56 protein-coding genes (2 of these 56 only partly in view) are annotated in these 53,605 nt (G+C 72.4%); 24 read left to right on the forward strand and 32 right to left on the reverse strand.

Translation table 11 applies throughout. The features are described 5' to 3' along the window. A protein-coding gene (locus tag ACFYYJ_RS30095) for an acyltransferase (protein WP_384581859.1) crosses the window boundary here: on the forward strand, positions 1–161 show its 3' portion. 586 nt of this gene lie to the left of the window's left edge; only the last 161 of its 747 coding nucleotides appear in the window; the start codon falls outside the window, past its left edge; the stop codon is at positions 159–161. A gap of 10 nt (positions 162–171) precedes the next feature. Here ACFYYJ_RS30095 and ACFYYJ_RS30100 read toward each other — a convergent pair whose 3' ends face one another. Next, the gene (locus ACFYYJ_RS30100) at positions 172–1,038 is read right to left on the reverse strand and encodes an EamA family transporter (RefSeq protein ID WP_389137159.1); all 867 of its coding nucleotides are present in this window, start codon (positions 1,036–1,038) and stop codon (positions 172–174) included. Between the two features lie 105 nt (positions 1,039–1,143). On the opposite strand from ACFYYJ_RS30100, the gene ACFYYJ_RS30105 reads away from it, so the two are divergent. Further along, positions 1,144–1,776: a helix-turn-helix domain-containing protein gene (locus ACFYYJ_RS30105; RefSeq protein WP_385126771.1), complete on the forward strand. Its 633-nt coding sequence runs from the start codon at positions 1,144–1,146 to the stop codon at positions 1,774–1,776. A gap of 52 nt (positions 1,777–1,828) precedes the next feature. On the opposite strand, the gene ACFYYJ_RS30110 is transcribed toward ACFYYJ_RS30105, so the two are convergent. Beyond that, positions 1,829–2,233, reverse strand: a complete 405-nt coding sequence (locus ACFYYJ_RS30110; protein ID WP_385126769.1) for a CoA-binding protein — start codon at positions 2,231–2,233, stop codon at positions 1,829–1,831. Between the two features lie 137 nt (positions 2,234–2,370). Here ACFYYJ_RS30110 and ACFYYJ_RS30115 point away from each other — a divergent pair, with 137 nt between their 5' ends. The 4 genes from ACFYYJ_RS30115 to ACFYYJ_RS30130 all read left to right on the forward strand — a co-directional run bounded on the left by ACFYYJ_RS30115 (position 2,371) and on the right by ACFYYJ_RS30130 (position 7,730). After that, positions 2,371–2,832, forward strand: coding sequence for a hypothetical protein (locus ACFYYJ_RS30115; protein WP_389137162.1), 462 nt, complete (start codon positions 2,371–2,373; stop codon positions 2,830–2,832). Between the two features lie 9 nt (positions 2,833–2,841). Then, positions 2,842–3,468 (forward strand): YigZ family protein, encoded by a 627-nt coding sequence (locus ACFYYJ_RS30120; RefSeq protein ID WP_385364095.1) that lies wholly within the window; start codon positions 2,842–2,844, stop codon positions 3,466–3,468. A gap of 84 nt (positions 3,469–3,552) precedes the next feature. Continuing rightward, complete coding sequence (locus tag ACFYYJ_RS30125) at positions 3,553–4,722, forward strand: exonuclease SbcCD subunit D (RefSeq protein WP_389137165.1); 1,170 nt, start codon at positions 3,553–3,555, stop codon at positions 4,720–4,722. Further along, positions 4,719–7,730: an AAA family ATPase gene (locus tag ACFYYJ_RS30130; protein ID WP_389137167.1), complete on the forward strand. Its 3,012-nt coding sequence runs from the start codon at positions 4,719–4,721 to the stop codon at positions 7,728–7,730. Before ACFYYJ_RS30125 ends, ACFYYJ_RS30130 begins: the two co-directional genes overlap by 4 nt. A gap of 31 nt (positions 7,731–7,761) precedes the next feature. Here ACFYYJ_RS30130 and ACFYYJ_RS30135 read toward each other — a convergent pair whose 3' ends face one another. Further along, positions 7,762–8,208, reverse strand: coding sequence for an Lrp/AsnC family transcriptional regulator (locus ACFYYJ_RS30135; RefSeq protein ID WP_385126763.1), 447 nt, complete (start codon positions 8,206–8,208; stop codon positions 7,762–7,764). 94 nt (positions 8,209–8,302) lie between these two features. Here ACFYYJ_RS30135 and ACFYYJ_RS30140 point away from each other — a divergent pair, with 94 nt between their 5' ends. Next, a complete protein-coding gene (locus ACFYYJ_RS30140; protein ID WP_389137170.1) occupies positions 8,303–8,818 on the forward strand; it encodes a rhodanese-like domain-containing protein in 516 nt (171 codons plus the stop codon). Positions 8,819–8,908: 90 nt separating this feature from the next. Here ACFYYJ_RS30140 and ACFYYJ_RS30145 read toward each other — a convergent pair whose 3' ends face one another. The 4 genes from ACFYYJ_RS30145 to ACFYYJ_RS30160 form a co-directional block, all read right to left on the reverse strand. Next, positions 8,909–10,612: a DUF885 domain-containing protein gene (locus tag ACFYYJ_RS30145; protein ID WP_389137172.1), complete on the reverse strand. Its 1,704-nt coding sequence runs from the start codon at positions 10,610–10,612 to the stop codon at positions 8,909–8,911. A gap of 231 nt (positions 10,613–10,843) precedes the next feature. Next, positions 10,844–12,292 (reverse strand): GNAT family N-acetyltransferase, encoded by a 1,449-nt coding sequence (locus tag ACFYYJ_RS30150; protein WP_385126217.1) that lies wholly within the window; start codon positions 12,290–12,292, stop codon positions 10,844–10,846. A 119-nt stretch (positions 12,293–12,411) separates the two neighbouring features. Further along, positions 12,412–13,980 (reverse strand): alkaline phosphatase D family protein, encoded by a 1,569-nt coding sequence (locus ACFYYJ_RS30155; protein ID WP_389137174.1) that lies wholly within the window; start codon positions 13,978–13,980, stop codon positions 12,412–12,414. A 207-nt stretch (positions 13,981–14,187) separates the two neighbouring features. Further along, the gene (locus ACFYYJ_RS30160) at positions 14,188–15,039 is read right to left on the reverse strand and encodes an alpha/beta fold hydrolase (protein ID WP_389137176.1); all 852 of its coding nucleotides are present in this window, start codon (positions 15,037–15,039) and stop codon (positions 14,188–14,190) included. Positions 15,040–15,326: 287 nt separating this feature from the next. Here ACFYYJ_RS30160 and ACFYYJ_RS30165 point away from each other — a divergent pair, with 287 nt between their 5' ends. Next, positions 15,327–16,097, forward strand: a complete 771-nt coding sequence (locus ACFYYJ_RS30165) for a GntR family transcriptional regulator (RefSeq protein WP_385126214.1) — start codon at positions 15,327–15,329, stop codon at positions 16,095–16,097. A gap of 209 nt (positions 16,098–16,306) precedes the next feature. Here ACFYYJ_RS30165 and ACFYYJ_RS30170 read toward each other — a convergent pair whose 3' ends face one another. From ACFYYJ_RS30170 to ACFYYJ_RS30180, 3 genes are all read right to left on the reverse strand, one after another. Further along, positions 16,307–17,464 (reverse strand): ROK family transcriptional regulator, encoded by a 1,158-nt coding sequence (locus ACFYYJ_RS30170; RefSeq protein WP_385126212.1) that lies wholly within the window; start codon positions 17,462–17,464, stop codon positions 16,307–16,309. Positions 17,465–17,565: 101 nt separating this feature from the next. After that, positions 17,566–18,216, reverse strand: a complete 651-nt coding sequence (locus ACFYYJ_RS30175; RefSeq protein WP_385126211.1) for a response regulator — start codon at positions 18,214–18,216, stop codon at positions 17,566–17,568. A 4-nt stretch (positions 18,217–18,220) separates the two neighbouring features. Next, complete coding sequence (locus ACFYYJ_RS30180) at positions 18,221–19,399, reverse strand: sensor histidine kinase (RefSeq protein WP_385126209.1); 1,179 nt, start codon at positions 19,397–19,399, stop codon at positions 18,221–18,223. Positions 19,400–19,507: 108 nt separating this feature from the next. Here ACFYYJ_RS30180 and ACFYYJ_RS30185 point away from each other — a divergent pair, with 108 nt between their 5' ends. From ACFYYJ_RS30185 to ACFYYJ_RS30195, 3 genes are read left to right on the forward strand one after another with little or no spacing between them, the layout of a single operon-like run. Beyond that, on the forward strand, positions 19,508–20,419 hold the full coding sequence (locus tag ACFYYJ_RS30185; protein ID WP_389137180.1) for an ABC transporter ATP-binding protein: 912 nt from the start codon (positions 19,508–19,510) through the stop codon (positions 20,417–20,419). Positions 20,420–20,447: 28 nt separating this feature from the next. Beyond that, the gene (locus ACFYYJ_RS30190; RefSeq protein WP_385126205.1) at positions 20,448–21,200 is read left to right on the forward strand and encodes an ABC transporter permease; all 753 of its coding nucleotides are present in this window, start codon (positions 20,448–20,450) and stop codon (positions 21,198–21,200) included. A gap of 40 nt (positions 21,201–21,240) precedes the next feature. Further along, positions 21,241–21,678, forward strand: a complete 438-nt coding sequence (locus tag ACFYYJ_RS30195) for a hypothetical protein (RefSeq protein ID WP_389137182.1) — start codon at positions 21,241–21,243, stop codon at positions 21,676–21,678. Here ACFYYJ_RS30195 and mug read toward each other — a convergent pair. The 5 genes from mug to ACFYYJ_RS30220 form a co-directional block, all read right to left on the reverse strand. Then, positions 21,675–22,220 carry a G/U mismatch-specific DNA glycosylase gene (gene mug / locus ACFYYJ_RS30200; RefSeq protein ID WP_389137321.1) on the reverse strand — a complete coding sequence of 182 codons (546 nt, stop codon included), beginning with the start codon at positions 22,218–22,220 and terminating at the stop codon, positions 21,675–21,677. The genes ACFYYJ_RS30195 and mug overlap by 4 nt on opposite strands. Continuing rightward, a complete protein-coding gene (gene purB, locus ACFYYJ_RS30205) occupies positions 22,217–23,650 on the reverse strand; it encodes an adenylosuccinate lyase (RefSeq protein WP_385126202.1) in 1,434 nt (477 codons plus the stop codon). Before purB ends, mug begins: the two co-directional genes overlap by 4 nt. A gap of 71 nt (positions 23,651–23,721) precedes the next feature. After that, positions 23,722–24,513 (reverse strand): SGNH/GDSL hydrolase family protein, encoded by a 792-nt coding sequence (locus tag ACFYYJ_RS30210; protein WP_389137184.1) that lies wholly within the window; start codon positions 24,511–24,513, stop codon positions 23,722–23,724. A gap of 67 nt (positions 24,514–24,580) precedes the next feature. Beyond that, positions 24,581–25,606 (reverse strand): hemolysin family protein, encoded by a 1,026-nt coding sequence (locus ACFYYJ_RS30215; protein WP_385126199.1) that lies wholly within the window; start codon positions 25,604–25,606, stop codon positions 24,581–24,583. Then, entirely contained in the window at positions 25,603–26,946 is a 1,344-nt protein-coding gene (locus ACFYYJ_RS30220) for a hemolysin family protein (protein ID WP_389137187.1), read from the reverse strand. The genes ACFYYJ_RS30215 and ACFYYJ_RS30220 overlap by 4 nt, the downstream gene beginning before the upstream one ends. A 276-nt stretch (positions 26,947–27,222) precedes the next feature. Here ACFYYJ_RS30220 and ACFYYJ_RS30225 point away from each other — a divergent pair, with 276 nt between their 5' ends. Beyond that, entirely contained in the window at positions 27,223–27,645 is a 423-nt protein-coding gene (locus ACFYYJ_RS30225) for a GNAT family N-acetyltransferase (RefSeq protein ID WP_385126197.1), read from the forward strand. A 132-nt stretch (positions 27,646–27,777) separates the two neighbouring features. On the opposite strand, the gene bioD is transcribed toward ACFYYJ_RS30225, so the two are convergent. From bioD to bioB, 3 genes are read right to left on the reverse strand one after another with little or no spacing between them, the layout of a single operon-like run. Then, positions 27,778–28,497, reverse strand: coding sequence for a dethiobiotin synthase (bioD, locus tag ACFYYJ_RS30230; protein ID WP_385126196.1), 720 nt, complete (start codon positions 28,495–28,497; stop codon positions 27,778–27,780). 1 nt (position 28,498) lies between these two features. Further along, a complete protein-coding gene (locus ACFYYJ_RS30235) occupies positions 28,499–29,821 on the reverse strand; it encodes an adenosylmethionine--8-amino-7-oxononanoate transaminase (RefSeq protein WP_389137190.1) in 1,323 nt (440 codons plus the stop codon). After that, a complete protein-coding gene (gene bioB, locus ACFYYJ_RS30240) occupies positions 29,814–31,061 on the reverse strand; it encodes a biotin synthase BioB (RefSeq protein WP_385126192.1) in 1,248 nt (415 codons plus the stop codon). Before bioB ends, ACFYYJ_RS30235 begins: the two co-directional genes overlap by 8 nt. Before the next feature lie 157 nt (positions 31,062–31,218). Here bioB and ACFYYJ_RS30245 point away from each other — a divergent pair, with 157 nt between their 5' ends. After that, positions 31,219–32,400, forward strand: a complete 1,182-nt coding sequence (locus tag ACFYYJ_RS30245; RefSeq protein WP_385126190.1) for an 8-amino-7-oxononanoate synthase — start codon at positions 31,219–31,221, stop codon at positions 32,398–32,400. 5 nt (positions 32,401–32,405) lie between these two features. Here the strand turns inward: ACFYYJ_RS30245 and ACFYYJ_RS30250 are convergent, their stop codons facing one another. Both ACFYYJ_RS30250 and ACFYYJ_RS30255 read right to left on the reverse strand, forming a co-directional pair. Continuing rightward, positions 32,406–32,627 carry a DUF397 domain-containing protein gene (locus tag ACFYYJ_RS30250; protein ID WP_385126189.1) on the reverse strand — a complete coding sequence of 74 codons (222 nt, stop codon included), beginning with the start codon at positions 32,625–32,627 and terminating at the stop codon, positions 32,406–32,408. 12 nt (positions 32,628–32,639) lie between these two features. Next, complete coding sequence (locus tag ACFYYJ_RS30255; protein WP_389137194.1) at positions 32,640–33,524, reverse strand: helix-turn-helix domain-containing protein; 885 nt, start codon at positions 33,522–33,524, stop codon at positions 32,640–32,642. Between the two features lie 197 nt (positions 33,525–33,721). On the opposite strand from ACFYYJ_RS30255, the gene ACFYYJ_RS30260 reads away from it, so the two are divergent. Next, positions 33,722–34,177 carry an ATP-binding protein gene (locus ACFYYJ_RS30260; protein ID WP_385126185.1) on the forward strand — a complete coding sequence of 152 codons (456 nt, stop codon included), beginning with the start codon at positions 33,722–33,724 and terminating at the stop codon, positions 34,175–34,177. 26 nt (positions 34,178–34,203) lie between these two features. Here ACFYYJ_RS30260 and ACFYYJ_RS30265 read toward each other — a convergent pair whose 3' ends face one another. After that, complete coding sequence (locus ACFYYJ_RS30265; protein WP_389137196.1) at positions 34,204–34,599, reverse strand: VOC family protein; 396 nt, start codon at positions 34,597–34,599, stop codon at positions 34,204–34,206. Positions 34,600–34,912: 313 nt separating this feature from the next. On the opposite strand from ACFYYJ_RS30265, the gene ACFYYJ_RS30270 reads away from it, so the two are divergent. From ACFYYJ_RS30270 to ACFYYJ_RS30300, 7 genes are all read left to right on the forward strand, one after another. Next, positions 34,913–35,215 carry an urease subunit gamma gene (locus ACFYYJ_RS30270; RefSeq protein ID WP_385126183.1) on the forward strand — a complete coding sequence of 101 codons (303 nt, stop codon included), beginning with the start codon at positions 34,913–34,915 and terminating at the stop codon, positions 35,213–35,215. Between the two features lie 15 nt (positions 35,216–35,230). Continuing rightward, positions 35,231–35,542, forward strand: a complete 312-nt coding sequence (locus tag ACFYYJ_RS30275) for an urease subunit beta (protein ID WP_376657125.1) — start codon at positions 35,231–35,233, stop codon at positions 35,540–35,542. Further along, positions 35,535–37,256, forward strand: a complete 1,722-nt coding sequence (locus ACFYYJ_RS30280) for an urease subunit alpha (protein ID WP_385126181.1) — start codon at positions 35,535–35,537, stop codon at positions 37,254–37,256. Before ACFYYJ_RS30275 ends, ACFYYJ_RS30280 begins: the two co-directional genes overlap by 8 nt. A gap of 16 nt (positions 37,257–37,272) precedes the next feature. Beyond that, the gene (locus tag ACFYYJ_RS30285; protein WP_389137199.1) at positions 37,273–37,947 is read left to right on the forward strand and encodes an urease accessory protein UreF; all 675 of its coding nucleotides are present in this window, start codon (positions 37,273–37,275) and stop codon (positions 37,945–37,947) included. 19 nt (positions 37,948–37,966) lie between these two features. Then, on the forward strand, positions 37,967–38,662 hold the full coding sequence (ureG, locus tag ACFYYJ_RS30290) for an urease accessory protein UreG (protein ID WP_389137201.1): 696 nt from the start codon (positions 37,967–37,969) through the stop codon (positions 38,660–38,662). Then, a complete protein-coding gene (locus ACFYYJ_RS30295) occupies positions 38,659–39,444 on the forward strand; it encodes an urease accessory protein UreD (RefSeq protein WP_389137203.1) in 786 nt (261 codons plus the stop codon). The genes ureG and ACFYYJ_RS30295 overlap by 4 nt, the downstream gene beginning before the upstream one ends. A gap of 246 nt (positions 39,445–39,690) precedes the next feature. Continuing rightward, the gene (locus ACFYYJ_RS30300; RefSeq protein WP_384593938.1) at positions 39,691–41,307 is read left to right on the forward strand and encodes an alpha/beta hydrolase; all 1,617 of its coding nucleotides are present in this window, start codon (positions 39,691–39,693) and stop codon (positions 41,305–41,307) included. Positions 41,308–41,341: 34 nt separating this feature from the next. Here ACFYYJ_RS30300 and ACFYYJ_RS30305 read toward each other — a convergent pair whose 3' ends face one another. From ACFYYJ_RS30305 to ACFYYJ_RS30330, 6 genes are all read right to left on the reverse strand, one after another. After that, complete coding sequence (locus ACFYYJ_RS30305; RefSeq protein WP_376657130.1) at positions 41,342–42,052, reverse strand: lysophospholipid acyltransferase family protein; 711 nt, start codon at positions 42,050–42,052, stop codon at positions 41,342–41,344. A gap of 84 nt (positions 42,053–42,136) precedes the next feature. Beyond that, positions 42,137–42,295 carry a hypothetical protein gene (locus tag ACFYYJ_RS30310; RefSeq protein WP_384593903.1) on the reverse strand — a complete coding sequence of 53 codons (159 nt, stop codon included), beginning with the start codon at positions 42,293–42,295 and terminating at the stop codon, positions 42,137–42,139. A 32-nt stretch (positions 42,296–42,327) separates the two neighbouring features. Continuing rightward, positions 42,328–43,284, reverse strand: coding sequence for a cytochrome c oxidase assembly protein (locus ACFYYJ_RS30315; RefSeq protein ID WP_389137205.1), 957 nt, complete (start codon positions 43,282–43,284; stop codon positions 42,328–42,330). Between the two features lie 99 nt (positions 43,285–43,383). Further along, on the reverse strand, positions 43,384–44,409 hold the full coding sequence (locus ACFYYJ_RS30320; protein WP_385126174.1) for a 6-phosphofructokinase: 1,026 nt from the start codon (positions 44,407–44,409) through the stop codon (positions 43,384–43,386). A gap of 190 nt (positions 44,410–44,599) precedes the next feature. Continuing rightward, positions 44,600–45,328 carry a type 1 glutamine amidotransferase gene (locus ACFYYJ_RS30325; RefSeq protein WP_385126173.1) on the reverse strand — a complete coding sequence of 243 codons (729 nt, stop codon included), beginning with the start codon at positions 45,326–45,328 and terminating at the stop codon, positions 44,600–44,602. A 20-nt stretch (positions 45,329–45,348) separates the two neighbouring features. Then, a complete protein-coding gene (locus ACFYYJ_RS30330; protein ID WP_384593891.1) occupies positions 45,349–46,587 on the reverse strand; it encodes a MurT ligase domain-containing protein in 1,239 nt (412 codons plus the stop codon). Between the two features lie 123 nt (positions 46,588–46,710). On the opposite strand from ACFYYJ_RS30330, the gene def reads away from it, so the two are divergent. Beyond that, positions 46,711–47,265 carry a peptide deformylase gene (gene def, locus ACFYYJ_RS30335; protein WP_385360265.1) on the forward strand — a complete coding sequence of 185 codons (555 nt, stop codon included), beginning with the start codon at positions 46,711–46,713 and terminating at the stop codon, positions 47,263–47,265. Positions 47,266–47,624: 359 nt separating this feature from the next. Here the strand turns inward: def and ACFYYJ_RS30340 are convergent, their stop codons facing one another. Beyond that, positions 47,625–48,269 (reverse strand): TetR family transcriptional regulator, encoded by a 645-nt coding sequence (locus tag ACFYYJ_RS30340; protein WP_385126170.1) that lies wholly within the window; start codon positions 48,267–48,269, stop codon positions 47,625–47,627. Between the two features lie 201 nt (positions 48,270–48,470). On the opposite strand from ACFYYJ_RS30340, the gene ACFYYJ_RS30345 reads away from it, so the two are divergent. Beyond that, positions 48,471–49,700, forward strand: a complete 1,230-nt coding sequence (locus tag ACFYYJ_RS30345; protein ID WP_385126169.1) for an acyl-CoA dehydrogenase family protein — start codon at positions 48,471–48,473, stop codon at positions 49,698–49,700. A gap of 61 nt (positions 49,701–49,761) precedes the next feature. Here the strand turns inward: ACFYYJ_RS30345 and ACFYYJ_RS30350 are convergent, their stop codons facing one another. Then, positions 49,762–49,965: a hypothetical protein gene (locus ACFYYJ_RS30350; protein WP_389137209.1), complete on the reverse strand. Its 204-nt coding sequence runs from the start codon at positions 49,963–49,965 to the stop codon at positions 49,762–49,764. 305 nt (positions 49,966–50,270) lie between these two features. Beyond that, complete coding sequence (locus ACFYYJ_RS30355; RefSeq protein WP_389137211.1) at positions 50,271–50,708, reverse strand: SRPBCC family protein; 438 nt, start codon at positions 50,706–50,708, stop codon at positions 50,271–50,273. A 156-nt stretch (positions 50,709–50,864) separates the two neighbouring features. Between ACFYYJ_RS30355 and ACFYYJ_RS30360 the strand changes: the two genes are divergently transcribed. After that, entirely contained in the window at positions 50,865–51,050 is a 186-nt protein-coding gene (locus ACFYYJ_RS30360) for a DUF5999 family protein (RefSeq protein ID WP_365170754.1), read from the forward strand. 143 nt (positions 51,051–51,193) lie between these two features. Here the strand turns inward: ACFYYJ_RS30360 and ACFYYJ_RS30365 are convergent, their stop codons facing one another. Both ACFYYJ_RS30365 and ACFYYJ_RS30370 read right to left on the reverse strand, forming a co-directional pair. Further along, a complete protein-coding gene (locus ACFYYJ_RS30365) occupies positions 51,194–53,290 on the reverse strand; it encodes an ATP-binding protein (RefSeq protein ID WP_389137213.1) in 2,097 nt (698 codons plus the stop codon). Between the two features lie 63 nt (positions 53,291–53,353). Further along, a protein-coding gene (locus tag ACFYYJ_RS30370) for a fibronectin type III domain-containing protein (RefSeq protein ID WP_389137215.1) crosses the window boundary here: on the reverse strand, positions 53,354–53,605 show its 3' end. 696 nt of this gene lie beyond the right edge of the window; the window shows 252 of its 948 coding nt (coding positions 697–948); its start codon lies beyond the right edge, outside the window; the stop codon is at positions 53,354–53,356.

Consider the following 53,605-nt stretch of genomic DNA (forward strand, 5'->3'; position numbering starts at 1 on the left):
CCGTGGTGGCGGGCGCGCCGGCGCGCATCGTCCGCAGGTGGCAGCCGGAGACCGGCTGGCAGCCGCCGCTGCGGACCCCGGCGCCCGTGCCGATCCCGGACGGGATGACGCCGGAACAGCTGCGCGGGTTGGCGCGGCTGGCGGAGGTCGAGCAGGGGTAGTTCCCCGGCCTCAGCCGGCCGCGAGGAGAACCGTTCCGGCGAGGGCGAGGCCGGCGCCGGCCGCCTGTACGGTGCGCAGCCGTTCCTTGAGCACGGCGAAGGCGGCGAGCGCGGTGACGACCGGGTAGAGCGAGGACAGCACCGCGGCCACCGTGACCGGGCCGTTCTGGGCGGCGACGGAGTAGGTGCCGTTCGCCGCGACGTCCGCGAGGCCGACGAAGGCGAGCGCGGGCAGCAGCCCCCACAGGATCCGCAGGTCGGAGCCCTCGGGCAGGGCCGGGACACCGCGGCGGGTCTGCGCCCACAGGGCGGCGCCGCCGACGGCGACGTTGGTGACCCGCTGTACGAACAGCGCCAGGAACAGCCCGGTCACCGTGGTGGAGGCCTGCGCGATCAGGGCCATCACCGCGCCGAACCCGAAGGCCGCGACGAGGGTGAGGACCACGGCCCGCCGCTGGACGGGGGCGCCGCGCAGTTCAGGTCCACCCGCGAGGACGATGCCGACGACGGCCACCGCGATCCCCGCGAACTGGCCGGGGCCGGACCGCTCGCCCAGCAGCAGCCCCGCGCCGACCGGCACGACCACGCCGAGGGAGCCGAGCGGGGAGACCACGCCCATGGGGCCGAGGGCCAGGGCCTTGTAGAAGCTGAGCATGGCCACGGGCCCGACGAGACCCGCGCCGACCGCGAACCACAACTGCGGGTCGGCCTCCCGCCAGGCGCCCGTGCCGAGGACCACGGCCCCGAGCACGGCCACGGCGGCGACCTGCGAGACCACGACCACCGTGAGCGCGGGTATCCGGCGGGTCAGCAGCCCGCCGCCGAAGTCGGCCAGGCCCCACAGCACGGCTGTGGCCAGGGCGAAGAGGGCGGTCATGACGGGCCTCGCAGTACAGTGTGATGAACGGTGGGGTGCAGCATCGAATACCCCGCACGGTAGTTCATTCCACTGGACTGTGTCATCCAAAATATTGGACGGAATGTGTCGGATCTCGAAGAGCTCACCCAGGCACTCGCACGGAACCTCAAGCGCTGGCGCGGTGAGCGCGGATTCACCCTGGACTCGCTGGCGGCCCGCTCGGGAGTCAGCCGGGGGATGATCATCCAGATCGAGCAGGCCCGGACGAACCCGAGCGTCGGCACGACGGTGAAACTGGCCGACGCGCTCGGCGTCAGCATCTCCACTCTGCTGGACCACGACAGGGGTCCGCAGGTGCGGATCGTCGAGCCCGGCCAGACGGTGCGGATCTGGTCCAGCGAAGCGGGCAGCTCGACGACGATGCTGATCGGCACCGACGAGCGCGGGCCGATGGAACTGTGGACCTGGCACCTCGTGCCCGGCGAGGGGACGGAATCGGCTCCGCACCCCTCCGGCACCATCGAGATGCTCCACGTCACCGCGGGGGACCTGACGCTGGTGGTGGGCGAGGAGGAGTTCCGCGTACCGACCGGAGCCGCGGCCACCTTCGAGGCCAACCTCCCGCACGCCTACCGCAACGACGGCTCCGTGCCGATGGAGATGACCCTCGCCGTGTCGGTCCCGCCGGTGTCGGCCCCGGTACCGGCTCCCGCCCGCACCACGGCGCCCGCCCGGCCGGCGGAGCCCCGGAACTGAACGGCGGCCCGGGGCCGCTTTTCCCGGGGGCCGCCGTTCCCTCGCCCGGCGGTCAGAGGGCCGGGATCTCGATCGCCGGGCAGCGGTCCATGACCATGTCCAGCCCCGCCTCACGGGTGCGGGCGAAGGCCGCCTCGTCGATCACGTTCAACTGGAACCAGACGGCCTCCGCACCGGCGGCGACCGCGGAATCGGCGACCGCCCCGGCCAGGGCGCTGTTCACGAAGACGTCCACCACGTCGACCTTGAACGGGATCTCCTCCAGCGAGGCGTACCCGGGCTCGCCGTGCACCGTCTCCGCCTTCGGGTGCACCGGGACCACGCGCTTGCCGAACTGCTTGAGCACGCGCGCCACCCCGTAGGCGGCCCGGTCCTGGTTGTTGGACAGGCCCACCACGGCCCAGGTGTCCCCGAGCTCGGTGAGGATCTTGCGGATGGTTGCCGGGTCGCCGTACACGTGTGCCGCCTCCTGCTGCTCTGACCGGCCCGACCGTTGCCGGACCCCGACTCCTCAACGGAAAAACCGCACGTCGTCTTCCCCGTCGACGCCCTAGGGTCCCAACTCGTCAGGTTAAAACGGCAAGGGGGACGCGGGTGGACGTCGAAGGAGCGCACGCCGCGATCCGGCTCCCCGAAGGGAACCGGTGGGACTGGGACGTGATCGCCTGGGACGGTGGGCAACTCAGGCTTGCCGCCGGCTACGACCTGGCTTACCACCACGACCTGGAGCTGGTCTTCGGTGATCCGTTCTTCGTCTGCTGCCCGGGGACGTTCCACGATCCGGTCTTCCGTGCGCCGACGGCGGAGGAGCTCCTCAGGGTCACGCGTCAGGTCGGAGAAGAGCCGGCCGTCGTGGTCGCCTTCGAGGCCGACGCGGGCGGGCAGGAGCCGGTCTCGTGCCTGATCGCGGCCGAGCGGTTCGAGGTCGTCCGGGAGTCCGTCCTGCGGTACTGGCGCGAGGACGCGGGCCCGGATCAGCGCTTCGCCCCCTGGGTGCGGTCCCCGGACCAGCAGGTGGCCTCCGGGCCGGCCGGACCGCTCCCCACCACGGATTAGGGTGGAGCGGTGAAGGCAGACCAGTACGTGACGGTGGCCCGGGAGGGCGTGCACGAGTCCGAGATCAACCGCTCGCGCTTCCTGTGCTCGCTCGCGCCCGCCGCGACCGAGCAGGAGGCGCAGGACTTCGTCGCGCGCGTCCGCAAGGAGCACCCCACCGCCTCGCACAACTGCTTCGCCTACGTGATCGGCGCCGACGCCTCGGTGCAGAAGGCCAGTGACGACGGCGAGCCCGGCGGCACCGCCGGGGTGCCGATGCTGCAGATGCTCATGCGCCGGGACATCCGGTACGCCGTCGCCGTGGTCACCCGCTACTACGGCGGCGTCAAGCTCGGCGCCGGCGGTCTGATCAGGGCGTACGGCGGTGTCGTCGGCGAGGCCCTCGACGAGCTCGGCACCGTCACCCGTCGCCGCTACCGGCTGGCCACCGTCACCGTGGACCACCAGCGGGCCGGGAAGACCCAGAACGACCTGCGATCCACCGGCCGCACCGTCGTGGACCTGCGCTACGGGGCCGCGGTGGAGATAGAGGTCGCCCTGCCGGAGGCGGACCTGCCCGGCTTCGAGGCCTGGCTCGCCGACAGCACGGCGGGCAGCGCCACCCTCACGCTCGGCGGTGAGACGTACGCGCCCTGAGCGCCCCCGCGACGGGTTAGCGTAGAGGGGACAGGCGAGCGGAAGACGATCAGGGGGACACGGCATGTGCGGGCGGACCGGCGAGTGAAGTTCCTGCACACCTCCGACTGGCACCTCGGCCGGTCCTTCCACCGCGTGAACCTGCTCGGCGCACAGGCGGCCTTCGTCGACCACCTCGTCGAGACCGTCCGGGAGCACGAGGTCGACGCCGTCCTCGTCGCCGGTGACGTCTACGACCGCGCCGTGCCCCCGCTGCCGGCCGTCGAACTGTACGACCGGGCCCTGCACCGGCTCGCCGAGCTCGGCGTGCCCACCGTGATGATCTCCGGGAACCACGACTCCGCCCGCCGCCTCGGGGTCGGGGCAGGACTGATCGACCGGGCCGGGATCCACCTCAGGACCGACCCGGCCGGCTGCGCCGACCCCGTCGTGCTGGCCGACGTACACGGCGACGTGGCCTTCTACGGGCTGCCGTACCTGGAACCGGCCCTGGTCAAGGACGAGTTCGCGGCGCAGAAGGTCAGCCACGAAGCCGTGCTGGGCGCGGCCATGGACCGGATCCGGGCCGATCTCGCCCGCCGCGCGCCCGGCACCCGCTCCGTCGTCCTCGCCCACGCCTTCGTCACCGGCGGACAGGCCAGCGACAGCGAGCGCGACATCTCCGTGGGCGGGGTCGAAGCCGTGCCCGCCTCCGTCTTCGACGGGGTGGACTACGCGGCCCTCGGCCACCTCCACGGCTGCCAGACGATCAACGAACGGGTCCGCTACTCCGGTTCCCCGCTCGCCTATTCGTTCTCCGAGGTCGACCACCGCAAGACCATGTGGCTCGTCGAGCTGGGCGCGGAAGGCGAGATCACCCGCGCCGAGCGGATCGACACCCCCGTGCCGCGGGCCCTCGCCCGGCTGCGCGGGCCGCTGGAGACCCTGCTCGAAGACCCGGCGCACACGGCGCACGAGGACGCCTGGGTCGAGGCGACCCTCACCGACCCGGTCCGGCCCGACGACCCCATGGCCCGGCTCGTCACCCGCTTCCCGCACACCCTCAGCCTCGCCTTCGACCCCGAGGGCCGCGAGGAGGTGACCGGCACCTCCTACGCCCAACGGCTGCGCGGCCGCAGCGACCAGGAGATCGCCGAGGACTTCGTGGCCCACGTACGCGGCGGCGGACACGCGGACGAGGCCGAACGGGCCGTGCTGCGCAGCGCCTTCGACGACGTACGGACCGACGACAGCCGCCAGGAGATCCACCGATGAGGCTGCACCGGCTGGCGGTCACCGCCTTCGGGCCCTTCGCCGAGCCCCAGGAGATCGACTTCGACGCCCTGTCCGGCGCCGGGATCTTCCTGCTGCACGGGCCCACCGGCGCCGGCAAGACCTCCGTCCTCGACGCCGTCTGCTACGCGCTGTACGGCTCCGTCCCCGGCCCCCGCCAGGCCCCCGGCACCAGCCTGCGCAGCGACCACGCCGCCGCGGACACCCCGACCGAGGTCACCCTCGAACTCACCGCGGGCGGGCGGCGCCTGGAGATCACCCGCCGTCCCGAGCAGGACCGGCCGAAGAAGCGCGGAACGGGCACGACCAAGGACAAGGCGCAGAGTTGGCTGCGCGAGCAGACGGGCGAGGGCTGGGAGGCGCTGAGCCGTTCCCACCAGGAGATCGGCGAGGAGATCGAGCAGCTCCTCGGCATGAGCCGCGAACAGTTCTGCCAGGTGGTGCTGCTGCCGCAGGGGGAGTTCGCCAAGTTCCTGCGCGCCGACGAGGCCGCGCGCGGCCGGCTGCTCGGCCGGCTCTTCGACACCCGCCGCTTCGCCGCCGTCGAGACCCTGCTCGGCGAACGCCGCCGAGCCGCCGAGGCCAAGGTACGGGCCGGCGACGAGAAGGTGCTGCACACCGCCCAGCGCCTCGCCCAGGCCGCCGGGGACAGCGCCGATCTGCGGGCCTGGCCCATGCCCGGGCACCAGCCGGGCGACCCCGGGCTCGCCGGGGCCGTCCGCGCGTGGGCGGCCGTCGCCCGGTGCGCCGCCCGCGAACGGCGCACCGTCGCCGAGTACGCCCTGGCCGCCGTCGAGGGCCGGCACGCCGCGGCCCGGCGGGCCGCCGAGGACGCCCGGGAGCTGGACCGCCTGCAGCGCCGCCATGCGGAGACCACCCGCCGGGCCGCCCTGCTCGCCGAGGCCGAGCCCGAGCGGGAGCGCGTGCGCGCCCTCCTGGACCGGGCCCGGCGCGGCGCCCTGGTCGCCCCCGCGCTGGAACTGCGCGGCGCGGCCTCGGCCGCGCATCTCGCAGCCGCCCACGCGGAGACGGCCGCCCGGTCCGAACTCCCCCCGATGTTCAGGGAAGCGGGCACCGAGCAACTGGCCGGGATCGAACAGGAGCTGCGCGGGCAACTCGGCGCGCTCGGAGCGGCCCGCCGGGACGAGCAGCGCAGCTCCGAGATCGGCCGCGAACGGGCCGACCTGGAACGGGAGTCCCGGGCCGCCGAGGAAGCCCACCTGGAATCGGCCCAGTGGCTGGAGCGCTGGGACGCCACCCGGACCGGGCTGCAGGAGCGGGCGGACGCGGCCCAGCAGGCCGCGACCCTCGCCGAGCAGATCGCGGGCAAGCTGGAACCGGCCCGCATGCACCTGAACTTCGCCCGCCGGCGCGACGAGCTGGCCGCCGAGGCCGAGCGCACCGAGCGCGAACTCCTCACCCTGCGCGAGGAGTCCGCGGCCGCCAGGGAACGCTGGCTGGAGCTGAAGGAGGCCCGGCTGCGCGGGATCGCCGCCGAACTCGCCGAGGCGCTGGTGGCGGGCGAGGCCTGTGCGGTGTGCGGCTGCGCCGAGCACCCCGCTCCCGCCCGCCCCGCCCCCGGCCATGTGGACCGCGCCGCGGAGGACGCCGCCCATGCCCTCTTCGAGCGGGCCGAACAGGCCCGCGCCGCCGTCGAACGCCGCCTCGCCGCCACCCGGCAGGCCCGCGAGGAGGCCGCGACCGCCGCCGGGGACGCCACCACCGCCGAACTCCTCGACCTGACCTCCGACCTGAGCTCCCGGCACGCCGCCGCCCACGCCGCGGCCGCCGGACTGCACACCGCCCGCGAGCGGCTCGCCCGCGCCGAACGCGAGCACGCCGCACGCAGCGCCGACCGGCTCGACGCCGAACGCCGCGCCGCCGCCAGGGCCTCCCGCCGCGAGGCGCTGGACCGGGAGCAGGCCTCGCTGGAGGAGGCCCTCGCACAGGTACGGGAGGGGGCGCCCACGGTCGCCGCCCGCACCCGCCTCCTGGAGGACCGGGTCCGCATCGTCTCCGGGGCCGCCGCCGCGCTGCGCCGCGCCGAGACCACCGCCGCCCGGCTGAAGGAGGCCGACGACCAGCTCGCCGACGCCGCCTTCAAGGCCGGCTTCGACACCATCGAGGCCGCGGCCGAGGCCGTCCTGCCCGACTACGAGCGCACCGCGCTCCAACACCGGCAGGACGCCTGGCAGGCGGAAGAGGTCATGCTGGCCGACCGGCTCGCCGAGAGCGACACCACCGCGGCCGGAGCGCTGCCGCCGGCAGCACCGGAGGAGGCCGAGACCTACGCGGCGCGGGCCGCGGCGAAACTCCGTACGGCCGGATCCGCCTTCGACGCGGCCCGGGTCCGCTGCGAGGAGCTCGACCGGCTCTCGCGGCAGGCGGAGCACGAACTGCGCGCCCTGGGCCCGCTGCGCGAGGCCTACGACCGGGTGGCCCGGTTGGCCGGACTCACCGCGGGCACCTCCGCCGACAACGAACGCAGGATGCGGCTGGAGGCCTACGTACTGGCGGCCCGCCTGGAGCAGGTCGCGGCCGCCGCGACGGTACGGCTGCTGCGCATGTCCGGCGGCCGTTACACCCTGGTGCACTCCGACGCCAGGGCGGGCGGACGCGGGCGTTCCGGGCTCGGCCTGCACGTCGTCGACGCGTGGACCGGCAGCGAGCGCGACACGGCCACGCTGTCGGGCGGCGAGACCTTCTTCGCCTCGCTCGCCCTCGCGCTGGGCCTCGCCGACGTGGTCACCGACGAGGCGGGCGGGATGCGCCTCGACACCCTCTTCATCGACGAGGGCTTCGGCAGCCTCGACGACCAGGCGTTGGACGAGGTGCTCGACGTACTGGACTCGCTGCGCGAACGGGACCGCAGCGTCGGCATCGTCAGCCACGTGGCCGACCTGCGCACCCGGGTCCAGGCCCAGCTGGAGGTCGTCAAACAGCGCGGCGGCTCCGTGGTGCGCCACCGCACGGCGGCGCTCACGGACTGAGCGGGCGTACGCACGGCCTGAGCGCGCCCTCTCACGGACTGAGCGGGCGCCTCGGGAGCGGGGAGGAGTACACGATGCTCGTCGTCACCGGGCCGAGGCCGGCGATCCGGCCCGTGATCTCCTCCAGGTGCGCCATCGAGCGGGCCGCGACCTTCAGCACGAAGCAGTCGTCGCCCGTGACGTGGTGGGCCTCCAGGATCTCCGGGGTGGAGTCCAGGAGGTCGTGGAACGGCTTGTAGTTGCCGTGCGGATAGCGCAGCCGCACCAGGGCGAGGATCGCCTTGCCGAGCTTCTCCGGATCCACCACCGCCGTGTAGCCGGTGATGACGCCGGCCTCCTCCAGGCGGCGGACCCGCTCGGTGACGGCGCTCGCGGACATGGACACGGAACGGGCCAGCTCGGTGAAACTGGCGCGGCCGTCCCGCTGGAGGGCTTCGAGGATCCGCCAGTCGGTGGCGTCAGGGGAATAGTCGGTCATGTCGTAGATCTAGCAGGGGATTCCCCGGCTGGACAAGCCGAAGGCCGGGGAAAATCACTTCCGAGGTTGATCAACAACTCGTAGATTTCCAGTCATGACGACGACGCAGAACACCACGTCCCCCGCCGCCACCGCCAACCCCGTGCTCCGGGTGCCCCCGGCCTCCCCGGCCGCGGCCGCCGCGTACTTCGCCGCGAGCCTGGCCTTCCACGCGGACGTCTCGGACGTCGCCGCCGCCTTCAAGGCCCACCGCGAGCAGGGCGCCGAGCTCGGCTTCCAGCTGATCGACTCCCGCTCCACCCCGTCCTGGGACCAGGCCCACGTGCCCGGCGCGATCCACCTGCCCACCGCCCTCATCCCCGAGCAGGCCGAGCGGCTCCTGGACAAGAACGTGCCCGTGGTGACGTACTGCTGGGGCCCCGGCTGCAACGGCGGCGCCCGCTCCGCCCTGGCCCTGGCCGAACTCGGCTTCCAGGTAAAGGAGATGCTCGGCGGCATCGAGTACTGGATCCGCGAGGGCTTCGAGGTCGAGACCTGGCAGGGCAACCAGCAGCGCGCCGAGGCCGACCCGCTGACCGCGCCCACCGACTCGGACGACTGCGGCTGCTGACGCGCACGCCTTACGGGCCGGGTCCGGCACACGCGGACGGGCCGCTCGTTCCGGGGGGAGACGAGCGGCCCGTCCGCGTCCGGCACGGCCTCAGAGCTTGGACAGCTCGTCCACCAGGTCGTCCAGCCCCAGCGAACCCTGCGACAGCGCCGCCATGTGCCAGGCCTTCAGGTCGAAGGACTCGCCGCGCGCGGCCCGCGCGTTGTCGCGGCCCAGCAGCCAGGCGCGCTCGCCCAGCTTGTAACCGATGGCCTGCCCCGGCATCGACAGGTAGCGGGTCACCTCGCTCTCGACGAAGTCGCCCGGCCGGCCGCTGTGCAGGCCGAAGAACTCCTGCGCCAGGTCCACCGTCCACCGCTCGCCCGGGTGGAACGGCGAGTCCGCCGGGATCTCCAGGCCCAGGTGCATGCCGATGTCCACGATGACCCGCGCCGCGCGCATCATCTGGCAGTCCAGGTAACCCAGGCGCTGCTCCGCGTCCTTGAGGTAGCCCAGCTCGTCCATCAGGCGCTCCGCGTACAGCGCCCAGCCCTCGGCGTTGGCGCTGACGAGACCGACGCCGGCCTGGTAGCGGGACAGCTGGTCCGCGACGTGCGTCCACTGCGCGAGCTGCAGGTGGTGGCCGGGGACGCCCTCGTGGTACCAGGTGGAGACCAGGTCGTAGACCGGGAAGCGGGTCTGCCCCATCGTGGGCAGCCAGGTGCGGCCCGGACGGGAGAAGTCCTCGGAGGGGTTCGTGTAGTACGGAGCCGCCGCGCCGCCCGGAGGGGCGATCTTCGACTCGACCCGCTTGACCCGCTCCGCGAGTTCGAAGTGGGTGCCGTCGAGGTTCTCGATGGCCTCGTCCATGAGTCCCTGGAGCCAGGCCTGGACCTCGTCGACGCCCTCGATGTGGGTGCCGTGCTCGTCCAGGTGCTTCAGCGCCTCCCAGGGGCCCGCGCCCGGGAGGATCTTGGCGGCCTCGGCCTTCATCTCGGCGAGCAGGCGGTGGTACTCGGACCAGCCGTAGGCGTACGCCTCGTCGAGGTCCAGATCGGTGCCGTTGAAGTAGCGCGACCAGCGGGCGTACCGCTCGCGCCCCACGGTGTCCGGCTTGCCCTCGACGGCCGGGGCGTACACGTCGCGCATCCAGTCGCGGAGCTCGACGAGGGCGGCGGTCGCGGCGCCGGCCGCCCCGTCCAGTTCGGCGCGCAGCGCCTCGGGGCCGCCCGAGGCGAAGTCCTCGAAGAAGGCCGGCTCTTCGCCGTCCTGCCCGGCCCAGGTGGTGAGCTGGCCGATCATGGTGGTGGTGGCGCGGGGGCCGCCGTACAGGCCGCGCTCCAGGCCCAGGGCCAAGCTCTCGCGGTAGCCGCCGAGGGCGGCGGGCACGGCGTGCAGCCGCTCGGCGATGGCCGCCCATTCCTCGTCGGTGCCGGAGGGGGTCAGCGTGAAGACCTCGCGGACGGAGTGCGCGGGGCTGTGGATGTTGCTGACCGCGCACAGGTCCTCGTCGGCCGCGTGGACCGCGAGTTCGGCGGTCAGGCGCTCGCGCAGCAGCCGGCCGCAGCGGCGCTCGGCGTCGCTGTCGGCGCCCGGCAGCGCCTCGGCGGCGTCGAGCCGGGCGAGGGTGGTGCGGGCCAGTTCGGCGACGGCCGCGCGGCCGGCCGGGGAGAAGTCCGGGAGTTTGCCGGAGCTCTCGACGACACCGAGGTAGGTGCCCGTGATCGGGTCGAGGGCGATGAGGTCGTCGACGTACGCGTCGGCCACCTGGCGGGGCAGCTTCGGAGTGCTGCCGTTGTTGAAGATCTCTGACATGCGGCCATCTTCGTACGTGAGACGGTGCCACGTCATCACCGTATGACGCCAGTCTGCTGACCCGGGCCGCTTTCGGAAGCGCCGCCGACCCGCACGCGGCCCGGGCGGGCGGCGAAACGGCTGCCGCGTCGGGTGCGGGCCGGGGTGCGGGTCGGGGTGCGGGTCGGGGTGAAAAGGGACGTTCCGCGGGAGCCGGTTGTGGCCGGTTGTCGGCGGTCGTGGCGGGTGGGATCAGTGATGGTTGCGCGGGGGCTGCGGTTCGCGGCGAGGGAGCTCGATCCCGCCCTCGTGGGTGACGTCGTACGGCAGGCGCGAGCTGACGGGGGTCGCGTCCAGCCGTGCCGTGATCACGAGGGTGCCCTCCTCGATCTGGTAGTCGAGGGGGAGGCCGAGCCCGCGCATCGCGGCGACCATGCCGGTGTTGGAGGCCTGGGTGACCGCGTACACGCTGTCGCAGCCGGCCTCGACGGCCATCGCGAGGAGCCTGCGCAGCAGTTCGGAGCCGATGCCGCGGCGCTGCCAGTCGTCCTCGATGAGGAGCGCGACCTCGGTCTCGTCGCCGTCCCACAGCAGGTGGCCGAGGGCGACGAGCCTGCCGGAGGCGGTGGTGGCGGCCAGGGTGCGGCCGAACCGGGGGCTGAGCAGGTGGCCGAGGTAGCGGTCGGCGTCGGCGACGGGGCCGTGGTAGCGCAGCGACAGGGTGCGCTCGGAGCAGCGGTCGTGCATCGCGCGGGCGGCGGTCAGGTCGGAGCCGTCGGCTCGGCGCACGGTGACCTCGTTGCCCTCGGGCAGGGTCAGTACGTCGAGGCTGCGCGGGACACGGGGGCCGAGGCGAGCGTCGAGCTCGACGAGGGCGCGGGCGCGGGCGAATTCGGTCGGAGTGAAGGGGAGGTAGGGGCGCTCCACGGTGATCGCACCGCCCGAGGGGTCGCGCAGCCGCATGACGGTGGCCTCCAGGACCCCTTCCACCGGGGCGTCGGCGCCCGCGTTGGGGCGGCCGGAGAGGGTGGTCGCCGGGATCGAGTGGATGGTGCAGCGGCCGAGCAGCTGGCGCAGCGCGAGGGGCAGTTCGGCGGCGTCGAGGGCGGTGCGGGTGGCCAGGCCCAGCACCCGGGTCGGGGTGTCGACCAGGTCGTGGGCGTCGGCGCGCTCGATCCAGGTGCTGTGCCCGCCGGCCAGCGCGATCGCGCGGGTGAGGTCGGCGGACGGCAGCTCCTGCGGGGCCCGCAGGAGGAACTCGTCGACCGTGCCGCCCTCGGGGAGCGGGTGCGTCTGGAGCGTCAGGATGTCGACGCCGTTGTGGGCGAGGGCGGTGCACAGGGCGGCGAGGGAGCCGGGCTCGTCCCGTACGGTCGTGCGCATCCGCCACAGGGTGGCGGTCGGCGCGTCGGCGGTGGGGGCCGCGCCGGTGCTCGCTCCCGGGGTGGCCGCCGCCGGTCCGGAGTCCGGCGGCGGCGCATGGCTGTGACGCCTGGCCCACCAGGTGTGGAAGGCCGCGGTGACGAGGAGCGCGACGGCCGAGGCGACGAGCAGGATCGGGCCCCTGGGGCCGTGCACGACGAGATTGGCGATGCCGTCCGCGACCGCGACGGCGCAGAAGAGGGCGGCGAGCTCGACGACGTCACGGCGCCAGTGGTGGCGGTGGGAACGCTGGGCAGAGGAAAGATCACGGTCAGTCATGCACACCACTGTGGCGCAGGGGTGTTGCGTGATCACGAACGATCTGTGACCGACTGGTTAAGTGTCCATCTGGCCGATTTCACCCAGTTTTCCGGGGCATTTCCGTGGACCTGCCGGTCTTACTGGCCCACCCGCCCCGGCTGGAGCGTCTTGGTGAACAGTACGCCACCTCCCTGACGCCGCAGTCGGACGGTGAGTTCCCCGCTGCCGCCGTCGATGTCGACCTCGCCGTAGTAGGGCGGGTTCTCCGACGGGGACATGTTGGCGAACGGCGCCGACTGGACGAAGGCCGTCTCCGGGCCGAAGGTGGCGTCGAGCCGGCCGGCGGGGAAGCCGCCCGCACCGATGGGCCCCGAGACGAACTCCCAGAACGGCGCGAAGTCGCCGAAGGCCGCCCGCTCCGGCGCGTAGTGGTTGGCGGCGGTGTAGTGCACGTCGGCGGTGAGCCAGAGCGTGCCCGTGATGCGCTGGTGCTTGATGTGGCGCAGCAGTTCGGCGATCTGGAGCTCGCGGCCCAGCGGGGCGCCGGGGTCGCCCTGGGCCACGGCCTCGAAGTTCGCCGCGCCGTCGGGGACGACGATGCCGAGCGGCATGTCGGAGGCGATCACCTTCCAGGTGGCCCGGGAGCGGGTCAGCTCGCGCCGCAGCCAGGCCAGCTGCTCGGTGCCGAGGATCCCGATGGGGTCCTCGGTCGCGGTGCCGGGGGAGTTGGCGTTCCGGTACGTGCGCATGTCGAGTACGAAGACGTCGAGGAGCGGGCCGTACCGCATCACGCGGTACATCCGGCCCTCGGCGCGGCCGCCGCGCAGGTCGGTGACGGGGAAGTACTCGCCGAAGGCCTGGCGGGCGCGGGCGGCGAGGGTGTCGGCGTCCCGCACCGTGTAGCGGGGGTCGTCGATCACCTGGCCCGGGTACCAGTTGTTGCGCACCTCGTGGTCGTCCCACTGGGCGAGGACGGGAACCTGGGCGTTGAAGGCGCGCAGGTTGTCGTCGAGGAGGTTGTAGCGGAAGTTCCCGCGGAACTCGGCGAGGGTCTCCGCGACCTTCGACTTCTCCTCGGTGGTGATGTTGCGCCACGTGGTGCCGTCGCGGAGGGGCGTCGAGGGCTTGATCGGCCCGTCGGCGTAGATCGTGTCCCCGCTGAAGAGGAAGAAGTCGGGGTTGCGCAGGCGCATCTCCTCGAAGACCCGGTATCCGCCGAGGTCGGGGTTGATGCCCCAGCCCTGGCCCGCCAGGTCCCCGGACCACAGGAACCGCACGTCGTGCCGGCGGGAGACGGGGGTGGTGCGGAAGCTGCCGTGGACCGGTTCCGAGGTGCGGCGCGGGTCGTCGGGGTCGGCCAGGACGACCCGGTAGTGGATCTGCCGGCCGGGCGGGAGGTCGCGCAGGACGGTGGTCCCGGTGAAGTCGGAGGAGGGCCCGAGGAGCGGCCCCTGGTGGCGGCGCACGGCGTACCGGAACGCTTCGCTCGGGGAGGTCTCGACGGACATCCACGCGGGGCGGTCGGATCGGGTCCACACGGTGGCCGAGTGGGCGGTGATCTCACCCGACTGCACGCCCCAGAGCGCGTTCGGCCGGCCGGATCGGGCGAAGGCGGGGGCCGCGAGCGCCGGAACGGCGAACAGAGCGGACGACAGGGCGAGGGAACCGCCGATCAGGGACCGTCGGGTGTGCGGCATCGGTGCCATCGGTGCGTCTCCAGGGGCGGGCGGGGGTGGGTCGGACCAGGGTGCCGTCAGACCCCGGCCCGGCCGCGTCGCCCACGCGAACCCGGGATGAACAGCCGCGAGCCGCTCAGCCGTTCGGCTCTTCGGCCCAGTCGTCTTTTTCGGCCACCCCGCCCCGGCGTGCTCCGCGCCTTCCCCGTCGCGCGTCGTGTGGTGTCGTGCCGCTGTTCAGACCGCCACGAGGGTCCGGCTGCGGGCGGTGTCGAGGATCACCCGGGACACGAGCGCCGGATCGTCGTTCATCGGCACGTGACCGCACCCCGGGAGCCTGACCAGCCGCGCGCCGGGGATGGTGTGCTTGGCCCGTACGCCCTGGCGGCGCAGCAGCAGCCGGTCGCGGGTGCCCCAGGCGATGGTGACCGGCAGACCGGGCACGTCGTCGGTGAAGCGTACGGAGCCACCCGCGGCCAGGGTCGCCTCGAAGCCGGTGGCCCCGCGCAGGGCGAGGGTCTCGGCCACCACCGCCTCGGGTGAACGGCGGGCCGGGCGGGCGTAGATGGTGCCGGTGAGCGCGACCCGGCCTGCGGCGCCGCGCGAGAGCCGCTCGAGCGCGGGGCGGGGCAGCGCCCTGGCGCCGGCGCGCATCGCGAGGAGGGTGGCGAAGGCGTAGCGGCGTTCCCCCTCGGTCCAGAACCCGGCGGGGGAGAGGGCGGTGACCGAGCGGGCGAGGCCGATCCGGCCCATTTCGAGCGCGAGCAGGCCGCCGAGGGAGTTGCCCGCGACGTGCGGGCGCTCGACCCCGAGGGCCGCGCAGAGCGCCCCGAGCACCGGGGCCACGGTGGCCAGGTCGTACGGAACGCCTTCGGGCAGGGGCTCGGAGGTGCCGAAGCCGGGCAGGTCGACGGAGATCACGTCGTGTTCGGCGGCGAGGACGTCGGTCACGGGGTGCCAGGCCTGGAGGTGGTGGCCGATGCCGTAGAGCAGGAGGAGCGGTTCGCCCGCGCCCTTGCGTTCGTAGGAGAGGGAGGCGGTGCGGGGGCCGAGCGGCGAATCGATCGTGAAGGAGACCGTGGCGGTCATGCTGCTCCTCGTCGGTTGGACGCGTGTGAGACAGGCTGTCAGTAGCCCTGTCGCCATCATTACCGTCCGGTAGCCCTTGACTACAAGCCTTCGGCGCACACGAGAACATCCTGTGAACGGCTTGATGCCCATGCCCGATCTGCCCGGTACAGGGGTGACCATTGGTCTTGACCAAGGGGGTGCACCGTCCTATCGTCGCAGGGATAGTGCAGGAACCTTTAATAAACAAGGGCGCGGAACTGCCGCTGGAACACACGGCGAGTGCGGCGATGGCAGGAGGAGTCAGGGTGGGGACCACGCAGCTCGAAACGGTGCCGGAGCCGAAGTACTGGCACCTCAAGACCGTCCTCAGCGAAGCACTCGATCAGGATTTCGCCGTCGGAGAGGTCCTGCCCAACGAGCGTGAACTCGCCGCCCGGTTCGGCGTCGCCCGCGCGACCCTGCGCCAGGCGCTGGAGCAGCTGGAGCTCGAAGGCCGTCTGCAGCGCCGCCGCGGCGTCGGAACCACCGTCGCCCCGCCGCGCGTCGGTGTCGCCGTCGGTACCGCGGGGCACAGCTGGCCCGGCGGGCAGGCCGACGGCTGGGAGCCGGTGGACGCCACCGACGCGCTCCCGTCGACCACGGTCCTGAAGCTGCTGGGCACCGGTGGGGTCTTCTCCGCCGACGAGCCGGTCCACACCGTGCGCCGGACCCGCGTCACCCAGGGGCAGGCCGTCGCCGCCGAGATGCTCTACGTCCCGGCCGCCTCGGTGCCCGGACTCCCCGCGATCGACGCCCCGGCCGGTCCCGCCCGCGCCCGCGCCGTCCTGCGGGAGCTGCAGCGACTGGTCCTCGACGGACAGGACCGCTCGGTGGAGCTCGGCTCCGCCCGCGCCGACGACGCCAAGGAACTGGACCGGCTGCCCGGCGCTCCCGTACTCGTCGTCACCACGCGCTACTTCACCAGCGCGGGCACGGCCGCCGTCTCGGTGGCCACCTACCGCGCCGACACCTGCCGCCTCACCTTCGGGGACTCGGGCGACGTCGAGATCACCCACGAGCCGCGCGTCGCCTCCTGACACGGGAACGCGGTGGGCCTCCGCCGCAGCCGGCCGTCCCCCTTCGGTGGGGACGGCCGTCCCCGTTCGGAGGGGACGGCCGGCCTGGTCGAGACGCGGCACGGGCGGAGCGCGGCTCGGTACGGCTCGGCGGGCCCGGGCCGCTGAGCACGGGGGAGAGCGGCTGTACGCGGTGATCGCGCTCCGGAGCCCGAGGCCGCACGGCGCGGTCAGCGGCGGCGGGCCGTGACCGTCTTCTCCACCGCGAACAGTTCTTCCTCGACGTGGTCCAGCGCGAGGCGAAGGGCGCCGGTGGCCACCGCGGCCTCGCCGAGCAGCGACAGTGCCACCTTCGGCGGGCGCAGGCAGTAGCGCTCCAACTCCCGGCGCAGGGGGTCCAGCACCCCGTCCAGTCCGGCCGCCCAACCGCCGACCACCACGAGCTCCGGATCCATCGCCAGGACCAGCGCGGCCACGTCGTGGACCAGCCGCTGCAGGAACCGCTCCACGGCGGCCACCGCCCGCTCGTCGCCCCGTTTGGCCATCGCGAAGACCTCGGCGACCGCCGGCTCGTCCAGCGGGTGAAGCGGCTCGCCGGTGGTCGACAGCAGCTTCTCCGGCGTGACCTCACGGCCCAGCAGATGGAGCGCGCCGATCTCACCGGCCGCGCCGCCGAAGCCCCGGTGCAGCCGGCCGCCGATCAGGGAACCGGCGCCGGGGCTGAGCCCCGCCATGACGAACACGATGTCGTCGGTGTCGCGCGCGGCCCCCTTCCAGTGCTCGGCGACCGCCGCGGCGTTGGCGTCGTTCTCCACCTTCACCGGGCAGCGGAACGAGCGTTGGAGCCGTTCCCCCAACGGGAGCCCCGTCCAACCGGGCAGGGCGGTACCGAGGCGGACCGTGCCGTCCGCCTCCACGATCCCGGGGCTGCCGACGCCGACCGCGCGCAGGGAGTCCCGGGGCACCCCGGCCCGGCGCAGCAGATCGGCCACGGCCGCACGGACCTTCTCCAGCCGCTCATCGGCGGACGCCGACTCCGCGACGTCCTTCGTACCGGCTCCGATGACCCGTCCGTCCAGGCCGGAGAGCAGCACCGCGACCCGGTGCGAACCGATCTCTATGCCCAGCAGGTGCCCGGCCTCGGCCCTGAAACGGAACCGCCTCGCCGGTCGACCCTGCCGCCGCGCGCCTTCCTCGACGTCGGCCTCGACGACCAGCCCGGTCGCCATCAGCCCCTCCACGACCCCCTCGACGGTCGGCCGGGAGAGCCCGGTGACGCGGGTGAGGTCGGTGAGCGTCGGCGCCTGAGCCGCGCGCAGTGCACGCAGCACCACGGCGGAATTGATCCGCCTCAGCAGAGAGGGGTCTCCGCCGGTCAGCTGCCCCAACGTGTGTCCTCCCAGCTAGCGAGCCCGTCAGCCGGATGGTACTGCCCACCTGGTACTTCAGCGAGAACCAGCCCCCCATCGGCCGGAACTGGACCCTCCGCTCACGCCGGGGCGACGAACCCCGACTCGTACGCCATGATCACGGCCTGGGTCCGGTCCCGCGCCCCCAACTTCGCCAGGATCGCACTGACGTGGGACTTCACGGTTTCCGTGCCGACGATCAGCTCGCCCGCGATCTCCACGTTGGTCAGGCCCCGCGCCATGAGCCTCAGGACCGCCTCCTCGCGCTCGGTCAGGGCCGCCCGCTCCAGCACGGCCCGGGCCTGGCGGTTTCCGTACTCGGCGGCCAGGGCCCGCACGGCCGCGGGGAAGAGCAGCGTCTCACCCTCGGCCACCAGCCGGACCGCGTGCACGATCTCGGAAGGCCGCGCCCGTTTCAGCAGGAACCCGTCCGCGCCGGCCCGCAGCGCCTCGTAGACGTACTCGTCGTTCTCGAAGGTGGTGACGACGAGGATCTTCGGCGGGGAGTCGACCGTCTTCAGGATCGCCCTGGTCGCCTCGATCCCGTCGAGCAGCGGCATCCGTACGTCCATCGCCACCACGTCGGGCCGCAGCTGTCGCACGAGAGGGATCACTGAGGCCCCGTCAGGCGCCTCGCCCACGACCTCGATGTCGGGCTGGGCTTCGAGGACGGCGCGCAGACCCGCGCGCACCAGGGGCTCATCGTCGACGAGCAGTACGGTAACCGGCATTCGGTCAGCGTATTCGCTCCAGCGGAAGTCGGGCGCGCACCCTCCAGTTGCCCTCGTACGGCCCGGTCTCGGCTTCCCCGCCCAGCAGTGCGGCCCGCTCCCGAATGCCGCGCAGACCGGAGCCGCGGCCCGTCATCCGCGCAGCCTCCGCCGGGAGGGGATTGGTCACCTCCAAATCCAGTCTTCCCACGGCCACTTCGATCCGCACCCGAACCGGAACCGGTCCGCTGTGCCGCAGCACGTTGGTCAGCGCCTCCTGCAGGATCCGGTACCCCTCGCGCGTGACCGGTCCGGGCAACTTCTCCAACGGACCCGACAGTTCGGCGTCGACCGGGGCACCCGACGCGCGCGCCGATTCCAGCAGCCGGTCGGCGTCGGCCAGGGTGGGCCGCTGGGAGGGAGGCTGACCGGACTCCCGGAGCACCTTCAGCACCCGGTCCAGGTCTTCCATCGCGGCCCGGCCGGTCTCCTCGATCGCGCACAACGCCCGCTCGGTGAACTCCGGATCGCCGGCCGCCCGGGCGGCTCCCGCCTGCACGACCGCCACGGTGAGCGCGTGTCCGATGGAGTCGTGCAACTCCCTTGCGATCCGCGTGCGTTCCAGCAGCTGCTCGGTCCGCGCCTCCAGTGCGGTCAGTCGCTCGGCGGCCGAAGGTCCCAGGAGCCGCGACGCCATCGCCGTGACGGCCTCGCCGAGCAGGACCACGACGACGAACAGCAAAACCACCGGCACCGGCACGAGGAGCACGGCCGCCCAGCGGGGTGGGATGAAGGGCAGGATCAAGCCGTCCGACCCCAGGGAGCCTCCGGCGCTGATGATGACGAGTTCCACGGTCATCACCGGGAGCCATACCGTGGGCATCAGGGCCGCGCCGGCCAGCACGAGACGCGTCTCCAGCCAGGCCACGGTCCGCCAGCGGTCCCCCCAACGGGTGGACGCGACCGTGCTGATGGACCCGTCGTGCCGGCCGCGCTCGTGCGGCGTCAGCAGGAACTGAGCCTGGAGCCCCTCGGCCAGCCGCACCCAGGGGATCAGCCCGAACGGGGCGACGATCAGGGCGGGCATCCACGGCCACTCGGGCTCTATGAACAGCCAGATGGAGACGATCAGGATCGGTACGAGCAGATGCAGCCAGCGGGTGTACGTGATCCCACGGAGGGGAGCACGAAGCAGTCGGTACATGTCCTCATCCTGACAGCCGGAATGCGCCTCCCGTCTCCCCCACGTGGGGGAGACGGTCCCCCCGCGTGGGGGAGGGCAGGGGGTGGGGCCGGCGGCGAATCTTGAGGCATGAACAGCATCGAGATTCGGGAACTGACCAAGGAATACGGCACCACCCGTGCCGTGGACCGCCTCACCTTCGACGTGCTCCCCGGACGGGTCACCGGCTTCCTCGGCCCCAACGGCGCCGGGAAGTCGACCACGATGCGGCTGCTGCTGGGACTGGACCGGGCGACCTCCGGCACCGCCACGATCGGGGGACGCCCGTTCACCACCTTCAGCGACCCGCTCCACCAGGTCGGAGCGCTCCTCGACCCGCAGTCCATCCACGGCGGGCGTACCGCCCGCGACCACTTGCGCTTCCTCGCCGCCTCGAACGGGATACCGGCCCGCCGGGTGGAGGAGGTGCTGGAGCAGGCAGGCATAGCCGCAGCGGCCAAGCGGCGGGTGAAGACCTTCTCCCTGGGCATGCGCCAGCGGCTGGGCATCGCCGCCGCCCTGCTCGGAGATCCCGGAGTGCTGCTCCTCGACGAGCCCACCAACGGGCTCGACCCCGAGGGGATCATCTGGATCCGCGAACTGATGCGCGGCCTGGCCGCCGAAGGCCGCACCGTCCTCGTCTCCAGCCACCTCATGTCCGAGACGTCGACGCTGGCCGACCACCTGGTCGTGCTGGGCGCGGGCCGGCTCTTGGCCGACACCTCGATGGAGGAGTTCATCGACGCACGCAGCACCCCTCGGGTGAGGCTGCGGACCACGGACCCGATCCGGCTGCGGGCCGTCCTCGCCCGGGAGGGTCACGAACTGGTGGAGGCCGAGGGCGGGCGCTGGACCGTCGACGGCATACAGGCGGAGCAACTCGGCATCATGGCCGCCCGCGAAGGGATCCCCATGCTGGAACTCTCCGACGAGCGCGCCTCCCTGGAGCAGGCCTACCTCGACCTCACGGCGGACCACACCCAGTTCGCCGCCACCCGCTGACCGTCCCCCTTCTCTCTGGAGGTTCGCCATGAGCACCGCCCTGCCCACCCGGCCCGTCCTGCACTCCGAATGGATCAAGATCAGATCGCTGCGCGGCACGTTCGGGGCGCTGATAGCCGTACTCGTCGCGACCGCGGGCATCCAGACGTTCACGGCCTGGGCGATCGGCACGGCAGAGGAAGGGGCCATGGGCGACGATCCGCTCTTCGCCTCCTACTACGCCATCAACTTCGGCCAGATAGCGGCCATTGCCTTCGGGGCCAATGCCTTCGCCGCCGAGTTCCACAACGGGGCCCTGCGCACCACCTTCGCCGCCGTGCCGAACCGTACGCGGTTCTACCTGTCCAAGATGGCGGTGCTCGGCGGCCTCGCCCTCCTCGTGGGGCAGGTGACGGCACTGCTCACCTTCGTCGGCGGGCAGGCGTTCATGGGGCAGTACGCCCTGAAGCTCGGCGACCCGGGCACCGTGCGCTCTGTCGTCGGCTGTGGGCTCTACCTGATGGTCATCACGCTCTTCTCGGCCGGCCTGACGGCGATCCTGCGCAGCGGGGTCGCGGTGATCAGCATCCTCGTCCCCTTCGTCCTGCTGCTCTCCTTCGTCATCAGCGGAGCAGCCGGTGCCATAGGAGAGTTCATGCCGGACAAGGCCGGGCAGATGATCCTTCGGAGCGAGTCGACCGGTGGGGTCCTCGGCCCGTGGACCGGAATGGGCGTGGCGATGGTGTGGGCCGCGGCCGCGATCATCGGTGGTCTCATGGCGGTGCGGCGCCGGGACGCGTGACGGCGGGCCAGTTGTCAGTGGTGGTCGGGATACTGACGGCATGACCACGGCAGAGCATCTCGACACGATCGACCGGCTCCGGGTGACGGAATTCCCGCCCGAGCCGGTCCGGTCCGGCGCGCGGAGCAGCGGCCCGGGCCACCACCTCGTCCAGCTCGGCCGGACGCGGGACTTCTGGGAGGACGACGGTTCGGGCCGGGCCGAGGCGGCCGATCAGATCGCGGCCGAGTACGGGGCGCTCACGCAGGCACTGGCCGACCGGTGGGGGGATCAGCAGGTCTTCAGCGTCACGTCGCTGCTGGACCGGGGGTTCGAGGGGGAGGAGATACCGGAGCCGTGGGGAGTGGTGAGCAACACCACCGATCACGTGCACCTGTGGCGGGCGGGGGAGCTGTGGCTGCTGGCCTACGTGGCGCAGTGGGACTCCGAAGACCCCTACCTGTTGATGGCAGGGGTCACGGTGATCGATCCGCCTTAAGGGGCCGGCGATTCGGCGGCGGCGCGGAGGCGGGCGTATTCCTGGGCCATGGTCTCGGCGGTCCAGTGGGCGTTGAGGCCACTGGGGTTGGGGAGGGCCCAGATGCGGGTGGAGCCGATGGTCCGCTCCTGGGGGCCGATCTGTGCCTTCCGCTCGCCGAAGGCCGTGCGGTAGGCGGTCACCCCGACCACCGCGAGCCACTGGGGTCGCAGGAGCTCCACCTTGGCGGTCAGGATGCGGCCGCCTTCGCGGAACTCCTCGGTGGTCAGCTCGTCGGCGCGGGCCGTGGCGCGGGCCACGACGTTGGTGATGCCGAGCCGGTAGGTCAGCAGTTCCTCCTGCTCGGAGGGGGCGAGCCGGCGCGGGGTGAAGCCCGACAGGTGGAGGACGGGCCAGAAGCGGTTGCCGGGGCGGGCGAAGTGGTGGCCCGTGGCGGCGGAGAGGAGGCCGGGGTTGATCCCACAGAAGAGCACACGCAGACCGCCCGTGACCACGTCCGGGAGGACGCGGTCACGGGCGGCGTTCAGCTCGTCGGGGGTCAGAGGATCGACCCCGGCGTGTACCCGGCGGCCTCCGGGTGCTGCTTGGAGATCGCCTCGATACGGGAGACCACCGCCGTGACCTGGTCGCCCGCGGCGCCGGTGAAGGACAGCTTGTCGGCCATCAGGGCGTCGAGCTGGGCCCGGTCCAGCGGCATCCGGTCGTCGGCGGCCAGCTTGTCGAGGAGCTCGTTGCGCTCCGCGCCCTGCTCGCGCATGGCGAGGGCGGAGGCCACCGCGTGCTCCTTGATGACCTCGTGGGCGGCCTCGCGGCCCACCCCGGCACGCACCGCGCCCATCAGGACCTTGGTGGTCGCGAGGAACGGCAGGTAGCGGTCCAGCTCGCGGGCGACGACCGCCGGGAAGGCGCCGAACTCGTCGAGGACCGTCAGGAAGGTCTCCAGGAGGCCGTCGAAGGCGAAGAACGCGTCCGGCAGCGCCACGCGGCGGACCACGGAGCAGGAGACGTCGCCCTCGTTCCACTGGTCGCCGGCCAGCTCGCCGGTCATCGAGGCGTAACCGCGCAGGATGACCATCAGACCGTTCACGCGCTCGCAGGAGCGGGTGTTCATCTTGTGCGGCATCGCGGAGGAGCCGACCTGGCCGGGCTTGAAGCCCTCGGTCACCAGCTCGTGGCCGGCCATCAGGCGGATCGTCTTGGCGATGGAGGAGGGGGCGGCGGCCAGCTGGACCAGCGCGGTGACCACGTCGTAGTCGAGCGAGCGCGGGTAGACCTGGCCGACCGAGGTGAAGGCCTGGGAGAAGCCGAGGTGGGTGGCGATCCGCTGCTCCAGGTCGGCCAGCTTGGCGGCGTCGCCACCGAGGAGGTCGAGCATGTCCTGGGCGGTGCCGACGGGGCCCTTGATACCGCGCAGCGGGTAGCGCTCGAGGAGGTTCTCCAGGCGGTCGTAGGCGACCAGCAGCTCGTCGGCCGCGGTGGCGAAGCGCTTGCCCAGGGTCGTCGCCTGCGCGGCGACGTTGTGGGAGCGGCCGGCCATGACCAGCTCGGCGTGCTCGCCGGCCAGCTTGCCCAGGCGGGCGAGGACGGCGACGGTGCGGTCGCGGGCCAGCTCCAGGGAGAGCCGGATCTGGAGCTGCTCGACGTTCTCGGTGAGGTCGCGCGAGGTCATGCCCTTGTGGACGTGCTCGTGGCCGGCGAGGGCGTTGAACTCCTCGATGCGGGCCTTCACGTCGTGCCGGGTGACCTTCTCGCGCTCGGCGATGGAGGCGAGGTCGACCGTCTCCAGGACGCGCTCGTAGTCGGCGAGGGCGGCGTCCGGGACGTCGATGCCGAGGTCCTTCTGGGCGCGCAGCACGGCGAGCCACAGCCGCCGCTCCAGCGTCACCTTGTACTCGGGGGACCACAGGACGGCGAGCTCCGCGGAGGCGTAGCGGCCGGCCAGGACATTGGGGATGCGGGGCTTGGCAGTCACGTGTAGGGATTCTACTTGGGCCCGAGCTGTGCGTTTACGCAGGTAGGGCCCCCGCGCCGGATTGTGCCTTGCTACGAGACGGGTGCGTCCTCGTGCGGGGCGTACGGCAGCAACTCCGGGCGCTTCGCCGGGCGGCCGTCCCCGGAGGAGCGGCCCGTCAGACGGCGGCCGATCCAGGGGAGCAAGTGCTGCCGGGCGAAGCCGAGGTCCCGGGCCCGGCGGACCGCCCAGCCCGGGGGCTCGGCCGCCGGGAGTTCGGCACGCCAGTCCTCTTCGGCGGGCAGTCCGAGAGTCTGCCAGACGGCCTCGGCGACCCGGCGGTGGCCTTCGGCGGTCAGGTGCAGCCGGTCCACGTCCCACATGCGCTGGTCCCCGAGGGCGGGAGCCCCGTACAGGTCGACCACCAGGGCGCCGTGCCGGGCCGCGAGCTCCTCGATGAAGAGGAAGAGCTCCTCCATGCGCGGCCGGAAGCGTTCCATGACCGGGCCGTTGCGCCCGGGGGAGCGCATCAGGACCAGCCGCTCGCAGGAGGGTGCGAGGAGCTCCACGGAGGCCTCCAGCCGGTCCCGGACGCGGCCCATGTCCACCTTGGGGCGCAGGGTGTCGTTCAGTCCGCCCACCAGCGTCACCACATCGGCCCGCATCGCGGCCGCCGCCGGGACCTGCTCCTCGGCGATCTGCCCGATGAGCTTGCCGCGGACCGCGAGGTTCGCGTAGCGGAAGCCCGGCTCGCGCGCCGCCAGGCGGGCGGCCAGCAGGTCGGCCCAGCCCCGGTAGGAGCCGTCGGGGAGCAGGTCGGACATGCCTTCGCTGAAGGAGTCGCCGACCGCGACGAAACTGGTGTAGCGCACATTCATCTCCATGGCGGAGTGATGTTACCGCGCGGTACCCCGGCCCCGCAGGGCCGGGGACCGGATCGTCAGACGATCATCAGGCGGACGCGGGACGGCCGAACAGCTCGCGCAGCACGTCCTCCATCGTCACCAGGCCGGTCATCGCCCCGTCCGGGCCGAGCACCGCGGCCAGGTGCGTTCGGCTGCGCCGCATCGCGGTCAGCACGTCGTCCAGCGGGGTTTCGGCCCGAACCTGCGCGATCGGCCGCAGGGCCGCGACCGGGAAGGGCTCGTCACGTGCGTCCGGATCGGCGTCCAGGGCGTCCTTGACGTGCAGGTATCCCAGAATCCGGTGCTGCGCGTCGATCACCGGGAAGCGGGAGTACCCCGACTGCGCCGACAGCCGCTCCAGCCCGGCCGGGGTGATGCCCTCCCGGGCCGGGACCACCCGGTCCGCTGCCAGCACCACGTCCGTGACGGGCCGGCGGCCCAGCTCCAGGGCGTCGTACAGCCGCTCGCTCGCCCGGTCGTCGATGAGCCCCGCGGCACTGGAGTCCTTGACGATCCGCGCCAGCTCGTCGTCCGAGAAGGTCGCCGCGACCTCGTCCTTCACCTCCACCCGCAGCAGCCGCAGCAGCGCGTTGGCGAAGGCGTTGATCGCGAAGATCACCGGCCGCAGCGCCCGCGTGAGGGTCACCAGCGGCGGGCCCAGCAGCAGCGCCGTGCGCACGGGCTCGGCCAGCGCCACGTTCTTCGGCACCATCTCGCCGAAGAGCATGTGCAGGTACGTCGCCAGGGCCAGCGCCACCACGAAGGAGATCGCGTGCGTCACCCCGGCCGGCACCCCGACGGCGTCGAGCAGCGGGCTCAGCAGGTGGGCGATGGCCGGCTCGGCCACCACACCCAGCACCAGCGTGCAGAGCGTGATCCCGAGCTGGGCCGCCGCCATCAGCGCCGACACGTGCTCCAGACCCCACAGGACGGCCTTGCCGCGCCGGTCGCCCTGCTCCGCGTACGGCTCGATCTGACTGCGCCGGACCGAGATCAGCGCGAACTCCGCACCGACGAAGAAGGCGTTGACGACCAGCGTCGCCAGGCCGATCAGAAGCTGGATCGCGGTCATCGGGTCCCCTCCGTTCCTTCGCCACCCAGGTCACCGTCGGCGGGCGTGTGCAGCAGCACCCGCGCGGCCCGTCGCCCACCGGCGTCCACCACGTCCAGCCGCCAGCCACCCAGCTCCAGGCTGTCGCCGACCGCCGGGATGCGGCCCAGCTCGGTCGCTATGAGACCGGCGAGCGTCTCGTACGGCCCCTCGGGCACCCGCAGTCCGATCCGCTGGAGCTGGTCGGTGCGGGCCGCGCCGTCGGCGGAGTAGAGCGTGCGCCCGTCGTCGTCCGTACCGGCCGGGGCCAGGTCCGGGGTCTCGTGCGGGTCGTGCTCGTCGTGGACCTCGCCGACGACCTCCTCGACGATGTCCTCCAGGGTGGCCACGCCGGCCGTACCGCCGTACTCGTCGATGACCACGGCCATGGTCTGCCGACCGGACAGCCGGTCCAGCAGTCGGTCCACGGTCAGCGACTCCGGTACGAGGAGCGGCTCGCGCAGCAGCTGCGACACCGGGTGGCGATGGCGCTCCTCGGCGGGCAGCGCCAGCACGTCCTTGATGTGGACCGTGCCGACGACGGTGTCGAGGCTGCCCCGGTAGACGGGGAAGCGGGACAGACCGGTGGCCAGCGTCGCGTTCGCCACGTCCTCCGCGGTGGTCTGCACGTCGAGGGCGGTGACCTGGACGCGCGGGGTCATCACGTTCTCCGCGGTCAGGTCGGCCAGGTTCAGGGTCCGCACGAACAGCTCGGCGGTGTCCTTCTCCAGCGCGCCCGCCTTCGCGGAGTGCCGCGCCAGCGCGACCAGCTCCTGGGGGGTGCGGGCGGAGGCCAGCTCCTCGGCCGGCTCCATGCCGAGGCGGCGGACCATGTGGTTGGCGGTGGTGTTCAGATGGCTGATCAGAGGTCTGAAGGCCCGGCTGAACACCCGCTGCATGGTCGCCACGCGCTTGGCGATGGCGAGCGGGGAGGAGATCGCCCAGTTCTTGGGCACCAGTTCGCCGACGACCATCAGGACGACGGTCGACAGCGCGGTGCCGAGGATCAGCGCGGCGGAGGACGCGGTGGCGGCCGAGAGCCCCATCGCCTGGAACGGGCCCTGGAGCAGGGCGGCGATCGACGGCTTGGAGATCATGCCGATGACCAGGCCGGTCACGGTGATGCCGAGCTGCGCGCCGGAGAGCTGGAAGGTCAGGGTGCGGACGGCGGCCAAGGCGCTGTCGGCCCCGCGCTCGCCGCGCTCGACGGCTCGTTCGAGTTCACTGCGCTCGACGGTGGTCAGCGAGAACTCGGCCGCGACGAAGACTCCGCAGGCGACGCAGAGCAGCAGTGCCACGACGAGCAGGAGCACCTCGGTCATCGGTCGATCACCTCCGTTCCATGATCGGCCAGGAGGAGGCGTACCGCTCGGTGTCGCGATCGGGAGGGTCGTGGACTGGGAGGCTCGCCCATGGGCGGACGCTCACACCTTTCATCTGAGTGGGTCGGTCGTTCGGTCGTTCAACGTGGAACACCCGAACCCACATCGTAAAGGAAGTGCAAAGGAGCCGGATCATCCTTTTGGCGGAAAGGGCCGGCGCCCCGGGGAGAAGAAGTCGGTGGCGGGCCGTGGGCCCGGCGTGCTTGGGTCCTGGTCATGACCAAGATCCGCATACGGACCGCTGTGCCGGCCGACGCCGAGAACGTGCTCGCCTTCTGGAAGGAAGCGGCCGAGGGAACGTCGATCACGGACGACCTGGACGGAGTGACACGTCTCGTCACACGTGATCCCGAAGCCTTGATCCTCGCGGAGGCCGACGGGCTCCTCGTCGGCTCGGTGATCGCCGGCTGGGACGGCTGGCGCGCCTCGCTGTACCGGCTGGCCGTACTCCCCTCCCACCGCCGGCAGGGGATCGGCGGCACGCTCCTCGAAGCGGCCGAACGGCGTTTCAGCGCCGTCGGGGGCCGCCGCGGCGACGCGATGGTCCTCGAAGCGAACGAGCGGGCGCACCTGGTGTGGTCGGCGGCCGGTTACCGGCGCGAGGACCAGTGGCGGCGCTGGACGAAGCCGTTCGGATAGGCACCGGGACCCCGGCGGCCCCGGAGAACGCGAGCGAACGAACAGGGCCCCCGGACGCGGCCGGGGGCCTGCCGATCACAACGCCCTGCCGATCACAACGTCATGCCGTCAGAACGTCATGCCCTCACGTCGTCACGCCGGCCAGGTCGCCAGGAACGACTCGGCCGACCACGTGCCCGAGAGGGCCGGGGAGAGCCATCCGGGCGCCGAGGCGCGGAACTCCTCAGGCGCCAGCCCGCCCGAGCCCTCCGGCACCGCGCCCAGCAGGGGGAGCGTCGAGCTCGTGGGGAGGTCCGCCAGGTTGCAGCGGGCGGCCAGGTCCGGGGCGGCGGGCCAGCTGCCGACCACCACACCGAGCCCGGTCAGCCCCCGGGCCCGGAGGGCCTCCGCGGTGAGGGTGGTGGAGTTGAGGGTGCCGAGTCCGGCCGCGGCGACCACGAGGACCGGCGCGTCGAGCAGGCGGGCCGCGTCGGCCAGGGTGTGTCCCGCCTCGTCGAAGCGGACCAGCAGGCCGCCCGCGCCCTCCACCAGGACCAGGTCGTGGGAGAGGGACAGTTCACGCGCGGCTTCCGCGATCCGTTCCGGGGACACCGTGGCCAGGCCCGCGCGGCGGGCGGCCGTGTCCGGGGCCAGGGGTTCCGGGTAGCGGACCAGTTCCATCGCCGTGACGCCTTCGCCGGCCAGCCGGACCGCCTCGGCGGCGTCGCCGGGCTCCTGCGGGCCGACACCCGTCTGCGCCGGCTTGAGCACCGCCACCGAACGGCCGGCCGCCAGCGCGGCGGCCGCGATGGCCGACGTGACCACCGTTTTGCCGATCTCGGTTCCGGTGCCGGACACGACCAGTACGGACATCTCAGCCTTCCTCGGCCGCCGCGCGCACCGCACGGCAGATACGGGCCACGTCCGCGTCGCCCGTGACGAACGGCGGCATGGTGTAGATCAGGTCCCGGAACGGGCGCAGCCACACGCCCTCGCGCACCGCCGCCCGGGTGGCGGCCGCCATGTCGATCTCGTGGTCGAGCTGGACCACGCCGATCGCGCCCAGGACGCGTACGTCCCGTACGCCCGGCACCGAGACGACGTCCGCGAGGCCCTCGCGCAGCCCGGCCTCGATCCGCTTGACCTCGGTGGCCCAGTCCTGGCCGAGCAGCAGGTCGACGGAGGCCAGCGCCACGGCCGTCGCGAGCGGGTTGCCCATGAAGGTCGGCCCGTGGGCGAGGACGGGGACCTCGCCACGCGAGATGCCGTCCGCCACCCGCTCCGTGCACAGGGTGGCGGCGAGCGTGAGGTAACCGCCCGTCAGCGACTTGCCCAGGCACATCACGTCCGGGGTGATGCCCGCGTGGTCGGCGGCGAAGAGCGCGCCCGTGCGGCCGAAGCCCGTCGCGATCTCGTCGAGGATGAGCAGCACGCCGTACTCGTCGCACAGCTCGCGCAGCACCCGCAGATAGCCGGGGTTGTGGAAGCGCATGCCGCCCGCGCCCTGCACCACGGGTTCCACGATCACCGCGGCCAGTTCGTCGGCGTGCGCGGCGATCAGGGAGCGCAGGTGGTCGGTGTACGCCGGGTCCACCGGGGTGTCGAAGCCGCCGGGCGGCGCGTCCGCGAAGACCTGCCGCGGCAGGTGACCCTGCCACAGCTCGTGCATGCCGCCGTCGGGGTCGCAGACGGCCATCGGCTGCCAGGTGTCCCCGTGGTAGCCGCCGCGCCAGGTCAGCAGCCGGGTCTTGCCCGTGCGGCCCAGGGAACGCCAGTACTGCAGGCACATCTTGACCGCGACCTCGACGGACACCGAGCCCGAGTCGGCGAGGAAGACGTGCTCCAGCCCGGCCGGGGTGATCTCGACGAGCTTCGCGGCGAGCCGGACGGCGGGCTCGTGGGTGAGCCCGCCGAACATCACGTGCGACATCAGGCCGAGCTGCGCCGTCGCGGCCTCGTTCAGCACCGGGTGGTTGTAGCCGTGGATGGCCGACCACCAGGAGGACATGCCGTCGACCAGTTCGTCGTTGCCGTGCCCCTGGGAGGGCACGGCCAGCCGCAGCCGGACACCCGACGCGGACGCGATGACCAGCGGCTCCTGCCGCCCGGGCATGGGGCCGTACGGGTGCCAGACGTGCTGCCGGTCCAGCGCGAGGAGTTCCGCGCCGGACGACAGCGGGCGGTGCTGATCAGGCATTGGGGGCGACGTCCGTCCCCGCGCCGCGGCGGCGCACCGCCACCAGGTCCGAGCGCACCTCGCCGGCCTCGGCCTGGGCAGGTACGGGAGCCTCGTCCGCGTGCCCGGAGCAGCCGCCGCACGCCGAGCCGCAGCCGGCCCCGGCGGCGGGGTCGGCGGCACCCGCGGAACCGCAGACCGAGGCGCCGCCCCCGTGGGAGCCGCAGCCGCCGGCCGTCGCGGCGGCCGCCACGTCGGCGCGGTGCGCGGGAAGCGTGGTCGTACCGGCGCCCTCCACCTCGAAGCCGGCGTCCGCGATCATGTCGAGGTCGGCCTGGCCCGCCTGGCCCTCACTGGTGAGGTAGTCGCCGAGGAAGATGGAGTTCGCGATGTTCAGCGCGAGCGGCTGCATCGAGCGCAGGTGCACCTCGCGGCCGCCGGCGATGCGGACCTCGACGTCCGGGCAGACGAACCGGACCATCGCGAGGATCCGCAGGCAGCGCTGCGGGGTGAGGTTCCACTCCTTGGCCAGCGGGGTGCCCTCGAAGGGGATCAGGAAGTTGACGGGCACCGAGTCCGAGTCCAGCTCGCGCAGCGAGTAGACGACGTCGACCAGGTCCTCGTCGCTCTCGCCCATGCCCGCGATCAGGCCCGAGCAGGCCGACAGGCCCGCCGCGTGCGCCTTCTGCACGGTGTCCACGCGGTCCGCGTAGGTGTGCGTCTTGGTGATCGCGCCGTACGTGGCCTCGGAGGTGTTCAGGTTGTGGTTGTACGCGTCGGCGCCCGCGTCGCGCAGCTTCTCCGCCTGGCCGTCGGAGAGCAGGCCGAGACACGCGCAGACCTCGACGCCCTCGTTCTGCTCCTTGATCGCGGCGATGGTCTTGCCGACGCGGTCCACGTCACGGTCCGTCGGACCGCGGCCGCTCGCGACCAGGCAGACCCGCTTCGCGCCGCCCGCGACACCCGCGGCGGCCGCCTCGGAGGCCTCCTCCGGCTTCAGCCACGTGTACTTGAGGATCTCGGCCTTCGAGCCCAGCCGCTGGGAGCAGTACGAGCAGTCCTCCGGGCACAGGCCCGACTTCAGGTTGACCAGGTAGTTCAGCTTGACCCGACGCCCGAACCACTGGCGGCGCACTTTGCCGGCCGCGGCCACCACGTCGAGCAGATCGTCGTCGGAAGTCGCCAGTACGGCGAGCGCCTCTTCGCGGGTCGGCAGCTCGCGCCGGAGCCCCTTGTCCACCAGGTTGTTCAGCAGGTCCATGACGCCGATCCTGGCCTACACGACCACTCCCGGCCAAGGAGAGATCGCACAACATGGCCGGATGGGAGTGTGTGTATCGCCACACCTGGCGCAGCTGTGACGGCGGCTAGGGTCGAGCCTGGTCTGTGGACTGCCGACAAAACGCGAGGACCTGCCGATGCCGCCGTTGCCCCAGCACACCCCCGATTCCGCCGACGTCTTCGGGTGGATCGACGAAGCGGAGCGCGCCCGGGCCGAGGCCGGACTCGTGCGGACGCTGCGCCCGCGGCCGGAGTCCTCGCCGCTGCTGGACCTCGCGAGCAACGACTACCTCGGCCTGACCAGGCACCCCGAGACCGTCCGCGGCGCCAGGGAGGCCGCCGAGCGCTGGGGCGCCGGCGCCACCGGCTCCCGGCTGGTCACGGGAACGACGGAACTCCACGCGGAACTGGAACGCGAGCTCGCCGCCTTCTGCGGTTTCGAGGCCGCCCTGGTCCTCTCCTCCGGATACGCGGCCAACCTCGCCGCCGTCACCGCGCTCAGCGGTCGCGGCACGCTGGTCGTCTCCGACGCCGGGAACCACGCCTCGATCGTCGACGGCTGCCGGCTCTCGCGCGCGGAGACCGCGGTGATCCCGCACTCCGATCCCGACGCCGCGCGCAAGACGCTCGCCGCGCACGAGGGCCGGGCGCTCCTGGTCAGCGACTCGGTGTTCTCCGTGGACGGCGACGCCGCCCCGCTCGCCGGTTACGCGGCCGCCGCCCGGGACGAGGGCGCGGCCCTGGTCGTGGACGACGCGCACGGGCTCGGAGTGCTCGGCGAGGGCGGCCGCGGCGCGCTGCACGCCGCCGGACTCGCGGGCGCGCCCGGGGTGGTCGCCACGCTGACCCTCTCCAAGTCCCTGGGCAGCCAGGGCGGAGCCGTACTCGGCCCGGCCAAGGTCATCCGGCACCTGGTCAACACCGCGCGCACCTTCATCTTCGACACCGGGCTGGCCCCGGCCGCCGCGGGCGCGGCGCTGGCGAGCCTGCGCCTGCTCCGGCGGGAACCGGAGCGCGCGGACCGCGCCCGCGAGGTGGCCGCCCAGTTGTACGGGCGACTCACCGCGTCCGGCCTGACCGCGGCCCGGCCGGACGCGGCCGTGGTGTCGGTTCGGGCCCCGTCGGCCTCGGCGGCACTGCAGTGGGCCGCCGATTGCCGCGAGGCAGGTCTGTCCGTGGGGTGCTTCCGGCCGCCGTCGGTACCGGACGGCATTTCCCGGCTGAGGCTGACCGCCCGGGCTGATCTCACGGGGGACGAGATCGACCGGGCCGTCGGGACGATCCTGCGGACCGCTCCGGCCGGAGCCACGGACCGCTAGGCGGGTTACGCAGGAACGTCCGCCCTGACATGGGCGAGGAAGCCGTCCCAGGCCGGCCCGGTGAAGAGCACGGCCGGGCCGTCCGTCCGCTTGGAGTCACGGACGGCCAGCAGGCCGCTCGACAGGACGGCCGCTTCCACGCAGTTGTTCATTCCGGTGCTGCGGCTGCTCCGCCGCCACCGCGCTCTGTTCAGAAGTCCGCTGCTGGATAAGGGGGTTGCGGACACGGGGGTGCCTCCTTACGCGTCGTCAGCGAGGGTGCTGATGAGATCCGACGAGTCCTGGGGCGGGAGGGCGTGCGCCTGGATGGTGCGGAACGCGGCGCTGTACGCCTCTAGGTCTTCCTTCCGCTCCAGATAGAGGCTACTCGTCAAATGGTCGAGTACCACCACATCCAGATCGGCGATGTTCGGAAATGAGAAAATAACGAACGGTCCGGTGAGGCCGAGATGTCCCCCCACGCTGAACGGCAGTACCTGCAAGCGCACTTGGGGCAACCGGGACACCTCCGCCAGGTGCCGCAGCTGCTCTGCCATCACCCCGGCCCCGCCGATCTGCCGACGCAGCACCGCCTCGTCCAGTACGGCGCTCAACTCCAGCGGCGGATCCGCCCGCAGCACCGACTGCCGGGCCAGCCGTACGTCGACGAGGGCGTCCACCTTCGGTTCCGGGAGCCCGCCCAGCGCGGCCCGGGTCACCGCCCGGGCGTACCCGGGGGTCTGCAACAGGCCCGGCACAACGGACAGTTCCACGGTGCGGGCGGACCGGGCGCTGGCCTCCAGGCTGATGAAGTCCCGGTACTCCTGCGGCAGCAGCCCCCGGTAGTCGTGCCACCACTGGCGACCCCGCCCGGTGTCCCCGCCCGGCCCTGGGCCCGCGGCCGAGACGGACAACGCCTCCAGCAGTGCGCGTTGCTCGGGGCTGACGATCTCCCCGTAGGCGTCGAGGAGCAGGCGGATGTCCTCGGGCTTCACGCCACTGCGACCCGTTTCGATGCGGCTGATTTTCGACTGGTGCCATCCCACGATCCGGGCCGCCTCACCACTGGTGAGTCCGGACCGGTCGCGCAGGGCGCGCAGTTCCTCGCCGAGCTTGCGTCGGCGCACCGCGGGACCGTGCTGCACACCCGCCTCCTTCCACCGGCACAGCTCGCACCAGTCTGCCGTCCGAATACGCTCTTCCGTAGCAGAGTTCACCGCATCGAGCGACAGATATATGCATATCTTGGGGGAACGGCAGGTGCGGCGGGGCGAGGGGTGGCACTCTGGCGTCCAGCACAGATCCGGGGCGGCTCGGCCCCGGTGGGAAAGGGACCGTCGCCATGGCAGATCACCAGGAAGCATCCGTCACTCTGCCGAGCGATCCCGCCTCGGTCGCCACCGCCCGCCGCTACGTCGCGGAAGTGCTGGGCGAATGGGGGCTCCCCGATGACGCGGATACCGCCGACAGTATCCGGCTGATCGTTTCGGAGCTCGCGACCAACGCCGTACAGCACACTTTCGGCCAGTCGCCGACCTTCACCGTCGACATCCGGCTGGAGCGGGAGGAGTGGCTCCGGATCGGGGTCACCGACAGCCACCCGCGCTGGCCCAAGCGACTCCCGGCCGCCGTCCAGCAGGACAACGGCCGGGGCATGGTCATCATCCGCTGGCTCACCGCGGAGGCGGGCGGCAGGCTCTCGGTCACCCCCACCGAGGACGGCGGCAAGACCGTGTCGATCGCCCTGCCGTGGACCGTCGGAGCCGGTGCGCAGGAGAAGGCCCCCACCGGCTGCTGAGCCGGGGATCGGGCGGACTCCGGGGATCAGGCGGACGCGGAGCGCTCCGCGGCGCTGCGCTCGATGCACAACTCGTTGCCCTCCGGGTCGGCGAGGACGACCCAGCCGAGGACGCCGTCCTCCGCGCGCCGGTCGTCGACCACCTTCGCCCCCAGCCCGACCAGGCGCTCGACGGTCTCGTCCCGGGTGCCCGAAGCGGGCTGGATGTCCAGGTGGACCCGGTTCTTGACGGACTTGGCGTCCGGCACCCGGATGAACAGCAGGCCGGGCACGTTCGGCTGCCCAGGGTCCAGCAGGACCTCGTCGTCACCGGCCGCGTCGTCCGGGTGGATCGGGTACCCGGTCACCGCCGACCAGAACCGCGCGGTCCCGTAGGGGTCGTGGGCGTCGAAGGTGATGTGCCGGACGGGATTGACGAACATCTGTCTCCTCGCTGGGCTTTCCGGGTGGAGCTCCGTATACGGAACGACGGTCGGCGGGCCGCCGGACCGAACCGGTTGCCTGCCCGAAACGTGGGTTAACTCGGCGGAAAAGCGCGGCCCCTACCGTGGGGTCACGCCCGACCCCCAATGATCACCCATGGGCGGGTAAAGCGGCGGTGGTCGGGACGGAAAGCCTTCCCCCGCGTTGGGCAAGAGACGCTTGGCTCGGATATGCGCTGGTCAACAAAGTGTTGAAGGCCGTTAGGGTCGCCGTGCTCGAAGTTGACCTTGACCCGGAAACTAGGTGAGACGTGTGCAACTGACACCGCATGAGCAGGAGAGACTGCTCATCCACGTGGCCGCGGACGTGGCCGAGAAGCGGAAGGCGCGCGGGGTGCTCCTCAACCATCCCGAAGCGATCGCGCTGATCACCTCGCACATCCTCGAAGGGGCCCGCGACGGCCGCACGGTGGCCGAGTTGATGGCCTCCGGCCGTACCGTCCTGACCCGCGAGGAGGTCATGGAGGGGATCCCCGAGATGATCCACGACGTCCAGGTCGAAGCGACCTTCCCGGACGGCACCAAACTCGTCACCGTCCACGACCCGATCGTCTGAAGGGGAGTCACCCGCATGATCCCGGGCGAGATCGCCTACGGGGACGGACCGGTGCTCCTCAACGAGGGCCGCCCCGTCACCCGCCTCACCGTGCTCAACGCCGCCGACCGGCCCGTCCAGGTCGGCTCCCACTACCACTTCGCCGAGGTCAACCCCGGCCTCGAATTCGACCGGCTCGCCGCCCGCGGGCTGCGCCTCGACATCGCCGCCGGCACGGCCGTCCGCTTCGAGCCGGGCATCCCGGTCGCGGTGGACCTCGTACCGCTGGCCGGACTGCGCACCGTACCGGGTCTGCGCGGGGAGACCGGAGGGCCGCTCGATGTCTGAGATCTCCCGACAGGTGTACTCCGACCTCTTCGGACCGACCGCCGGTGACCGGATCCGGCTGGCCGACACGGACCTCTTCGTCGAGATCGAGCAGGACCTGGCCGGCGGCCCCGGGCGGGCCGGCGACGAGGCCGTGTTCGGTGGCGGCAAGGTGATCCGCGAGTCCATGGGGCAGGCCCGCACCACCCGGGCCGAAGGCGCTCCCGACACCGTCATCACCGGGGTCGTCGTCCTCGACCACTGGGGCATCGTCAAGGCCGACATCGGCATCCGCGACGGCCGCATCTGCGGCATCGGCAAGGCCGGCAACCCCGACACCATGGACGGCGTGGACCCCGCGCTCGTCATCGGCCCCGAGACCGAGATCATCGCGGGCAACGGGAAGATCGTCACCGCCGGCGCCATAGACGCGCACGTGCACTTCATCTCGCCCACGGTCATCGAAGAGGCGCTCGCCTCCGGGATCACCACCCTCGTCGGCGGCGGCACCGGACCGGCCGAGGGCAGCAAGGCCACCACCGTCACCCCCGGACCCTGGCACCTGGCCCGGATGTTCGCGGCGCTGGAGGCCTACCCGGTCAACATCGGCCTGCTCGGCAAGGGCAACACCATGTCCCGCGAGGCCATGCACTCCCAACTGCGCGGCGGCGCACTCGGATTCAAGATCCACGAGGACTGGGGCTCCACCCCCGCCGTCATCGACGCCTGCCTGAGCGTCTGCGAGGAGACCGGCGCCCAGGTCGCCATTCACACCGACACCCTCAACGAGGCCGGCTTCGTCGCCGACACCCTCGCGGCCATCGCCGGGCGGACCATCCACTCGTACCACACCGAGGGCGCCGGCGGCGGGCACGCACCCGACATCATCAGCGTGGTCTCCGAGCCGAACGTCCTGCCCAGCTCGACCAACCCCACCCGGCCGCACACCGTCAACACCGTCGAGGAACACCTCGACATGCTGATGGTCTGCCACCACCTCAACCCGGCCGTCCCCGAGGACCTCGCCTTCGCCGAGTCCCGGATCCGGCCCTCGACCATCGCCGCCGAGGACGTCCTGCACGACCTCGGGGCCATCTCCATCATCTCCTCCGACTCCCAGGCCATGGGCCGGGTCGGCGAGGTCGTGATGCGCACCTGGCAGACCGCCCACGTGATGAAGAAGCGGCGCGGCTTCCTCCCCGGCGACGGACCCGCCGACAACCACCGCGCCCGTCGCTACGTCGCCAAGTACACGATCAATCCCGCCGTGGCCCAGGGACTCGCCCGCGACATCGGCTCGATCGAGAACGGCAAGCTCGCCGACCTGGTGCTGTGGAACCCCGCCTTCTTCGGCGTCAAGCCCGAAGTGGTCATCAAGGGCGGCCAGATCGCCTACGCGCAGATGGGCGACGCCAACGCCTCCATCCCCACCCCGCAGCCCGTCCTGCCCCGCCCCATGTTCGGCAGCACCGGACGCGCACCCGCCCTGAACTCGCTCAACTTCACCGCGCAGGCGGCCCTCGACGACGGCCTGCCCGAGCGGCTCGGCCTCGCCAAGACCTTCACCGCCATCGAGAACACCCGCAAGGTCTCCAAGGCCGACATGCGCAACAACGACGCCATGCCGAGGGTCGAGGTCGACGCCGACACCTTCACCGTCACCATCGACGGCGAGGCCGTGGAGCCCGCCCCCGCGGCGGAACTGCCCATGGCCCAGAGATACTTCCTCTTCTGATGGGCGGCGCAGTCCGATGAGCCTCGCCGCACTGCTCGTCCTCGCCGACGGCCGCTTCCCCGCCGGAGGGCACGCCCACTCCGGCGGGGCCGAGGCCGCCTGCAAGGCGGGCCGGATCCACGACGCCGCCACCCTGGAGGACTTCTGCCGGGGCCGGCTGCACACCACCGGGCTCACCGCGGCCGCCCTCGCGGCGGCCGCCGCCCTCGGGCTCGACCCGGCCGATCTCGACACCGCCGCCGACGCCCGCACCCCCTCGCCCGCACTGCGCACCGCGGCGAGGAGGCTCGGCCGGCAGCTGCTGCGCGCCGCCCGGGCCACCTGGCCGTCGCCCGAACTGGACGCACTGGCCGCGGCCTTCCCGCGCGGGGCCCACCAGCCCGTCGTGCTCGGCGTCACCGCCCGGGCGGCGGGGCTCGGGCCGCTCGACGCCGCGCACGTGGCGGCGTACGAGAGCGTCAGCGGTCCCGCCACCGCGACCGTACGCCTGCTCGGCCTGGACCCCTTCGAGGCGAGCGGGGTACTGGCCCGCCTCGCCCCCGCGCTCGACGACGTCTGCGTCGAGGCGGCCGCGGCCGCGCTGCTGGCCCGCTCCGAGGGCCTGGGGGCGCTGCCCGCGGCCTCCTCGCCGCTGCTGGACATCTCGGCACAGGCCCATGCCGACTGGCCGGTACGCCTCTTCGCTTCCTGAATCCCCAAGGAGACCCCCCATGCACCTCGACCACGCCGTGACCTATCCCCAGCGGCACGCCCACAGCGCCGACCCGCTGCGGCCCGACGGCACCCGCCGTGCCCTGCGGATCGGCCTCGGCGGCCCCGTCGGATCCGGCAAGACCGCCACCGTGGCCGCACTGTGCCGCGCCCTGCGCGGCGAGTTGTCCATGGCCGTCGTCACCAACGACATCTACACCCGGGAAGACGCCGAGTTCCTGCTGCGCGAGGCCGTCCTGCCCCCCGAGCGGATCGCCGCCGTCGAAACCGGCGCCTGCCCGCACACCGCCATCCGCGACGACATCTCCGCCAACCTGGAGGCCGTCGAGGAACTGGAGGAGGCCTTCCGCGAGAACGGCCGACTCGACCTGATCCTCGTCGAGTCCGGCGGGGACAACCTCACCGCCACCTTCTCCCGCGGACTCGTCGACGCCCAGATCTTCGTCATCGACGTCGCGGGCGGCGACGACATCCCCCGCAAGGGCGGCCCCGGCGTCACCACCGCGGACCTCCTCGTCGTCAACAAGACCGACCTCGCCCCGCACGTCGGCTCCGACCTCGACCGGATGGCCCACGACGCCGCTCACCAGCGCGGTGAACTGCCCGTCGCCTTCCAGTCGCTGCGCGGCACCGAAGGGGTGGGCCCCGTGGCCGACTGGGTGCGCGAGCGCATCGCCGCCTGGGTCGCCCGGTGACCAGTGCTCCGCCCCTCTCCCCGCCCCCGGCGGGCGTACGGGCCACCGCCCGTATCCGCGCGACCGCCGACGGGCGGGGCGGTACCGCCCTGCCGCTGCTCGCCGGCGAAGGACCGCTCGCGCTGCGCCGCACCCGGAGCACCGGAGCCGAGGCCGGAGTGATGCTCGTCGGCGCGATGAGCGCCCCCCTCGGCGGGGACCACCTCACCGTCGAGGCCGCCGTCGGGCCCGGGGCGAGCCTCGCGCTCGGCTCGGCCGCGGCCACCCTGGCCCTGCCCGGCCGCGGCGGAGAACCCGCGCGGTACGACGTACACCTGACCCTGGACGACGGGGCGTCGGTGCGCTGGCTGCCGGAGCCGCTGGTCTCCGTGCGCGGCAGCGAACTACGCGTCCACACCCGGGTGGAGCTGGCCCCCACCGCCCGGCTCCTGCTGCGCGAGGAGCAGGTGCTGGGCCGCAGCGGCGAGGACCCGGGCCTGCTGCGCAGCCGCCTCTCCGTCACCCGCGACGGGCGGCCCCTGCTCGACCAGGACCTCGCCTGCGGACCGGGCGCCCCGAACGGCTGGGACGGCCCGGCGGGCCTCGCCGGACACCGGGTCCTGGGACAGCTCCTCGTCGTGAGACCCGACTTCGCCGAGAGCCCGCCGCAGGCCGGGACGCTGGGGGAGTTCGCGGCGGTGACCCCGCTGGCCGGCCCCGCGGTCCTCGTCACGGCCCTCGCCCCCGACGCGCTCACGCTGCGCACGCTGTTGGAGGAGGCCCGAGCCACCTACGCCTGGTGACCGTGGGGCGAACACGGGACGAAGCAGACACCGCTCAGCGGTACACACGTTTCCGGTTATCGGGTTGGCAAAGAAGTCGAACCGGCTCTGTCGCCAACTCCCGGTAAGGCGCAAGGATCCCCCTGCACGCGGACCGCCGCACCCGGCGGTCCGAGCCGTATCTGACGCAGGGGGATCAACCACGTGATACGCAACGCGGCGCTGGGGAGCGCCGCCACACTGATCACCGGAACGCTGGCGGCGAGCATGCTGCTCGCCACGCCGGCCTCGGCGGCCACCGCCGGCCGTGACAACGGGGTCCCGGAGGCGCTGGGCGTTCAGCTCGCCGCCGCCCGCGCCGCCCGTACCGGGATCGAATGGAAGGACTGCCCGGCCGACTGGGGCTTCGCGGCCCCGATCCAGTGCGGTTGGGTCAAGGTCCCGCTCGACTACGCCAAGCCCTTCGGCAAGACCATCGACCTCGCGGTCGACCGCGCGGTCAGCACGGGCACCAAGGAGGAGCGCCAGGGCGCGCTCGTCTACAACCCCGGCGGCCCCGGTGGTTCGGGCATGCGCTTCCCGCGCCGGTCCACCACCAACAGCCCGTTGTGGGTCAACACCGCCAAGGCGTACGACTTCGTGGGCTTCGACCCGCGCGGTGTCGGACACTCGGCGCCGATCTCCTGCATCGACCCGCAGGAGTTCGTCAAGGCCCCCAAGGCCGACCCGGTCCCGGACTCCGCGGCCGACAAGAGCGCCCAGCGCAAGCTCGCCGCGGAGTACGCGGACGGCTGCAAGGAGCGCAGCGGCGAGATGCTGCCGTACATGACCACTCCGAACACCGCGCGCGACCTGGACGTCATCCGGGCCGCCCTCGGTGAGAAGAAGCTGAACTTCCTCGGCGTCTCCTACGGCACCTACATCGGCGGGGTCTACGCGACCCTGTTCCCGAGCCACGTGCGCCGCATGATCGTCGACAGCGTGGTCAACCCGGCGCAGGACAACATCTGGTACGAGGCCAACCTCGGCCAGGACGTCGCCTTCCAGATGCGCTGGAACGACTGGCAGGACTGGGTCGCCAAGAACGACGCGGTCTTCCACCTCGGCGACACCCGCGCCAAGGTCGAGGCCAAGTACCAGGAGCTGCGCGCCAAGGCCAAGGCGCACCCGCTCGGCGGGGTCGTCGGCCCGGCGGAGCTCATCGGCTTCTTCCAGGGTGCCCCGTACTACGACTCGTCCTGGGTGCCCGTCGCCCAGACCTTCGCGGCCTGGGCCGCGGGTGACGAGCAGGCGCTGATCGACGCCATCGCGCCGGACATGTCGGACACCGCGGGCAACGCGGCCTCGGAGAACGGCAACGCCGTGTACACCGCGGTCGAGTGCGCCGACGCCAAGTGGCCGACCAGCTGGGCCAAGTGGGACCGGGACAACTCCAAGCTGCACGAGAAGTACCCGTTCCTGACCTGGTCCAACGCCTGGATGAACCTGCCCTGCGCGACCTGGAAGTCGAAGCAGAGCAACCCGATCGAGGTCGGCGCGAACGCCAAGCGCGGTCTGCCGCCGGTCCTGATCGTCCAGTCCGAGCGCGACGCGGCCACGCCGTACGAGGGCGGGGTCGAGCTGCACCGTCGCCTCGGCGGCTCGCGTCTGATCACCGAGAAGAACGCCGGCTCGCACGGTGTCACCAGCCTGGTGAACCCCTGCATCAACACGCGGGTGGACGCCTACCTGCTGACCGGCAAGGTCGACGCCCAGGACGTGAAGTGCGACCCGCACGCCACCCCGGTGGCCCCGGCCGCCTCCGCGGCCCGGGCGCTGACGTCCGACGCCGCACCGGCGGACTCCGTGTTCCCGGCGCGTGAGGAGCTCCCGGCCATCCGTTAAGGACCGGGAGCGGCAGTGAGGTACGGGAGGAGGCTCAGCGTGAGGAGCGCCGGGCCTTCTTCCGTGCTTCCTCCTCCTCGGCCTTGACCTCGGCCGCGTACCGGTCGACGTACTCCTGGCCGGACAGTTCGAGGATCGCGTACATGATCTCGTCGGTGACGGCCCGCAGCACGGCCCGCTCGCCCTCCAGCCCCTCGTACCGGGAGAAGTCCAGGGGCCGGCCGAAGCGGATGGTCACCCGCCGGATGTTCGGGATCTTCTGCCCGGGAGGTTGGATCTCGAAGGTTCCGACCATCGCGCACGGGATGACCGGCACACCCGCGCGCAGCGCCATCGCGGCCACGCCCACCTTGCCCTTGTAGAGCCGCCCGTCGTGCGAGCGCGTCCCCTCCGGGTAGATGCCCAGCAGTTCGTCCTTGGCCAGCACCCCCAGCCCCTCCCGCAGGGCTGCCTGTCCGGCGTCCTTGCCGGAGCGGTCCACCGGGATCTGCCCGGCGCTGCGGAAGAACGCGGCCGTCAGCCGCCCCTTCACCCCGGGGCCGGTGAAGTACTCGGCCTTCGCGAGGAAGGTGATGCGCCGCTTGAGGATCGCCGGCATCAGGAAGTGGTCCGAGAAGGACAGATGGTTGCCCGCGACGATCGCGGCGCCCTCGGCCGGGATGTTCTCCAGACCCTCGATCCGAGGTCTGAACAACAGTCGCAACAGCGGACCGAGCAAGACGTGCTTGAGCAAGTGGTAGAACACCAGGCCACTCCCGTCGATGTCCCGTCGTCACGGTCATCCTACGGACGGTGAGCCCGGCCACCCGAGGGGGTGGGCACTACTTGGTCAACCGTTGCGGGAAGCCGCCATGCCGACGGTGATCATCCCCAGCACGATCCAGCCGAACCACAGCCAGCCGTTGCTGCCGAGGGCCACGGAGTACGTGGCGACGGCCACCAGGGCGGCGAAGGTCAGGACGGCCATCGCCTTCACGGATCCGGTCATGCCCCATGGTGGCGCGCGAAGGCGTCGTTCCGCTACTGGCCACGCGCGCGGAGGGAGGCGAGATACGAGTTGTACGCCGCCAGCTCCTGATCGCCGTCCCGGTCGGCGGCCCGGTCGGCGCGCTTCGCCGCCCGCTGCTCCGAGTGGTACCACTGGTACATCAGCGCGATCAGCACCAGCACCGAGGGGATCTCGCTGAAGGCCCAGGCGATGCCGCCGCCCCACTGCTGGTCGAGCAGCGGGTCGATCCCGAGGGAGGCCGGCGGGTTCGAGTACGTCTTGATCATCGGCTGGCTCGCCATCATCAGCGCGATGCCGAAGAAGGCGTGGAAGGGCATGCCCGCGAAGAGCTCCAACATCCGCATCACGTAGCCGGGGCGCTGCGGTCCGGGGTCGACGCCCATGATCGGCCAGAAGAACACGATGCCCACCGCGAGGAAGTGGACCATCATCGCGATGTGCCCGGTCCGGCTCTCCATCAGGAAGTCGAAGATCGGGGTGAAGTACAGCGCGTACAGGCTCGCGATGAACATCGGGATCGTGAACGCCGGGTGCGTGATGATCCGCATGTACCGGCTGTGCAGCAGCATCAGGAGCAGCTCGCGCGGACCCTTGTGGCCGCGCGCGGCGGGCGGCAGGGCGCGCAGCGCCAGCGTCATCGGCGCCCCGAGCAGCAGCAGGATCGGCGTGATCATGCTGATCACCATGTGCTGGACCATGTGCACGCTGAACATGACCATGCCGTAGTCGTTCAGCTTGGTGCACATCACCAGGACGACCGTCAGCACGCCGACCGTGAACGCGATCGTGCGGCCGGTCGACCAGGAGTCCCCGCGACGGCGCAGCCGCAGCACGCCCCACCCGTACAGGGCGAGGCCGATCAGCGAGCCGAACAGGAAGAAGGAGTCGAAGGAGAACTCCAGCCCGCGGCCGAGGGTGAAGGGCGGCAGGTCCATGTTCATGTCCATGCCGTGCCCGCTGTGATCCATCTGTTCACTCCCTTGACCGTGGTGCCCCACCACAGTAGTGCCGCCCCCGGACGCTGCTGCGCGCGGGGGCGGCATGAGGGCAAAAGCCCCCGAAAGGGCTTACAGAACGGTCTGCGCCTCGTCGTAGCGCTGCGCCGGAACCGTCTTCAGGGTCGAGGTCGCCTCGGCGAGCGGGACCATCTCGATCTCCGTGCCGCGCAGCGCCGTCAGCATGCCGAACTCGCCCCGGTGCGCCGCCTCCACGGCGTGCCAGCCGAAGCGGGTGGCAAGCACCCGGTCGTAGGCGGTGGGCGTGCCACCGCGCTGGACGTGGCCCAGGATCACCGGCCGGGCCTCCTTGCCCAGACGGTTCTCCAGCTCCACCGCCAGCCGGTTGCCGATGCCGGCGAACCGCTCGTGGCCGTAGATGTCGGTGCCGCCCTGCTCCAGCTCCATCGAGCCGGGCTTCGGCTTGGCGCCCTCGGCGACCACGACGATCGCGAACCGCTTGCCCGCGGAGAAGCGCTCGCCGACGATCCGCGTCAGCTGATCGATGTCGAAGGGGCGCTCCGGGACCACGATCGCGTGCGCGCCGGCCGCCATGCCCGAGTGCAGGGCGATCCAGCCGGTGTGGCGGCCCATGACCTCGACGACCATCACGCGCTGGTGCGATTCGGCGGTGGTCTTCAGGCGGTCCAGGGCCTCGGTGGCGACGCCGACGGCGGTGTCGAAGCCGAAGGTGACGTCGGTCGACGCGATGTCGTTGTCGATGGTCTTCGGGACGCCCACGATGGGCAGGCCGGCCTGGGAGAGCAGGTTCGCGGCCTTCAGGGTGCCTTCGCCGCCGATCGGGATGATCGCGTCGAGACCGAGGTCCTCGACGTGGCCGCGGGCACGCTCCACGCCGTCGCGCAGGTGCGCGGGCTGGACGCGGGAGGAGCCGAGGATCGTGCCGCCGCGGGCGAGGATGCCCGCCACGGCGTCGAGGTCGAGCTTGCGGTAGTCCGCCTCCAGCAGGCCCTTCCAGCCGTCGAGGAAGCCGATCACCTCGTCGCCGTGGTCCACGACGGCGCGGTGTACGACGGAACGGATGACGGCGTTGAGGCCGGGGCAGTCGCCACCGGAAGTGAGCACACCTATGCGCATGGCAGGAGAGACCTTTGCAACGTGGGCCGACGACCGGACCACGTCGTCCGGTTGGAACTACCCGTCACCCTACAAGCGGAAGGAGGGTGGACTGAACCATCCTCCACATCCCGATCTTCAAGGTCGTACGAACGCACGTCGGCCCGGTTCCCACCAGGGGGAACCGGGCCGACGGTTGGTGCGGGGCGTGCTACGCGGGCTGCGTGGCCGCCGCGATGCGCTCCGCGCGCAGCGCCTCGTACCACCGGTCGTCTATGGGCGGCAGGGCGTTCACGTCGAGGGCCAGCTTGAGCAGCAGGTCCGCGATCAGCGGGTTGCGGGCCATCACGGGACCGTGCATGTACGTGCCGAACACCGTGTCGTTGTACGCGCCTTCGGTGCCGTCGCCGGTGCCGTTGCCGCGGCCCATCGTCACCCGGGCGAACGCCTTCGCGGTCGGGCCGAGGTGGGTCACGCCCTGGTGGTTCTCGAAGCCCGTCAGCTGGGGCAGGCCGAGCCGCGGGTCGATGTCCGCGAGGACGTCGCCGACGCACCGCTCGCCCTCACCGCGCACGGTGACGACGTCGAGCAGGCCCAGCCCCTCCTGGCGCTGGCCCACGTCGTTGACGAACTCCTTGCCGAGGATCTGGTAGCCGGCGCAGACGGAGAAGACGATCGCCCCGTTCGAGACGGCCCGCTCCAGACCGCCGTCGCGCAGCAGGCGCTCCGCGGCCAGCCGCTGCGGCCGGTCCTCGCCGCCGCCGATCAGGTAGATGTCACCCGAGGTCGGGATCGGCTGGTCGCTGCGCACGTCCACGCGCTGCACGTCCAGGCCGCGCTGGCGCGCCCGGCGCTCCACCACCAGGGCGTTGCCCTGGTCTCCGTACGTGCTCAGCAGGTCGGGGTAGACCCACACCAGACGCAGGCTGTTGTCGCTCATGCTCTCTGTCCTTGAGGGTGCTAGTTGCCGACGCGGCGGCGGACGTCCTGGAAGGCGGTGTAGTTCGCGATCAGCTCGATCTGACCGGGCGGCGCGAGCTGCACGGCCTCGTCGAGGGTCTCGCACACCCGGAAGTCCAGCCCCGCGACCTCCAGGCGGACCGCCAGGTCCAGCTTGCGGTCGCCGATCACGAAGATCGGGTGACCGGCCAGGCGCGGGTAGTCCACGTCCCACAGCCAGGAGGTGTCGGTGCCGTCGGCGCCGCGGGCGTTGACCGAGAGGATCACCGGCGTGGGCGGGGGATCGATCAGGGAAAACGTTTCGAGCCAGCCCGCCGGGTTCTTCGCGAGCAGCAGCCGCAGCTCACGGCCCTGGAAGTTCACCACGTCGTAGCGACCGGCGACGGCCTGCACCTGGTACATCCGCTCCAGCGCGACCTGCGGCGGAACGCCGAAGACGGCGGCGACGGCCGCCGAGGTCGCGGCGTTGGCCTTGTTGGCGCGGCCGGGCAGCTGGAGGTGGATCGGCCAGGCCGAACCGTGCGGGTCCAGCACGTGGTCGCCCGAGAGCACCCAGGTGGGGGTGGGGCGGCGGAAACCGCACTCGCCGCAGAACCAGTCGTCGCCCGGGCGCTGCATGACGCCACCGCAGGAGGGGCACGACCAGGCGTCGTCCTTCCACTCCTGGCCTGCCGCGACCCAGACCACGTTCTGCGAGGAGGACGCGGACCACACGATCAGCGGGTCGTCGCAGTTGGCGACGATGACCGCCTTCGAACCTTCGAGGCCCTCGCGCCACTTCTCCGCGAGCATGCGGGTCTCGGCGGCGCGGTCCAGCTGGTCGCGGGAGAGGTTCAGCAGGGCGATCACCTTGGGGGTGACGTCCCGGGCCACGCCCGCCAGGTACTTCTCGTCGACCTCGATGACGCCGTACTTGGCGTCCGAGCCGCCGGCGAGGGCCGAGGTGATGCCGGCCGGCATGTTCGCGCCCAGCGCGTTGGAGACGACCGGACCGCTGGCCCGCAGGGCCTCCGCGATCAGCCGGGTCGTCGTGGTCTTGCCGTTCGTCGCGGAGACGAGGACGACATCGAGATGCTGCGCGAGTGCTCCGAGGAGATCGGGGTCGAGTCTGAGCGCGACCTTGCCTCCGATCACCGATCCGCTTCCGCGTCCCGCGGCCCGCGACACCGCCGCCGCGGCCTTGCCCGCCGTCACGGCCAGCTTGGCCCGCGGCGAAAGCGGCTCCGTGTTGCCTGCCATCGTCCCTTGTCCTCCTTGCGTCGGTCGGCCCCAGCCTATCCAGTACCTGCGCGGGCCTTGACCGCGGCGCCCCAACGCCACGGCAGATCTCCTCATATATTCGCCCGTCGTACCCTTACGGCCATGCGACAGCGCCCCATCCCAGGTACCAACGGTCACGTCCGCACCATGAGCCTCCTGGGCGATCCGGTGCTGCATTCCGCTTGTGCGGAGGTCACCGAATTCGGCCCGTCCCTCGACCGGCTCATCGAGGACATGTTCGCGACGATGTACGCCGCGGAGGGCGTCGGGCTCGCCGCGAACCAGATCGGCGTGGGGCAGCGGGTGTTCGTGTACGACTGCCCGGACGACGAGGACGTGCGGCACGTCGGGCACGTCGTCAATCCGCGGCTGGTGGCCGCGGACGGCGACGAGTTCCTCGGGCCGGAAGGCTGCCTGTCCCTGCCGGGGCTGGAGGCGGGGACGGCGCGGTTCGACCGGGCGGTCGTGGAGGGGGTCACGTCGGACGGCGCCCCCGTGCGGATCGAGGGGACCGGGTTCTTCGCGCGGTGCCTGCAGCACGAGTGCGATCACCTTGCCGGTGGGGTGTACGCGGACCGGGTGACGGGGCTCCGAGCCCGTCGCCTGCGGCGCGCCATCCGTAAGACCCCGTGGGGCGCGGCGGCCCTCACCGACTAGCCGGGCCCCGGCCCGGCCCGGCACGGCCCTCCTGGCCCCGCCCCCGGCGGTTCCGGCCCGGACTCTGGGCCTTCCGGCCCGCACCCCGGCTCCGTCGGCCGGTGCCCTGGCCGTGCCGGCCCGCGCCCCGGTCCCGGCACGTGTCCCGGCTCTGCGAGCCGCCGCTCGGCTGTGCGGGGCGAAATCCGGCCCCTCCGGCGTTTGAGGAGCGGGGTCTGGGGCGGAGCCCCAGGGAACCCGGCTCCGCCGGGCACCGGGCTCTGCCCGGCCCCTCCCCCAGCTACCGCTGGGGGTGCCCCCTTCCTCAAACGCCGGCGGGGCTGGATGTGCCCGGTCTCGGCCGGCGTAGCCGGAGGGGGTCAGAAGCCCGGGCCGTTTTCGCGGTTGCCGGCGGTGGAGAGGCGGCCCCAGAGGAGGTCCGTGAGGGCGGCCACCAGTTCCGCGCGCTCGCAGGGCCGTTCGCCCAGCCACCAGTCGCCCGCCGCGTGCATCATGCCGACGATGCCGTGCCCCCAGACACGGGCCAGCCGCTCCCCGCCCGGGCCGAGGTCGACCCGTTCGCCGATCACCTGCGCCAGTTCCTCGCCGAGCCTGCGCAGCAGCGGCGCCGAGTGCAGGCCCACGTCGAACCCGCGCTCCGTGCTGTGGGAGTCCTCGGCCGGGTGCATCAGGAACCGGTAGACCTGCGGGCGGGCCTCGATGGCGGCGAGGTAGGTGTCCAGGGTGTGCTCCACCCGGCTCCGCCGCTCCGCCGGGGCGTCGAGCGCGGCCCGCAGGGAGTCCAGCAGGGCGTCCGTGTGCCGGACGGCGAGCGCCTGGTAGAGGCCCGCCTTGTCGCCGAAGTGGCGGTAGAGGATCGGCTTGGTGATGCCCGCCTCGGCCGCGATGGCGTTCATGGAGGCCTTGGGGCCGTCCCTGAGCACGACCCGGTCCGCCGCTTCGAGCAGTTCCCGGCGCCGGCGATCGGCCGCGCCGGGCTCGCCGGCCTGCTGCGTGGTCTCCATGACGTGTTTCTCTCCCCGCCCTTGCGATGTGCGTGACGCCCACGCAACGTAACACCCCGCACACCCCGTCGATCCAATCGGCCGTACCTCCTTCGGCCGTGCTTGACAGTGCTTACTCACCGGTAACAGACTGTGGTCATCGTGCTGGTTACCGCTAGTAACCCGTGCTGGACGAGAACGAGTAGGACAGGTGGAGGGGACATGGCGGAGTTCACCATGGAGCTGAGCGAGGACCAGAAGCAGGTGCAGGAGTGGATCCACGGCTTCGCCGCCGACGTGATCCGCCCGGCCGCCGCGGAATGGGACGAGCGCGAGGAGACTCCCTGGCCCGTCATCCAGGAGGCGGCCAAGGTCGGCATCTACTCCCTCGACTTCTACGCCCAGCAGTTCTTCGACCCGACGGGCCTCGGCATCCCGATGGCGATGGAGGAGCTGTTCTGGGGCGACGCGGGCATCGCCCTGTCCATCGTGGGCACCGGACTCGCGGCCATCGGCGTCGTCGCCAACGGCACCGAGGAGCAGATCGGCACCTGGATCCCGCAGATGTACGGCACCCCGGACGACGTGAAGGTGGCCGCCTTCTGCTCCTCCGAGCCGGACGCCGGATCGGACGTCGGGGCCATGCGGACCCGGGCCGTCTACGACCAGGCCAAGGACGAGTGGGTGCTGAACGGCACCAAGACCTGGGCGACCAACGGCGGCATCGCCAACGTCCACATCGTCGTGGCCGTGGTCGACCCGGAGCTGGGCACCAAGGGGCACGCCTCCTTCATCGTCCCGCCGAACACCCCGGGGCTGTCGCAGGGACAGAAGTTCAAGAAGCACGGCATCCGCGCCTCGCACACCGCCGAGGTGGTGCTGGAGGACGTACGGGTGCCGGGCTCCTGCCTGCTCGGCGGCAAGGAGAAGCTGGACGAGCGGCTGGCGCGGGCGCACGAGCGGGCCCGCAGCGGTGGCGGCGAGCGCGTCAAGAACGCCGCCATGGCCACCTTCGAGGCCTCCCGACCGGCCGTCGGCGCGATGGCGGTCGGTACGGCTCGCGCGGCGTACGAGGTGGCCCTGGACTACGCGAAGACCCGTACCCAGTTCGGGCGCCCGATCATCGACAACCAGGGCGTGGCCTTCCAGCTCGCCGACATGAGGACGCAGATCGACGCCGCCCGACTGCTGGTGTGGCGCGCCTCGTGGATGGCGGTCGCGGGCCGGCCGTTCACCTCGGCGGAGGGCTCGATGTCGAAGCTCTTCGCGAGCGAGGTGGCCAAGAAGGTCACCGCCCAGGCGGTCCAGATCCTCGGCGGCAACGGCTTCACCCGGGAGTACCCGGTGGAGCGGATGCACCGGGACAGCGCGATCTACACGATCTTCGAGGGGACGAGCGAGATCCAGCGGCTCGTCATCGCCCGCACCCTCTCCGGCATGCCGATCCGCTAGCGGCCCGCCTGGCGTGGCGTCCCGGACACCCCGCGGTGTCCGGGACGTCGGCGCGTCGGCGTCAGTGTCCGGGCAGCGGCGTCAGGCGGTGGGCGGACCACTTGTCGGCGCTGAACCTGCTGTCCGACACGAGGTCGAGGAGAGCGCAGGACTCCCCTTCGCGCAGTTGCCCCGTGACCCGGAACCGGGCGTTCGCCGCGCCGCAGTCCACGACCCGCAGGTCCTGCTCCTCCCAGCTGCCCGCGTTGCGTACGCACTGCCCCACCGTCAGCGTCGGGGGCCGTCGTCCGTCAGCGGGCCGATCACGAGCAGCGCGGGTACCGCGAGGGCCAGGAGCAGCCGCGGTACGAGGAAGCGCGCCCCCGGCGAGGCCCCGCCCGGGCGCCGGCCGCGCAGGCCCGGGACCGGGGGTGCGCTGTGCGCGCCCTGCGCTCCGTCCGGCTGCGGCGCTGCGTGTGCGGGGTCGGACGGGACGGCGTCCTGGTGGTGTGGTGGCGGAGTGGCCGCGGAGGTCTCCCGGGTGGCGTGATGATCACCGGCGCGGTGATCGCGGAACCATGGCCCGCGCCCTCAGGGGCGCAGCAGCCGGGCGAGGGCCCGCCCGAACAGGTGCCGGCCCGCCCTGGCCACCAGGGGGTCCAGGGCACGGGGGAGGCCGCGCAGGCGCAGGTCCTCGCGCCATTGGATCTCGCTGCCCCCGGTGGGGGAGCGGTGGATCTCGATCTCCGCCCAGCCCGTCACCACGCGGCCGAGTTTCTCCAGCCGGACGAGGCCCGTCCCGGTGCCCTCCGGGGGGCGCCAGAGGACGACTTCCATGGGGTCGTCGAATGTGACCCTGCCCACGCCCGTTCGAGCCGTGAAGATCGTTCCGACGCGCGTGGGCCCGGGCGTCTCGATGATCGTCCGCGTGAGGGGGACCTGCGCGCCGTGCCCCGCCCAGTCCGTCACCCTTTTCCATGATTCGGAAGGCGGCAGCGGAGTCTGGTGAACGATCCGGATAACGGGCATGAGCGCATGGTAATCGGGCATACACACCTTGAACTGGACCCCGAATATGGGTTCCGTCGGGGGGTGGCGATCAGTAATACTCACCGCCACCGTGGATCGCGGATTCGACCGGGTGACCACCGGCCTTCCCGCCCCACACTTGCGAGGAGGTGCGCCATGTGCTCCCACCAGCCCCCCTGCCCGTCCGCCGACAGCGCCGATCACGACGCCGCCCGCACCGTGGCTTCCCATCCCGAACAGGGTTGGAGTCTGCTCTGCAACGGCGTGGTCGTCTTCGACGACACCGGTGAACTGCTCCCCGAAGGCCAGACGGTGGAACCCCGCCGCCCGGCCCTGGTCTGAGCCAGGAGGCAGCATGCGCCAGCAGCTGATCCGCAAGCCCGTCCCCAAGCCCGCTCCCCGAGACCTGGATCTGCGCACACCGTCGGGCAGACCCCTCCCGTACTGACGGGAGCCCAGGAGTTACGCCGCCCACCGGCTGTCGGTCAGCCGGTGGGTGCCGCAGCGCCGCCCAGGAAGGCCGTCTCGTACGCGGCGTCGCCGATCGCCGCCCGGGCCTGCCGCTCGCCCTTGTCCCGCAGGGCCGTCAGCGAGGGGGAGCCCATCTGCGGCCGGCCCACGGTGCGCCACCAGGCGTGCCCGGTGCCCAGCAGCCGCGCCGCCAGTTCGCCGTCGCCCAGCGCCGCCACTGCCGCGGCCAGCAGGTCGAGGCCCAGCGCGATCCCGAAGCGGTCGCCGAGCAGCCGCTTCCCCGACAGCATCGCCCGCACGTGCCGGGCCGCCTCCCCGTGCTCGCCCAGGCCCAGCGCCGCCACCGCCAGGATGTAGTCCGCGTAGGCCCGCAACCAGCGTTCGCCCAGCTCCGCGCAGGACTCCCGCAGCGACCGAGCCTCCTCCGCCGCCTCCTCGAACCGCCGCAGGTCGCACAGGGCGTAGCCGGTGGCCAGCTTGCACAGCAGCCAACCCGCGCCGTCGGTGCGCCCGCCGTGGCCCGCCCGGGCCCGCGGGCCGGCCAGTGCGAGGGCCCGTACGGGATCGCCGGGCATCATGACCGACACCGCGTGCAGATAGGCGGCGCGCAGCTCCCGCTCCGGGTCCGACAGGAGGGCGGCGTCCCGTGTGCACCGCTCGCCCACGGCCCGGGCCGCGTCCATGTCGCCCTGGAGCAGCGCGGTGAGCCCGAGCGCCCACAGGGCCTGGTTGTGCGCCGGTCCGGGACGCGGGGCGGCCCGCAGGGCCCGTTCCAGGAAGCCCCGGCCCTCGTGCACGTGCCCGCAGGAGAACCAGTAGAACCACAGGGCCCCGGCCATCCCCAGGGCCGCCTCCGCGTCGGTGCCCAGGAGGTGTTCCAGGGCCGTGCGGAGCTGTGCGTGTTCGGCGGTCATCCTGCGGTACCAGTCGACCTGGCCCGGGCCCAGCCAGCCGCGGTCGGCGGCCTCGGAGAGGGCCGCGTACCAGTGGGCGTGCCGGTCGGAGACGATCTGCACCTCGCCGAGCTCGACCAGCCAGTCGTGGCCGTACTCGCGGATCGTGTCCAGCATCCGGTAGCGGGCCCCCGCCCCGCGCTCCTCGCTGCGCAGCACCACCGACTTGGCGACCAGGCCCGCCAGTACGCGCTCCACGCGCGCGGCGGGCAGCGGGCCGCCCGCGCACACCGCGCGGGCGGCCGCGATGTCGAAGTCCCCCGAGAACACGGACAACCGGGCCCACAGCAGCCGTTCCAGTGGCTCGCACAGCTCGTGGCTCCAGCCGATGGTGGTCCGCATCGTCTGGTGCCGGGGTACGAGGGGGGCGCGGGTGTCCGACAGCAGGCTGAGGCGCTCGCCGAGCCGCTCGGCCATCTCCTCCAGGGTCCACAACCTCATCCGGGCGCCGGCGAGTTCGAGGGCGAGCGGGATCCCGTCGAGGCGCCTGCACACCTCGACGGCGACCGCCGTGCGGGCGGGGTCCGCGAAGACGGCCGCCGCCTGGGGGGTCGCGGCGAGGGCACGCGCGCGGAACAGGGCGAGGGCGTCGCTGTCGGGGCCCTCGCAGGGCAGCGGCCGAACCTCGACCACCTCCTCGCCCGGGGAGCCGAGCGGCTCGCGGGAGGTGACCACGACGGTCAACCCGGGTGCGGACTGCAGGAGTTCGCCCACCAGGTGGCGGCATTCGGCGACCAGGTGCTCGCAGGTGTCCAGTACGAGCAGCAGCCGCTTGTCCGCCATCCAGGCGCACAACTCCTCGTCCAGGGAACCCGAGGAGTGATCGGCGAGGCCGACCGCGTGGGAGATGGTCGTGGTGAGCAGACCGGGGTCGCGCAGCGGTGAGAGCTCCACCCACCACGCGCCGTCGGGCCTCGGCGCGGCGGCCTCGGAGACGGCCCTCAGGGCGAGCCGGGACTTGCCCACACCGCCCACCCCGGTGAGGGTGATCAGCCTCCGTTCCTCCAACAGCTCGCGAAGGAGCGCCAGTTCGCGTTCGCGGCCGACGAAGCCGGAAGGCCCGGGCGGCAGGTTCCCGGCCGTGGTGGCCGGGACGGGCGCGGGATCGCCGCCGGCGGATCCTGCCTGATTGTCATTGACCGAGTACTCACCGAACACGGATGTATTGTGCGTGATCTTCTTATCCGACAGGGTCTATTCCGGCCGGATCGTTGCCGAAACTCACCCCGTGAGGGTGATGCTCCGCTCCACGGAGAAGGCACCCCAATTCCCGTCCGGCAGCCTCGCCCGCAGCTTCACCGCCCACACCGTGCCGGCGGGCTCGGTCGCGGTCAGCCGGTACTCCGCCCGGCCGTTCGGGACCGCGCCCGCGCCGAACTGGATCACGGTGGTGGCCCGTCCGTTGACGTACAGCTCGTACTCGCTGGTGGCGCGGCCGGTGTCAGGGGCGGTCCAGCCGAGGGTGACAACGCC

The sequence above is a fragment of the Streptomyces sp. NPDC002467 genome, assembly GCF_042889825.1.
Taxonomy (GTDB): domain Bacteria; phylum Actinomycetota; class Actinomycetes; order Streptomycetales; family Streptomycetaceae; genus Streptomyces.

What these genes read in the sequence shown, in the direction of transcription:
- ACFYYJ_RS30100 (WP_389137159.1), bottom strand. Translation starts at nt 1,038, where the DNA reads ATGACCGCCCTCTTCGCCCTGGCCACAGCCGTGCTGTGGGGCCTGGCC.
- ACFYYJ_RS30130 (WP_389137167.1), top strand. Translation starts at nt 4,719, where the DNA reads ATGAGGCTGCACCGGCTGGCGGTCACCGCCTTCGGGCCCTTCGCCGAG.
- ACFYYJ_RS30135 (WP_385126763.1), bottom strand. Translation starts at nt 8,208, where the DNA reads ATGACCGACTATTCCCCTGACGCCACCGACTGGCGGATCCTCGAAGCC.
- ACFYYJ_RS30140 (WP_389137170.1), top strand. Translation starts at nt 8,303, where the DNA reads ATGACGACGACGCAGAACACCACGTCCCCCGCCGCCACCGCCAACCCC.
- ACFYYJ_RS30145 (WP_389137172.1), bottom strand. Translation starts at nt 10,612, where the DNA reads ATGTCAGAGATCTTCAACAACGGCAGCACTCCGAAGCTGCCCCGCCAG.
- ACFYYJ_RS30150 (WP_385126217.1), bottom strand. Translation starts at nt 12,292, where the DNA reads ATGACTGACCGTGATCTTTCCTCTGCCCAGCGTTCCCACCGCCACCAC.
- ACFYYJ_RS30155 (WP_389137174.1), bottom strand. Translation starts at nt 13,980, where the DNA reads ATGGCACCGATGCCGCACACCCGACGGTCCCTGATCGGCGGTTCCCTC.
- ACFYYJ_RS30160 (WP_389137176.1), bottom strand. Translation starts at nt 15,039, where the DNA reads ATGACCGCCACGGTCTCCTTCACGATCGATTCGCCGCTCGGCCCCCGC.
- ACFYYJ_RS30175 (WP_385126211.1), bottom strand. Translation starts at nt 18,216, where the DNA reads ATGCCGGTTACCGTACTGCTCGTCGACGATGAGCCCCTGGTGCGCGCG.
- ACFYYJ_RS30180 (WP_385126209.1), bottom strand. Translation starts at nt 19,399, where the DNA reads ATGTACCGACTGCTTCGTGCTCCCCTCCGTGGGATCACGTACACCCGC.
- ACFYYJ_RS30185 (WP_389137180.1), top strand. Translation starts at nt 19,508, where the DNA reads ATGAACAGCATCGAGATTCGGGAACTGACCAAGGAATACGGCACCACC.
- ACFYYJ_RS30190 (WP_385126205.1), top strand. Translation starts at nt 20,448, where the DNA reads ATGAGCACCGCCCTGCCCACCCGGCCCGTCCTGCACTCCGAATGGATC.
- ACFYYJ_RS30195 (WP_389137182.1), top strand. Translation starts at nt 21,241, where the DNA reads ATGACCACGGCAGAGCATCTCGACACGATCGACCGGCTCCGGGTGACG.
- ACFYYJ_RS30210 (WP_389137184.1), bottom strand. Translation starts at nt 24,513, where the DNA reads ATGGAGATGAATGTGCGCTACACCAGTTTCGTCGCGGTCGGCGACTCC.
- ACFYYJ_RS30215 (WP_385126199.1), bottom strand. Translation starts at nt 25,606, where the DNA reads ATGACCGCGATCCAGCTTCTGATCGGCCTGGCGACGCTGGTCGTCAAC.
- ACFYYJ_RS30220 (WP_389137187.1), bottom strand. Translation starts at nt 26,946, where the DNA reads ATGACCGAGGTGCTCCTGCTCGTCGTGGCACTGCTGCTCTGCGTCGCC.
- ACFYYJ_RS30225 (WP_385126197.1), top strand. Translation starts at nt 27,223, where the DNA reads ATGACCAAGATCCGCATACGGACCGCTGTGCCGGCCGACGCCGAGAAC.
- bioD (WP_385126196.1), bottom strand. Translation starts at nt 28,497, where the DNA reads ATGTCCGTACTGGTCGTGTCCGGCACCGGAACCGAGATCGGCAAAACG.
- ACFYYJ_RS30235 (WP_389137190.1), bottom strand. Translation starts at nt 29,821, where the DNA reads ATGCCTGATCAGCACCGCCCGCTGTCGTCCGGCGCGGAACTCCTCGCG.
- bioB (WP_385126192.1), bottom strand. Translation starts at nt 31,061, where the DNA reads ATGGACCTGCTGAACAACCTGGTGGACAAGGGGCTCCGGCGCGAGCTG.
- ACFYYJ_RS30245 (WP_385126190.1), top strand. Translation starts at nt 31,219, where the DNA reads ATGCCGCCGTTGCCCCAGCACACCCCCGATTCCGCCGACGTCTTCGGG.
- ACFYYJ_RS30260 (WP_385126185.1), top strand. Translation starts at nt 33,722, where the DNA reads ATGGCAGATCACCAGGAAGCATCCGTCACTCTGCCGAGCGATCCCGCC.
- ACFYYJ_RS30265 (WP_389137196.1), bottom strand. Translation starts at nt 34,599, where the DNA reads ATGTTCGTCAATCCCGTCCGGCACATCACCTTCGACGCCCACGACCCC.
- ACFYYJ_RS30275 (WP_376657125.1), top strand. Translation starts at nt 35,231, where the DNA reads ATGATCCCGGGCGAGATCGCCTACGGGGACGGACCGGTGCTCCTCAAC.
- ACFYYJ_RS30280 (WP_385126181.1), top strand. Translation starts at nt 35,535, where the DNA reads ATGTCTGAGATCTCCCGACAGGTGTACTCCGACCTCTTCGGACCGACC.
- ACFYYJ_RS30285 (WP_389137199.1), top strand. Translation starts at nt 37,273, where the DNA reads ATGAGCCTCGCCGCACTGCTCGTCCTCGCCGACGGCCGCTTCCCCGCC.
- ureG (WP_389137201.1), top strand. Translation starts at nt 37,967, where the DNA reads ATGCACCTCGACCACGCCGTGACCTATCCCCAGCGGCACGCCCACAGC.
- ACFYYJ_RS30300 (WP_384593938.1), top strand. Translation starts at nt 39,691, where the DNA reads ATGCTGCTCGCCACGCCGGCCTCGGCGGCCACCGCCGGCCGTGACAAC.
- ACFYYJ_RS30310 (WP_384593903.1), bottom strand. Translation starts at nt 42,295, where the DNA reads ATGACCGGATCCGTGAAGGCGATGGCCGTCCTGACCTTCGCCGCCCTG.
- ACFYYJ_RS30315 (WP_389137205.1), bottom strand. Translation starts at nt 43,284, where the DNA reads ATGGATCACAGCGGGCACGGCATGGACATGAACATGGACCTGCCGCCC.
- ACFYYJ_RS30320 (WP_385126174.1), bottom strand. Translation starts at nt 44,409, where the DNA reads ATGCGCATAGGTGTGCTCACTTCCGGTGGCGACTGCCCCGGCCTCAAC.
- ACFYYJ_RS30325 (WP_385126173.1), bottom strand. Translation starts at nt 45,328, where the DNA reads ATGAGCGACAACAGCCTGCGTCTGGTGTGGGTCTACCCCGACCTGCTG.
- ACFYYJ_RS30330 (WP_384593891.1), bottom strand. Translation starts at nt 46,587, where the DNA reads ATGGCAGGCAACACGGAGCCGCTTTCGCCGCGGGCCAAGCTGGCCGTG.
- def (WP_385360265.1), top strand. Translation starts at nt 46,711, where the DNA reads ATGCGACAGCGCCCCATCCCAGGTACCAACGGTCACGTCCGCACCATG.
- ACFYYJ_RS30340 (WP_385126170.1), bottom strand. Translation starts at nt 48,269, where the DNA reads ATGGAGACCACGCAGCAGGCCGGCGAGCCCGGCGCGGCCGATCGCCGG.
- ACFYYJ_RS30345 (WP_385126169.1), top strand. Translation starts at nt 48,471, where the DNA reads ATGGCGGAGTTCACCATGGAGCTGAGCGAGGACCAGAAGCAGGTGCAG.
- ACFYYJ_RS30355 (WP_389137211.1), bottom strand. Translation starts at nt 50,708, where the DNA reads ATGCCCGTTATCCGGATCGTTCACCAGACTCCGCTGCCGCCTTCCGAA.
- ACFYYJ_RS30360 (WP_365170754.1), top strand. Translation starts at nt 50,865, where the DNA reads ATGTGCTCCCACCAGCCCCCCTGCCCGTCCGCCGACAGCGCCGATCAC.